Source organism: Mesotoga sp. (assembly GCF_035363035.1).
Taxonomy (GTDB): Bacteria; Thermotogota; Thermotogae; order Petrotogales; family Kosmotogaceae; genus Mesotoga.
Window position 1 is genome coordinate 1 of sequence record NZ_DAOSEH010000002.1, and the last position, 57,671, is coordinate 57,671.

General features: G+C 49.1%; 58 protein-coding genes (1 of these 58 running past the window's edge). 31 read left to right on the plus strand and 27 right to left on the minus strand.

What is annotated here, in order from left to right; all coding sequences use genetic code 11:
• A partial coding sequence (locus PKX57_RS00440) for a sensor domain-containing diguanylate cyclase (RefSeq protein ID WP_472415756.1) occupies positions 1-1,298 on the plus strand: 1,298 nt, incomplete at its 5' end.
• Between the two features lie 8 nt (positions 1,299-1,306).
• Here PKX57_RS00440 and PKX57_RS00445 read toward each other — a convergent pair.
• The 5 genes from PKX57_RS00445 to PKX57_RS00465 all read right to left on the minus strand — a co-directional run bounded on the left by PKX57_RS00445 (position 1,307) and on the right by PKX57_RS00465 (position 7,747).
• Positions 1,307-2,587: a mechanosensitive ion channel family protein gene (locus PKX57_RS00445; protein WP_472415758.1), complete on the minus strand. Its 1,281-nt coding sequence runs from the start codon at positions 2,585-2,587 to the stop codon at positions 1,307-1,309.
• A 29-nt stretch (positions 2,588-2,616) separates the two neighbouring features.
• Positions 2,617-4,179 (minus strand): tetratricopeptide repeat-containing diguanylate cyclase, encoded by a 1,563-nt coding sequence (locus tag PKX57_RS00450; RefSeq protein WP_470745531.1) that lies wholly within the window; start codon positions 4,177-4,179, stop codon positions 2,617-2,619.
• A 103-nt stretch (positions 4,180-4,282) separates the two neighbouring features.
• Positions 4,283-4,621 (minus strand): DUF4258 domain-containing protein, encoded by a 339-nt coding sequence (locus tag PKX57_RS00455; protein ID WP_213920447.1) that lies wholly within the window; start codon positions 4,619-4,621, stop codon positions 4,283-4,285.
• Positions 4,622-4,664: 43 nt separating this feature from the next.
• A complete protein-coding gene (locus tag PKX57_RS00460; RefSeq protein ID WP_213920446.1) occupies positions 4,665-7,169 on the minus strand; it encodes an alpha-amylase family glycosyl hydrolase in 2,505 nt (834 codons plus the stop codon).
• Positions 7,170-7,186: 17 nt separating this feature from the next.
• Positions 7,187-7,747, minus strand: coding sequence for a 5' nucleotidase, NT5C type (locus PKX57_RS00465; RefSeq protein ID WP_470745585.1), 561 nt, complete (start codon positions 7,745-7,747; stop codon positions 7,187-7,189).
• Positions 7,748-7,919: 172 nt separating this feature from the next.
• Here PKX57_RS00465 and PKX57_RS00470 point away from each other — a divergent pair, with 172 nt between their 5' ends.
• The 4 genes from PKX57_RS00470 to PKX57_RS00485 all read left to right on the plus strand — a co-directional run bounded on the left by PKX57_RS00470 (position 7,920) and on the right by PKX57_RS00485 (position 13,000).
• Positions 7,920-8,588, plus strand: coding sequence for an ATP-binding cassette domain-containing protein (locus tag PKX57_RS00470; protein ID WP_213920444.1), 669 nt, complete (start codon positions 7,920-7,922; stop codon positions 8,586-8,588).
• Positions 8,581-10,743, plus strand: coding sequence for an ABC transporter permease (locus PKX57_RS00475; protein ID WP_472415760.1), 2,163 nt, complete (start codon positions 8,581-8,583; stop codon positions 10,741-10,743). The genes PKX57_RS00470 and PKX57_RS00475 overlap by 8 nt, the downstream gene beginning before the upstream one ends.
• 4 nt (positions 10,744-10,747) lie before the next feature.
• Complete coding sequence (locus tag PKX57_RS00480) at positions 10,748-11,740, plus strand: P1 family peptidase (protein ID WP_214049914.1); 993 nt, start codon at positions 10,748-10,750, stop codon at positions 11,738-11,740.
• Between the two features lie 255 nt (positions 11,741-11,995).
• Positions 11,996-13,000: a hypothetical protein gene (locus tag PKX57_RS00485; protein WP_213922217.1), complete on the plus strand. Its 1,005-nt coding sequence runs from the start codon at positions 11,996-11,998 to the stop codon at positions 12,998-13,000.
• Between the two features lie 36 nt (positions 13,001-13,036).
• Here the strand turns inward: PKX57_RS00485 and PKX57_RS00490 are convergent, their stop codons facing one another.
• The 9 genes from PKX57_RS00490 to PKX57_RS00530 all read right to left on the minus strand — a co-directional run bounded on the left by PKX57_RS00490 (position 13,037) and on the right by PKX57_RS00530 (position 20,230).
• On the minus strand, positions 13,037-14,014 hold the full coding sequence (locus PKX57_RS00490) for an ATP-binding protein (RefSeq protein ID WP_213922218.1): 978 nt from the start codon (positions 14,012-14,014) through the stop codon (positions 13,037-13,039).
• Positions 14,011-14,685 carry a response regulator gene (locus PKX57_RS00495; protein WP_213922219.1) on the minus strand — a complete coding sequence of 225 codons (675 nt, stop codon included), beginning with the start codon at positions 14,683-14,685 and terminating at the stop codon, positions 14,011-14,013. Before PKX57_RS00495 ends, PKX57_RS00490 begins: the two co-directional genes overlap by 4 nt.
• On the minus strand, positions 14,682-15,359 hold the full coding sequence (gene phoU, locus PKX57_RS00500; protein ID WP_213922220.1) for a phosphate signaling complex protein PhoU: 678 nt from the start codon (positions 15,357-15,359) through the stop codon (positions 14,682-14,684). The genes PKX57_RS00495 and phoU overlap by 4 nt, the downstream gene beginning before the upstream one ends.
• Before the next feature lie 15 nt (positions 15,360-15,374).
• Positions 15,375-16,127, minus strand: coding sequence for a phosphate ABC transporter ATP-binding protein PstB (gene pstB / locus PKX57_RS00505; protein ID WP_472415762.1), 753 nt, complete (start codon positions 16,125-16,127; stop codon positions 15,375-15,377).
• A gap of 1 nt (position 16,128) precedes the next feature.
• A complete protein-coding gene (gene pstA, locus PKX57_RS00510) occupies positions 16,129-16,965 on the minus strand; it encodes a phosphate ABC transporter permease PstA (protein WP_213922222.1) in 837 nt (278 codons plus the stop codon).
• The gene (pstC, locus tag PKX57_RS00515; RefSeq protein ID WP_213922223.1) at positions 16,962-17,837 is read right to left on the minus strand and encodes a phosphate ABC transporter permease subunit PstC; all 876 of its coding nucleotides are present in this window, start codon (positions 17,835-17,837) and stop codon (positions 16,962-16,964) included. Before pstC ends, pstA begins: the two co-directional genes overlap by 4 nt.
• Before the next feature lie 16 nt (positions 17,838-17,853).
• A complete protein-coding gene (locus PKX57_RS00520; RefSeq protein ID WP_213922224.1) occupies positions 17,854-18,681 on the minus strand; it encodes a phosphate ABC transporter substrate-binding protein PstS family protein in 828 nt (275 codons plus the stop codon).
• A 271-nt stretch (positions 18,682-18,952) separates the two neighbouring features.
• Positions 18,953-20,065: a metallophosphoesterase gene (locus PKX57_RS00525; RefSeq protein ID WP_472414743.1), complete on the minus strand. Its 1,113-nt coding sequence runs from the start codon at positions 20,063-20,065 to the stop codon at positions 18,953-18,955.
• Between the two features lie 36 nt (positions 20,066-20,101).
• Positions 20,102-20,230, minus strand: coding sequence for a hypothetical protein (locus PKX57_RS00530; protein WP_470745529.1), 129 nt, complete (start codon positions 20,228-20,230; stop codon positions 20,102-20,104).
• Between the two features lie 65 nt (positions 20,231-20,295).
• On the opposite strand from PKX57_RS00530, the gene PKX57_RS00535 reads away from it, so the two are divergent.
• The gene (locus PKX57_RS00535) at positions 20,296-21,228 is read left to right on the plus strand and encodes a magnesium transporter CorA family protein (protein ID WP_472415764.1); all 933 of its coding nucleotides are present in this window, start codon (positions 20,296-20,298) and stop codon (positions 21,226-21,228) included.
• On the opposite strand, the gene PKX57_RS00540 is transcribed toward PKX57_RS00535, so the two are convergent.
• The 5 genes from PKX57_RS00540 to PKX57_RS00560 all read right to left on the minus strand — a co-directional run bounded on the left by PKX57_RS00540 (position 21,221) and on the right by PKX57_RS00560 (position 26,403).
• Positions 21,221-22,114: an undecaprenyl/decaprenyl-phosphate alpha-N-acetylglucosaminyl 1-phosphate transferase gene (locus tag PKX57_RS00540; protein ID WP_213922227.1), complete on the minus strand. Its 894-nt coding sequence runs from the start codon at positions 22,112-22,114 to the stop codon at positions 21,221-21,223. The two genes, PKX57_RS00535 and PKX57_RS00540, sit on opposite strands and share 8 nt — an antisense overlap.
• A complete protein-coding gene (locus PKX57_RS00545) occupies positions 22,114-23,277 on the minus strand; it encodes a DegT/DnrJ/EryC1/StrS family aminotransferase (RefSeq protein ID WP_213922228.1) in 1,164 nt (387 codons plus the stop codon). The genes PKX57_RS00540 and PKX57_RS00545 overlap by 1 nt, the downstream gene beginning before the upstream one ends.
• A complete protein-coding gene (locus PKX57_RS00550; protein ID WP_472413962.1) occupies positions 23,278-23,817 on the minus strand; it encodes a hypothetical protein in 540 nt (179 codons plus the stop codon).
• Positions 23,814-25,685, minus strand: a complete 1,872-nt coding sequence (locus PKX57_RS00555) for a polysaccharide biosynthesis protein (RefSeq protein WP_472415766.1) — start codon at positions 25,683-25,685, stop codon at positions 23,814-23,816. Before PKX57_RS00555 ends, PKX57_RS00550 begins: the two co-directional genes overlap by 4 nt.
• 61 nt (positions 25,686-25,746) lie before the next feature.
• Positions 25,747-26,403 carry a YggS family pyridoxal phosphate-dependent enzyme gene (locus tag PKX57_RS00560; protein WP_213922241.1) on the minus strand — a complete coding sequence of 219 codons (657 nt, stop codon included), beginning with the start codon at positions 26,401-26,403 and terminating at the stop codon, positions 25,747-25,749.
• Positions 26,404-26,523: 120 nt separating this feature from the next.
• On the opposite strand from PKX57_RS00560, the gene PKX57_RS00565 reads away from it, so the two are divergent.
• Together PKX57_RS00565 and PKX57_RS00570 are read left to right on the plus strand one after the other, a co-directional pair.
• Positions 26,524-27,327 (plus strand): hypothetical protein, encoded by an 804-nt coding sequence (locus PKX57_RS00565; protein ID WP_213922231.1) that lies wholly within the window; start codon positions 26,524-26,526, stop codon positions 27,325-27,327.
• 305 nt (positions 27,328-27,632) lie between these two features.
• On the plus strand, positions 27,633-28,058 hold the full coding sequence (locus tag PKX57_RS00570) for a hypothetical protein (protein ID WP_231936663.1): 426 nt from the start codon (positions 27,633-27,635) through the stop codon (positions 28,056-28,058).
• Positions 28,059-28,073: 15 nt separating this feature from the next.
• Here the strand turns inward: PKX57_RS00570 and PKX57_RS00575 are convergent, their stop codons facing one another.
• The 4 genes from PKX57_RS00575 to PKX57_RS00590 all read right to left on the minus strand — a co-directional run bounded on the left by PKX57_RS00575 (position 28,074) and on the right by PKX57_RS00590 (position 30,525).
• Entirely contained in the window at positions 28,074-28,787 is a 714-nt protein-coding gene (locus tag PKX57_RS00575) for an N-acetyltransferase (RefSeq protein ID WP_169699210.1), read from the minus strand.
• Between the two features lie 83 nt (positions 28,788-28,870).
• A complete protein-coding gene (locus PKX57_RS00580) occupies positions 28,871-29,221 on the minus strand; it encodes a DUF4345 family protein (RefSeq protein ID WP_470745526.1) in 351 nt (116 codons plus the stop codon).
• 56 nt (positions 29,222-29,277) lie between these two features.
• Positions 29,278-29,889, minus strand: coding sequence for a TMEM175 family protein (locus PKX57_RS00585; RefSeq protein ID WP_213922235.1), 612 nt, complete (start codon positions 29,887-29,889; stop codon positions 29,278-29,280).
• Positions 29,890-29,898: 9 nt separating this feature from the next.
• Positions 29,899-30,525 carry an NAD(P)H-binding protein gene (locus tag PKX57_RS00590; RefSeq protein ID WP_213922236.1) on the minus strand — a complete coding sequence of 209 codons (627 nt, stop codon included), beginning with the start codon at positions 30,523-30,525 and terminating at the stop codon, positions 29,899-29,901.
• Between the two features lie 209 nt (positions 30,526-30,734).
• Here PKX57_RS00590 and PKX57_RS00595 point away from each other — a divergent pair, with 209 nt between their 5' ends.
• Both PKX57_RS00595 and PKX57_RS00600 read left to right on the plus strand, forming a co-directional pair.
• Positions 30,735-31,106: a hypothetical protein gene (locus PKX57_RS00595; RefSeq protein ID WP_213922237.1), complete on the plus strand. Its 372-nt coding sequence runs from the start codon at positions 30,735-30,737 to the stop codon at positions 31,104-31,106.
• Positions 31,107-31,291: 185 nt separating this feature from the next.
• Entirely contained in the window at positions 31,292-33,124 is a 1,833-nt protein-coding gene (locus PKX57_RS00600; protein ID WP_472414744.1) for a diguanylate cyclase domain-containing protein, read from the plus strand.
• 96 nt (positions 33,125-33,220) lie between these two features.
• Here the strand turns inward: PKX57_RS00600 and PKX57_RS00605 are convergent, their stop codons facing one another.
• Genes PKX57_RS00605 through deoC (PKX57_RS00615) form a run of 3 tightly spaced genes read right to left on the minus strand, consistent with a single transcriptional unit; the run spans position 33,221 to position 36,159 of the window.
• On the minus strand, positions 33,221-34,747 hold the full coding sequence (locus tag PKX57_RS00605; protein ID WP_213922238.1) for an FGGY family carbohydrate kinase: 1,527 nt from the start codon (positions 34,745-34,747) through the stop codon (positions 33,221-33,223).
• Between the two features lie 16 nt (positions 34,748-34,763).
• Positions 34,764-35,426 (minus strand): transaldolase family protein, encoded by a 663-nt coding sequence (locus PKX57_RS00610; RefSeq protein ID WP_213922239.1) that lies wholly within the window; start codon positions 35,424-35,426, stop codon positions 34,764-34,766.
• A gap of 31 nt (positions 35,427-35,457) precedes the next feature.
• On the minus strand, positions 35,458-36,159 hold the full coding sequence (deoC, locus tag PKX57_RS00615; protein ID WP_213922240.1) for a deoxyribose-phosphate aldolase: 702 nt from the start codon (positions 36,157-36,159) through the stop codon (positions 35,458-35,460).
• A gap of 283 nt (positions 36,160-36,442) precedes the next feature.
• Between deoC (PKX57_RS00615) and PKX57_RS00620 the strand changes: the two genes are divergently transcribed.
• From PKX57_RS00620 to PKX57_RS00695, 16 genes are all read left to right on the plus strand, one after another.
• Entirely contained in the window at positions 36,443-37,462 is a 1,020-nt protein-coding gene (locus tag PKX57_RS00620) for a LacI family DNA-binding transcriptional regulator (protein ID WP_472413905.1), read from the plus strand.
• Positions 37,463-37,487: 25 nt separating this feature from the next.
• Entirely contained in the window at positions 37,488-38,552 is a 1,065-nt protein-coding gene (locus PKX57_RS00625) for an SIS domain-containing protein (RefSeq protein WP_472414745.1), read from the plus strand.
• 24 nt (positions 38,553-38,576) lie between these two features.
• Positions 38,577-39,686, plus strand: coding sequence for an N-acetylglucosamine-6-phosphate deacetylase (nagA, locus tag PKX57_RS00630; protein ID WP_213921645.1), 1,110 nt, complete (start codon positions 38,577-38,579; stop codon positions 39,684-39,686).
• Positions 39,687-39,997: 311 nt separating this feature from the next.
• Positions 39,998-40,966: a substrate-binding domain-containing protein gene (locus PKX57_RS00635; protein WP_213921644.1), complete on the plus strand. Its 969-nt coding sequence runs from the start codon at positions 39,998-40,000 to the stop codon at positions 40,964-40,966.
• 87 nt (positions 40,967-41,053) lie between these two features.
• Positions 41,054-41,749: a deoxyribose-phosphate aldolase gene (gene deoC, locus PKX57_RS00640; RefSeq protein WP_213921643.1), complete on the plus strand. Its 696-nt coding sequence runs from the start codon at positions 41,054-41,056 to the stop codon at positions 41,747-41,749.
• Between the two features lie 14 nt (positions 41,750-41,763).
• On the plus strand, positions 41,764-43,287 hold the full coding sequence (locus PKX57_RS00645; protein ID WP_213921642.1) for an ATP-binding cassette domain-containing protein: 1,524 nt from the start codon (positions 41,764-41,766) through the stop codon (positions 43,285-43,287).
• Position 43,288: 1 nt separating this feature from the next.
• Positions 43,289-44,281 carry an ABC transporter permease subunit gene (locus PKX57_RS00650; protein ID WP_213921641.1) on the plus strand — a complete coding sequence of 331 codons (993 nt, stop codon included), beginning with the start codon at positions 43,289-43,291 and terminating at the stop codon, positions 44,279-44,281.
• Between the two features lie 6 nt (positions 44,282-44,287).
• Positions 44,288-44,689 carry a VOC family protein gene (locus tag PKX57_RS00655; RefSeq protein ID WP_213921640.1) on the plus strand — a complete coding sequence of 134 codons (402 nt, stop codon included), beginning with the start codon at positions 44,288-44,290 and terminating at the stop codon, positions 44,687-44,689.
• 30 nt (positions 44,690-44,719) lie between these two features.
• Positions 44,720-45,652 (plus strand): PfkB family carbohydrate kinase, encoded by a 933-nt coding sequence (locus PKX57_RS00660; RefSeq protein WP_213921639.1) that lies wholly within the window; start codon positions 44,720-44,722, stop codon positions 45,650-45,652.
• The gene (xylB, locus tag PKX57_RS00665) at positions 45,649-47,163 is read left to right on the plus strand and encodes a xylulokinase (protein WP_213921638.1); all 1,515 of its coding nucleotides are present in this window, start codon (positions 45,649-45,651) and stop codon (positions 47,161-47,163) included. Before PKX57_RS00660 ends, xylB begins: the two co-directional genes overlap by 4 nt.
• A 65-nt stretch (positions 47,164-47,228) precedes the next feature.
• A complete protein-coding gene (locus PKX57_RS00670) occupies positions 47,229-47,978 on the plus strand; it encodes a UTRA domain-containing protein (protein WP_214047494.1) in 750 nt (249 codons plus the stop codon).
• 13 nt (positions 47,979-47,991) lie between these two features.
• A complete protein-coding gene (rbsD, locus tag PKX57_RS00675) occupies positions 47,992-48,393 on the plus strand; it encodes a D-ribose pyranase (protein ID WP_213921636.1) in 402 nt (133 codons plus the stop codon).
• Positions 48,394-48,396: 3 nt separating this feature from the next.
• Entirely contained in the window at positions 48,397-49,047 is a 651-nt protein-coding gene (locus tag PKX57_RS00680; protein ID WP_213921635.1) for an orotidine 5'-phosphate decarboxylase / HUMPS family protein, read from the plus strand.
• Positions 49,044-49,604, plus strand: coding sequence for a 6-phospho-3-hexuloisomerase (gene hxlB, locus PKX57_RS00685; protein WP_213921634.1), 561 nt, complete (start codon positions 49,044-49,046; stop codon positions 49,602-49,604). The genes PKX57_RS00680 and hxlB overlap by 4 nt, the downstream gene beginning before the upstream one ends.
• A 13-nt stretch (positions 49,605-49,617) precedes the next feature.
• The gene (locus tag PKX57_RS00690) at positions 49,618-50,607 is read left to right on the plus strand and encodes an aldo/keto reductase (RefSeq protein WP_214047495.1); all 990 of its coding nucleotides are present in this window, start codon (positions 49,618-49,620) and stop codon (positions 50,605-50,607) included.
• 8 nt (positions 50,608-50,615) lie between these two features.
• Positions 50,616-51,644, plus strand: a complete 1,029-nt coding sequence (locus PKX57_RS00695; RefSeq protein ID WP_213921632.1) for an alcohol dehydrogenase catalytic domain-containing protein — start codon at positions 50,616-50,618, stop codon at positions 51,642-51,644.
• On the opposite strand, the gene PKX57_RS00700 is transcribed toward PKX57_RS00695, so the two are convergent.
• A complete protein-coding gene (locus tag PKX57_RS00700; protein ID WP_472413818.1) occupies positions 51,631-52,296 on the minus strand; it encodes an alpha/beta fold hydrolase in 666 nt (221 codons plus the stop codon). The two genes, PKX57_RS00695 and PKX57_RS00700, sit on opposite strands and share 14 nt — an antisense overlap.
• Positions 52,297-52,620: 324 nt before the next feature.
• Between PKX57_RS00700 and PKX57_RS00705 the strand changes: the two genes are divergently transcribed.
• The 5 genes in view from PKX57_RS00705 to PKX57_RS00725 are tightly spaced (at most 52 nt apart) and all read left to right on the plus strand, a layout consistent with a single transcriptional unit that may run on beyond the window.
• A complete protein-coding gene (locus tag PKX57_RS00705) occupies positions 52,621-53,802 on the plus strand; it encodes a DUF401 family protein (protein WP_213921631.1) in 1,182 nt (393 codons plus the stop codon).
• 52 nt (positions 53,803-53,854) lie between these two features.
• A complete protein-coding gene (locus tag PKX57_RS00710; protein WP_470745584.1) occupies positions 53,855-55,000 on the plus strand; it encodes an ABC transporter ATP-binding protein in 1,146 nt (381 codons plus the stop codon).
• Positions 54,981-55,874 carry an ABC transporter permease gene (locus PKX57_RS00715; protein WP_470745515.1) on the plus strand — a complete coding sequence of 298 codons (894 nt, stop codon included), beginning with the start codon at positions 54,981-54,983 and terminating at the stop codon, positions 55,872-55,874. The genes PKX57_RS00710 and PKX57_RS00715 overlap by 20 nt, the downstream gene beginning before the upstream one ends.
• The gene (locus PKX57_RS00720) at positions 55,874-56,662 is read left to right on the plus strand and encodes an ABC transporter permease subunit (RefSeq protein ID WP_214048713.1); all 789 of its coding nucleotides are present in this window, start codon (positions 55,874-55,876) and stop codon (positions 56,660-56,662) included. The genes PKX57_RS00715 and PKX57_RS00720 overlap by 1 nt, the downstream gene beginning before the upstream one ends.
• A gap of 15 nt (positions 56,663-56,677) precedes the next feature.
• A protein-coding gene (locus PKX57_RS00725; protein ID WP_472415769.1) for an extracellular solute-binding protein crosses the window boundary here: on the plus strand, positions 56,678-57,671 show its 5' portion. It continues 20 nt past the right edge of the window; only the first 994 of its 1,014 coding nucleotides appear in the window; the start codon lies at positions 56,678-56,680; its stop codon lies beyond the right edge, outside the window.

Here is a 57,671-nt window from a genome sequence, read left to right on the forward strand (position 1 = left end):
TTTACAACATCACCAGACTCGTATCGACGAACGTCTTCTCCGAGATCCAGAATTTACTGGTCAAACCCGTATATGTTTCTCTCACGATGGCCAACGATTCCTTTGTTAAGAAGTGGCTTGAAGAAGAACATGAAGAAGATAGAACCAGGATCAGCAACTATCTTTCCGGTATAAAAGATAAGTACTCATATAGTTCGGCCTTTCTGATTTCCGCCAGTACTTTGAATTACTACAACGTTGAAGGGTTATTCAAGACAGTTAGCAGGAAAGATCCACACGATGACTGGTATTACTCCTTTGTGGATGAAAACTCCGAATTTCGTCTGGACATCGATACCGATCAAGCCAATAGAAATCTGCTTTCTCTTTTCGTCAACTGCAGGATCGACGATTCAGAAGGCAACCTTCTCGGAGTAACCGGCGTAGGTCTGGAGATTTCCGGGATAAGGGAGATCTTTTCCAACTACAACAGGTTGCTGGATATAGATACTTACCTTATCGATTCGCACGGTATCGTGAGACTCCACGAGGACGAAGATATGATACTGAAGGGCAGCATCTTCGACGACCCAGAGCTGGCGCTTTACAAAGCCAGAATTCTTGAAAATCTTGAAAATTTCGATGTGATCGAATACAAGAATACGCCTTTCGAAAATTATCTGGTATCCAGATACATCGCCGAAACAGGCTGGTATCTTATCGTGACCAAAGATACTACTCCGTTGAACAATTCTTTCCGTAAGCAATTGTTGTACGATATCGTAATAATTACCATAGTTCTGGCTCTCTTCACGATAATAGCCTTGAAGGTTATTTCGGTTAACCAGAAGAGGCTGAGCAAGATCGCCATGACCGATGCCCTGACGGGTATATACAACAGGCGGGCGCTAATGGAAATCCTTCCAATCGAGCTGTCGCGTGGAAAGAGGCTTCTGTATCCCATAACTTTCATGATGATAGATATCGACGGATTCAAGAAGATAAACGACCTTCACGGTCATATCGAAGGCGACAGAGTGCTAAGGGAGTTCGGCGGCATTCTTCAGATTAGTATTCGCAAGCAGTTCGACTCGGCCTTCAGATACGGCGGCGACGAGTTCCTCGTCTGTCTTCCCGATTGTGGCAGAGAAGATGTTAACGAGGTTATCGAAAGAATCAGGAAACTCGCATCAATAAAGGAAATTGCCTTCTCTACAGGAGTGCACACCGTGGATCCGAAAAGCGACAATTTCGATTTACTGGATATACTCTCGCTGATCGACAAGGAAATGTACGTAAGCAAAGGCGCGAAGAACTGATCTCCGGCCTAGGAAAGTTCTCTGTCCGATTGCTCACGATCGATACTCTTTACGTCAAAGATATTGCCAAGAGAACGCATATCGTTGCCGGTGGGGTTCTGGAAGACCCTTAAGCCGAAGTGAGGAACGGCGGCGAATATGTGGTCGAAGATATCCGACTGTAACGACTCGTAGTTAACCCAGGATGTATCTTTGCTGAAGACATAAACCTCCAGTGGAAGTCCGGCATCGGTAGGTTGAAGCTGTCTGACCATGATAATTAAATCTTTGTTTGTTCCCGGATGGCTTCTCAAATATGCATTCAGGTAGGCTCTGAAAGTCCCTATGTTGGTCATTCTTCTGCCGTTGACTGGCTCGGTCATGTCGATGTTGTTTTTCCTGTTGAACTCCTCTATTTCTTTCTTCTTGCTGTCGAGATAAGGTTGCAGAATCTGAATTCTGTGGAGTCTTTCAAAAAGCTCGTCGTCTAGAAAGCGTATGCTCGAGGTATCTATGAAAACCGACCGTTTTATCCTCCTTCCACCGGCCTGAAACATTCCCTTCCAGTTTTTGAAAGACTCGGAAATCAACGCATAAGAGGGAATCGTCGTGATAGTCTTGTCCCAGTTTTGAATTCTGATAGTCGTCAGCGTTATATCTATTACGTCGCCGTCGGCCTGGTACTTGGGAACTTCGATCCAGTCACCTATGCTCACCAGGTTGTTCTTGGATATCTGTACGCTTGCAACAAGTCCCAGAAGCGAGTCTCTGAAAATTACCAGAAGTATCGCCGTCAATGCGCCGATACCGCTGAGAATACCCCAGGGAGAAGTGTTTGTGAGTATGGATATGACAATGACGCTTATTACTATGTACATCATTATCTTGACTACCGTTATGTAACTCTTGATAGGCTTGTCTCTGGAGATTTCCAGGAACTGGTAAGCGTCAGTTATAGCTTCGAGTATCGCATCCATGACAACGGCGGCTATGAATATAAGATAGGCCGTCGATAGTCTTTTTATAAGCTCCTCCACCATGGGGAAGACGGGCGCGAAAGAGACTATCACTATCGCCGGGATCATCAGGGAGATCCTTCCCAGAACGTGGTGTCTGACAAGTATGTCATCCCATTTGTTGGGTGACTTCTTTATGAAATGCTCGATCGGTTTTATCACGACTTTTTCGAAAAGGAATTTCGAAAGAAAGGCCAGAGCCACGATAATAACTCCGGTGATTATGTTGGCAAACACGATATTCAAATTCTCCATTCCCAGTGAAAAAAGCCAGTCGGCAAAGAATTTGACCACTTCATCGCCTCCAATGCTGCTACGATACGTTAGACTTCTTTTTCAATGCGGTCCTTTCCATTTTCTTTTGCCAGATACAGCAGCGCGTCGGTCTTTCTGATGAAGTCTGTGGCATCTTCACCCTTCCAGGTGCTAATGCCTGCGCTCAGCGTAACTCTAGGTTTCAGAGAGGCTGGTATCTCTTCCCTCAATCTGTTGGCCGTTGCGGAGGCGTTTTCGATATTCGTCGAAGGCAGTAGCAACAGGAACTCTTCGCCGCCGTACCTGAAAGCGTAATCGCTGCGCCTTACAGAGTTTTTTACGATCACCGCCGCGGCTTTCAGCACGTTGTCTCCGGTGAGATGACCGTAAATATCGTTTATTCTCTTGAAATCATCCAGATCTATCATGATCATAGACAGGAATCCCCCGTATCTGAGCGCTCTTTCAATTTCCATTTCTATGATAGGGTACATTCTCTTCTGGTTTAGAAGACCGGTAAGAGGATCGGTTTCGGCCTGGGTCTTCAGCATCTCGTTGGCGATTTCGAGCTTCTCCTGGGTTTCCAGCAGTTCCCTGTTGCGTCTCTCTATTGTGAGTTTCGCTTCTTCCAGTTCATGGTTCTGGCTGTTCAGCATTTCGATCTCCTGCATTTTCTGTTGTACTCTGAAGGACGATTCGAGCTCGACCATTCTTGCGTTACTGGCCTCCCTGTAAAGCCTTTCGTTTATTGAAACCAGTCTCTTGTACTCATCGAGCGCGGCTTTAGTTTCGCCGATCGTCTCGTGAATGTCCGCCATTTCCTTCAATGCGTTCGGTATCTTGGAGAGACTCCCCGCCTCTGTATGAAATTCAACATACGACGACAGGAGCTCCAGGGCGCTGTCGAAAAGACCGTTTCCTCTGTAGTAATCGGCCATGTGGAAACTCAACTCTTTCAGAATCTGTAGATCGGAAATCTCCTCGGCGATCGGCCCTACCTTCTCGAGAACTTCGAATGCCTTGCTGTAGTTTCCGATGTCCAGAAAGACCTGCGCAAGGTTCATGTAACTGTTGCAGAGCTCTCTTTTTTTACCCAGTTCCAGTTTGATCGATATGGCCTCTTCGTAATTTACGACGGCTTCGTCGTGGCGTCCAAGTTTGTTAAGAGCGATTCCACAGTTGTTAAGAAAGAAGGAAAGCGCCTCCCTGTCGTTTTTGGACTTTGCGTATTCGAGGGCTCTCTGTGTGTACTCCAGACCCTTTTCGTACTGGTTCATGGATATATAGACTCCACCTGTGTTGGCTATCACATCGTTAATATCGTCGGCCGTACCGAACTGGCGGAAAAGCTCAAGAGCCTTCAGTCCGTAATCGATCGAACTATCGTAATCGCCGACGAGGCAGCAATACTTGATCATGTTGTGGGTGATGTTGGCCAGTTCGAGACATTTATGTTCTTCAAATCTTGGAAGTTCAGCGCGTGCCGTTTCAACCGCGAGCAAAAACTTGCCCTCTCTGCACATATGAGCCGTGAGTTTGTTGAGAAGGTCGAGCTTTCTTCTGTAATCATCGAGCGGAAGGTCCGCGTAAGCTTTCATCAGATCTTCAGTGTCCCGCTTCAAATTTTCCACAATTACCCCCACATATATTCCGAACAGATCGAGACTTCGCCCTCGTTGCTCGTATCGTCTTTAAGGTCAATTCTCACGAACTTTTCTCGATCCGCAAGACGATCTACATCTCTTCTTCCATGTCTTCTCGATCGCCGTCGTTCCAGTAAACGGTTATGACTTCGAGTTTTCGCAATCCCTTGCCCACTATGGCCGTTACTTCCCCGTCCGTCACTTTTATCCTGTTGTAGTGCGCCAGTTTTACCTGCCGGCCTTCGCCGCCCAAAAGCTCCATCACTCTTTCAGGATCGATCTCTCTCTCCTGCATCCTGGCAACCGCGTGCGGATGAAAAGAGATATCGATATCTTCGGATTCTTCCGGCTCCTCGACGTCTCCACTGAAAGATTTTACGATATACGCTACAACGACCGCAATTACCGCGATTATAAGAACGAAGAACATATATACCACCATGAACAGAACGGAGAAAAGACCTCTCCGTTTATCATTTTCCCAGCCTGATGAGCATTTCATCCATTATATACGGATCCTCTTTTGTCCCTCCCCCGAAATGGTATCCCTTTGGTTGCGGGTAAATGTCCCTGTAAACGGCCTCTATGCCGTCGAAATCCCAGGTCGTTATATAGATGTTCAAACCTTCGAAACTCTCCAGCCTTCCCAGAGTCTCGCCCGGTATTCTCAGTATAACCTCTCCGGTGAGTTTGTTCGTTTGAACCAGCGGTGTCGGAGAGATGGCCGTGCCGAAAGACTTCGATCCACTGCCCTCTGAGGAGTAGGCGACAATCGACCAGCCGTTGGCGAAAATAAAGTAGTCCCAGTCGAGTCCATCGGGCATCGATGCGTTCTGGAACGGCAGAACCGTCGCTCCTTTTTTGGACGGGTCGTCGATATAGATCTGGAAGGTTACATGATCGAAGCCGTTCTGGGGTCCCCACGAATCGGTCAGGTCCTTTATCTTCATAGCTATCACCAGGGATGCGCCGATCTGTCTCACATTAACTCCGAGAAGATCCATCTGCCTCTTGAAAGTTATATCCGTCGGATAAAGATATCTGCCTTCCGGCCCGGCGTCGTCGCCTTCGGGATCTTCACCGCTGAAGAGAACGATCTCCGGGATGTCCAGAATCACTTTGTAATCTTTACTGTATATGGAATCACGCCTGGTTTGCCCGTAAACTTTGAAGAGAATAGAATGTATACCGGGATCAAACTTGGAGATATCCCATTCGTAGAGCCATTTCCCGTCGATTATCTCTATGTCCTTGCCGTCTTCTATCCTTGTGTCGAATATTATTCTGGCCGAAGTCGCTCCTTTTGCGCTGCCGGTTATAGTGTAGTTCGAATCTATCTTCTGATTGTCTTCAAGATCGACGTTGAACTCTATGTCCGGTAGAGTGACGCTCTTTTTCTCTTTGGTGGCGACCCCCACATAGACGGAGCGGGGATTCATCGTGATCACAAGGTTGCCATCGTTCTCTACTGTGTAGTCTTTGAACAGAGAGTTGAAGGCGTACAGCGGTCTGACCACCTCGCACATCTCCATCCCCGTATCCATATTGGCCAGTATCCTCCGCTCGCCGGAGGTGTTCATTATGACGAAAACCTTCTCGCCCTCCCACTCGAGGCTGTAGGCGAAGATACCTGGACCGTTGGAATCGTCCTTCAAGACCCTCAGAGTTCCGTAGCGGAAGACCGGGTTGTTCTTCCTGAGTGTAATGAGTTCCTGTATATATTTGAAAAGCTCCGAGTTGTTGTTGTAGTGGTCCACATCTCCCGACTGGAACCCTCCGGCGAACATCGCGGCGCGTGTTTCGTTGAAGCCCTGTTCAGTGCCGTAATAGACCACAGGGATGCCGGGAACGGTGAATATAAATGCCAGCGCCTGTTTCAGATTGGCCAGGCCGCCTCCTTTGAGGAACCTCTCCATGTCGTGGTTATCCACGAAGGTGAGCATCCTGGAAGGATCGAAATACTCGCTTCTCTTTTCCAGCCTGTATGTGAGGTTGGCAGTGGGCTTTCCCTCTTTGAATATACTCCTCAACTCTATGTTCAGCGGGAAGTCCAGCATGGAGTTCATACCGTTTTCGAAGAATTCGCGTATAACCTTCTCACCGGTATCGCTTAGGGGATCGCTCCTGACCCAGGCCTCTCCGAAAGTTATGAAACCCGTTTTGCCACTCTCGTTAGCCACCTGGTAGATCCCGTTCTCTCCCTTGAGAAACTCCTTCCAGAATTCGTAGGGGACGTAAATAACCGTGTCTATCCTGAAGCCGTCGATACCGGCTTCCCTTATCCAGAAGGTGTAGGAATCTTTCAGGGCCTCTATCACTTCGGGGTTTTCCGTGTTGAGGTCGTCCAGTCCCGACATCTGGTATGTAAATTTTTGAAGCTGATCGTTGAAGTTAGAGATATCCGGAGTCCAGTGGTAGATGTTCTTCTCCGAGTCGGTCTCGTAATTGTTTAGCGAGAAGGGATACTGCTCCGGGGCAGCGGTGGGGGAGCTATCGGCGTTGAGTTCGAACTGCCCGTCTATGAATCTGAAATAATCGCCGACGTGATTTGGAACGATATCCTGGATGACCAGCAGGCCCTTCTCGTGGGCTTTGTCAACGAATTCCCTGTATAGTTCCAGATCTCCGAAATGTTCGTCTATCCTCTTGAAATCCCTCGCCCAGTAGCCGTGATATCCCCCGTAGCTCACCCAGGGGTTCCACCACTGGTTCGCGACCGGTGGGGTGATCCATACGGCCGTTGCGCCGAGCTCTTTTATGTAATCCAGCCTGTCTATCAATCCCTGGATATCTCCGCCGTTGTAGCGAGAATTGTCGTTTCCGGCCTCGCCAAAGCCCATGTCGTCGTTGGAAGTATCGCCGTTGGCGAACCTGTCGATCATGACGAAGTACACGATCTGGTCTTCCCATACAGGCTCTGCTGAAGCCAGGGATAAGAAAATGGCAGCTACGAAAATGGACAGAACGAACCTCTTCATAGGACACCTCCTTATTTTTAATCCATTATACAATCGAGAAACTCTCCCAGGTTCTTTACCCGGAGTCTGTGGTCGATATGTCTGTTGTAGGCCCAGTCCATTATGTAGGTATTAATTCCGTGGTCGAGAAGGTTTTCGATGTGGTGAGGCGCATCATCCACCGCCAGTTCCACTCCCAGGACCTGGCAGAGTTCGCCCTTGCGCGAGCTGACGATGATCGCGCCGGGTTCTCCCACGTGTTCCAGTATCCATCTCTGTGACTGTGCCTGGACGGTCCGTCCCTTCGTCGGGAAGCGTGAGGTTATGAAGTATATCTCGTGTCTCCCCGCTCTCATAATCTCCGCGAGTCTTAACAAATCGTCGCGGTCGGCATAGGCCGGAAGGCTCTCGTAGAAGTTAGGTGTGCTGCGGATAGCTTCCCACACTCTCTCTTCCATCTCCAGAGTGAGGTTTGGAACGCTCTTCCAGAAATCCCAGACCTTCACCTCGACGCTCACCGGCACTTCTTCGTACATCCGGTGGGCGATCTGCAAAAAGGCCAGATTGAAGTTGGTCAGTATATCGTCCATGTCTATCATTACCTTCACAAAAACACCTCCATATAAAGTATATAGCAACCGGACGCGTTATCGAGCAGCCAGTAGAATTAAGCGGCGAAGAGACTCATTATGAAAGACCGTTTGAGAAGGCTTTGTTTTGTGGGATAATCTGAAAGGAAAAGGCAGCGGATTAAAAGGAGGAATAAAGAGTATGTTCGAACTGAAGGACGTAGCGTTGCTTTACGAAACCAGGAAACAGGCTCTCGCCGCACTTAAATCGACCACATTGAAGATAGATCGGGGAGAAGAAATCGGAATCTACGGCCCTTCTGGATCGGGCAAATCCTCTCTTCTCTTCATAATGAGCACGCTCAAAGATCCCAGTCGCGGAGAGGTGAAGTACGACGGCAAGGAGATCACCGCGCTCACACCTTCAGCGAAGGCCGAGCTTAGACGTAAAGAGTTCGGGTTTGTTTTTCAGGAGCATTTCCTCGTAAACCATCTTACGGTGAGGGAAAACGTTTTACTTCCGGCAAGCGATAAGAAAGACGCCAGAAAACGCCTCGAGGAGATACTGGGTTTCCTCGGACTTGGTGAATTGCAGAAGAGATTTCCCTTCGAGCTCTCTCTCGGTCAGAGCCAGAGAGTGGCCATAGCCCGCGCGTTGATCAACAATCCACGAGTGATTTTCGCCGACGAGCCGACCGCATCGCTCGACAGGGATAACGGCCAGAAAGTTGTGAAGCTGCTCAGATCATACTGCAAGAAAAACAACGCCATTCTTATAATGGTCTCTCACTCGCCGGAAATGATAGAGGGATTCGGGAGGAGGTTCAAAGTAGAGAACGGTCAGGTGAGCGAGGTAACGGCCAATGTTTAAGTATATTTGGTTATACTTCAAAAGGAGGCCGTTGAGAATTCTGGCGTTTATTCTGGTCGTTGCCCTGGGTGTCGGGGCCAGCATGATCCTCGGTTCGATATTTCTCTCTTTTGGCGAGACCAGAAACAGGATATCCGCAGTTAACGAAAGCTGGATAACCATTCAGTACCTCTCCAGTAACGGCAGAGATTCACGGCTGGACGAGGTGATCGAGAAAACGCTCTCGGAAACCTTTGGCTTTTCCGACGCGATAAAAGTCGATATCGCCTATCTCAGTTACAACCTCTTCGGCAGCGCCAGAGCCAACTTCCCGGTGTACGGGATAAGACAGACGGATATTCCCAGACTTCTGCGAGAGTCGGAGATGCAGATAGCTCGGGGTACGGTTTTCGAGAGAGACTCGAGAGATATAATGGTATCCGGTTCCTTCCTCAAGGCCGACAGACTGGAAGTCGGCCAGATCTACGAAGAGACGCTGGAGATGTCCACACCCGGTCAGTATTCTATCGTGGCTTCATTGAAAGGACCATCGATCTTCGGTTTAGGCCCTGCGGGAATCTCCTCGGGCGGCGGCACTTATGGCTACATGATCTTCGCCAGAGAAGGTTTTCTCATGGCCGTCGAGAACGAGTTGAAGAACGCGCTGGTCGAGTATATGCCGTCTATTACGGTTAATGGACCGGCCTCGTCGATCGACAGGATAAGAGAGCAGTACGCCGGCTATTACACGGGAGTCTTTTTCGTGAATCTGGTAGTTGCACTGATCTTTACCGTGGGACTGACCATGCTCAACTCTGTAAGTCTACGTGAACGGAGAAAGGAGTACGGCGTTATGTCCGCGGTCGGCTATACAGGCGGAAGCCTTAAGGTCAGGCTCTTGATAGAGTCTTCGATTCAAGCTACCTTAGGATGGATCGCAGGCTTCCTCGCCGGTGTATGGACCATCTCGGTTCTCGAGAAAAGGTTCTTCGAACCCGCCGGGCTTTTCCTCAGAAATGATCCCGTCGGCTCGTTCTACACCCTAATAATTCCGCTGGCTGTGGTGTTGCTGACCCAGTTTCTCATAACCGGTCATCTGAAACGCGACCTCATAAATCTCCTGAGGAGCGCCAGCAGGGAAAAGGGAATCTTCAGGAGTCGTTTCAGGGATATACATACAGGCTGGTTGCGTTATCCGGTGAGAACCGGCGCCTATACGCCCCTTTTTGTGAACGTGGTCGTTTTCGTAGCTTTGATATTTTTCTTCGGTTCCCTTCTTTCCGGTCTTTCCGATGGAATAAGGGACGGCGGGATCTTCTTCGAAAACAGAACATATGTGAGGATGGCCGACGGCGTGGAGTTTCCATCCGATATTACGTCCTCCCCGGAAGTGAAGTCCTTTAAGGCCGGGCTCGAAAAGCTCAGGATAAAGCTGCTCTTTGGAACGAGCAGTGTCTATATACCGGTGCTCTCGCCGGAAGATGCCCGGGCTTTGCTCCTGTTGAACGAAACACCGGCAACGGGAACGTTGCTGGTCAGCAAAGGCCTTTCGGAAAGACTTGAAGATGCGGCATCGCTAGGGTATTCAAAGGTTGAGGTATCGGCCGTATTGAAGGGGCTTTCCGGTGTGATGGTCGCCTCACCGCTTCCGGGTGGAACGCTTCTGACCTATGACACGGCCGGAGAGGCCGAAAAGATTCGAAGAAGTCTTCTTTTTTCACAGACTGAGATGATCCTGGATAATTCGACATTCGAAAAGTCCTATAAACAGGAGACGCAGTTCATGAAACTGATAACGGAGATCATCATCTATTTGCAGTTCTTCGTGGTAATGGTGATCGGCGTGGTAACTGTAATAAGAACCGTAAGCGCAAGACGTTCGGAAATATCTATAAGAAGCATAATCGGGCTGAAAGAAAAAGAGACTCGCCGGATGCTTTCGGCCGAGCTCGCCGTAGTGATACTGTCGGCGGCGGCGATGGGATGCCTTGCCGGCTTGACAGTCTGGTGGATCATGAAATCGATATTCTTCCAGGGCGTCTATACCTCCACACTCGTAAGCATGCCGACGGCACTCAGAGTCTCTCTCATGGTTCTCTCGATTCTCGTGGCCGGTTTCCTGACCGTTAGGTTCTTTGCAAGCCGGGAAGATCCGATAGCGATAATAGAGAGGTAGCCACATGAGATACAGAGAATACGCCTCGCTTACGGATGGTTTCTCCACGGGGAAGTTGAACAGGATCACCGATGTGCCGCGCCTTAGAGTCGGCCACTTCACGGTCGACAGAGATCGGCCGACGGTCCTGAGGACCGGCGTTACGGTTCTCAGGATCGACGATGTCATAACCAAACCGGTGTGGGCCGCCTGTAACGTTTTCAACGGCTACGGAAAGTCTATGGGGCTGGTTCAGGTCGACGAGCTCGGGACGATGGAGAGCCATGTCTTTCTGACCAACACGCTATCCATAGGAGCGGTTCAACAGGGCGCGGTCAAAATCGCTCTCCGAGAGCACCCCGGGACCACTTCTTTCAACGCCGTCGTGATGGAATGCAACGATAGTTACCTCAGTGACATCGCCTCTCTCTCAGTGACGGATATGATGACGATCGAGGCTTACGATGGAGTCGTGGAAGATTTCCCGATGGGCAGCGTCGGTGCCGGCACAGGGATGATCTGTTTCGGATTCAAGGGAGGGATCGGCTCCTCTTCCAGGGTAATCGAGATAGGCGGCAGGGAGTACACCCTGGGAGCTCTAGTGCTGGCCAACTTCGGGAGGACAGCCGATCTAAAGATGCCCGGGCCGGTTGACGCTAACTTCGAAGAACCCCAAAAGACCGGCGGTTCATTGATAATGGTTCTCTCGACAGATATTCCGTTGCTACCTCACCATCTGAAGAGGGTCGCCAGGCATTTGAGTCTTTCCATCGGAATACTCGGAGCCCCCGGTTATCACGGCAGCGGCGACATCGCGCTGGCCTTTTCCACAGCCGATAGGAGCGATCCTCAGGCATTGACTATCGGAGAGGACGGTTCAACCATGAGTCAGATCTTCAAAGCATCAGTCTGGGCCACGGTTGAGGCCATACTAGATTCTATGTTTTCATCGCCCGACATGAAGGGCTTCCGTGGCGCGACCCCTTCAATTCTTGACAGCATCCGTCAGAGATTGTAGCGATGTTTGAATGTGCCAAAGGCTCCAGGCCATCCAGCCGTCAAAATGGCACACATTGACTGATCTTCATGCATTTTGTTTCTTCGTGATTCTACAGATTGGGTAAGATGTGTTTTCAATTAACTAAAAATGATATAATGATTTCAGCAAATTACCGTGGAGTCATAAAGCATTAAATTTCTTTCGTCAGGAGTCATGCTTTTCCATTTTGTTATCCAGAGGGGAAAGAGAAACGAGCAAAAAAAGGGAGGATAGATGAAAGCAACGGTCTTTCTTTTGATTGTGACGGTCTCTGTTTCGTTGATCGCTCTAACCCCGCTGACGGTAACCTTCAAAGATGGTGAACCTCTCTCTTACTACAGAGAATACTTCGATCTCTATCCTGGAGATAGGGAAGTGTTTCGCTGTCCGCTTCTTCTGGTTGGCGCTGGAAATTCGTTGATGTTTCTGGATAACGGCCAACCGTTAACCTTATGTATGGCTGGACTGAGCACGGAGCAACTTGACAGTTCTTTTCTTGACAGGCTTCTGCGAGATCGGGATTTCTCGATCTCCTTTGAAACCTCGCAGAACGCTGTGGGAAGTCATAGACCGGCATATCTATGGCTTCGATACGAGACAGGGTATGTCAACGCGAATCTCCTGCTTCTAGAAAACGGTAAGGCACTTCTGGAAAGCTGCAGGGAATCGTCGTTGTTGAAATGGCTGGAGCGGTTTGGTAAATACGAAGCACCCCCGAATGGGCCATTGCAGAAAAGAAGCACAATCCGTGAAAGAAGGTTCACAACGATCGTCTCCATATACAGCGCGGGCCGAGCGAAGCGACTGGAGAGCGGGATTTATGATCTTGAACCGGAGAAGGGCCCTAAATATGATCATGATGCAATGCAAAGCGAGAAATCTTACACCATCAACGAAATCTTTGCCCCGGAGAAGGGTCGAGTTGTAGAAGAGTCACCAACTGCCACAAACGAACAGTGGAATACGATCGTGAGTTTCTCGGGTTCATCTACCGACTTTACCGAGCCTTTCACCGTACCGACCGGAGAATGGAGGATAAATCTGAGCCACGAGGGAAGTTTCTTCTCGCTTACACTCTACAACGCCTACGACGGAAGCATCGAAGAAACGCTGCTCACGGCGACATCACCCGGTGCTAGAGAGATTTATCTTCACAGGAGCGGAACCTTCTACTTCTCCATCATCTCCACAGGTAATTACGAGATAATCGTCCAGGTGAAGACGGAGAGCAGTTCCTAACGCTCTTATCGCTCTTCCGAAGGACGGCTCCTGGCGTCATATCTTCTTCGGGAAGCTTATAGTGACCGTTGTTCCAAGCATGTAGCGAGACCTTATATCTATCGTACCACCGATCAGGTTCAAAGCGTGCTTTACCAGCGAAAGACCTAGCCCCAGGCCCGAGGAACCTGATGTTTTAGCGTTGCTGGCGCGGTAGAACCTCTCGAAAACCCTGGGAAGTTCGTCGCTCTTGATTCCAATTCCGTTGTCTTTGACGGAGAGAAAAATCTTCCGGTCAGTTTCGTAAGACGTGATTTCGATCTTTTCTCCGATACTGGAGTATTTAACGGCGTTTGAAATGAGGTTGGAAATTATTCTGAAGAGAAGCATAGAGTCGGCCGCGGCATAGATGTCCGGTGAGACGGATACTTCGATCTGCAGTTTCTTCCGCTTCCATTTGCTTTCGAGATCGCCTATGGCTTCATCGACCAGTTCTCTCAGATTCACCGTCTCTACCTTCACTCTGTAGTTTTGCAGTTCGAGGTTAGAGAGTAAACCCAGTTCTTCCACAAGACGAGCAAGCCTGTTAGTCGATCTGGATATTCTTACAATCGTCTCTAGTACTTCTTCGGGAAGTTTTTCCCTTTTTTCGATTAGAAGTTGGACGTAACCGTTTATGACGGCCAGGGGAGTGGAGAATTCATGAACTATGGAGTTCACGAAGTCCATCTTGGCGTTCTCGAAGAGCTTCTCGTTTGTTATGTTTCTCATTACTATGTAAGGCGGAACTACCTTCACACGCAGGTAAAGGGTCATATCGTCTTTGACATAGATCGTATCGGTCTCGAACTTCAACTCCGATATGAAACTATCCACGATCTTAGATATTCCCTGAACGTGCAAGCCATCGGGGAGTGCCTTGCCCTCGACCTCTCCCAGCAGTTTTCTGGCCGAAGAGTTGGCCTCGACAATAGCCAGTCCCTCATCGACCTTGAGAATCCCTTCGCTGAGCTCGTTCAGGAGAGGCTCGTTCATTTCGCGTCACCGGGAACGAATTTGTACCCCACGCCTCTGACTGTCCTGATAAACTTCTCGCCTACCTTCTCTCTGAGTTTGCTTATATGGACATCGACGGTTCTGAAATCCCCGTAGAAATCGATTCCCCAGACTTTGTCGAGTAGTTCTTCCCGGGTGAAGACCCTTCCGGGGTTCTCGGCCAGTATTTTCAACAATTCGAATTCCCTTCTGGTGAGTTCTTCCGAGACCCCGTTTCGCGTGACGGTGTAAGACTTCAGATTCACCAGCGCCTCACCTATGACTAATTGTTCTTCGAGTTTTCCGGAAACTTCTGTGCGCCTAAGAACGGCCTTTATCCTGGCTACCAGTGCACGCGGATTGAAGGGTTTGGTAACGTAATCGTCGGCCCCCAATTCCAGTCCCAGTATCATGTCCAGATCGGACTTTCGGGCCGTCAGGAAGATTATGGGAATGTTCGGGTTTGTCGAGCGTATCCTCTTTATCAGATCGAGCCCGCTGGCATCGGGAAGCATGATATCCAGAAGAATAACGTCCGGTCTGTCCGACTGTAAAGCCCGCCAGAGTTCTTCGGCGCTGGTTGCGGTATCTACCTCCATGCTTTCGCTTTCGCAGGCCGTTCTGATAATGTTCAGAATATCTGGATCGTCGTCCACTATTAAAACTCTCAACGTCGCATTTCCTCCTTGAGATTAGCGCCTTTCGCGATGTAGTAGATCTCCTCGGCGATATTGGTTGCGTGATCGCCGGCCCTTTCGAGAAACCTCGCAACGAGCAGAAGATCCAGCAGTTGGGCGATGGCTTTTGGGTCGGTCATGTTGACCAGTTTATCGCGAACCTCGCGCTTTATGTAAACATAGTATTCATCGACCTTGGCATCTTCGCTCCAGACTTTCCTGGTAACTTCGATATCTCTGTTATAGTAGGCCTTGATGATCTCATCGAGCATGTTCTCTACCACTGCGGTCATTTTCTTGATGTGGACCAACGGCTTTACCAGCGTCTGATTTTCGTACCTCACGGCGACTTCGGCGATGTTGACGGCCAGGTCTCCTATTCTCTCGAGATCGGTGGCGAGCTTCATCATGGTCAGGACATATCTCAGGTCTTCGGCAAGGGGCTGGAACCTCCCTATATAGTTGCATATTTCTAAATCCATTTTGCGTTGAAGGTCGTCAATAATTTGGTCACCGTCTATAACAGTTCTGGCGGAGTCTCCGTCGAGTCTGTCTAAAGAATCGATCGCCTTTACGAGGCTTGATCTGACGTTCTCTATCATGTCCGATAGCATCGATTTCAACCTGTTGAAACCCGCTTCAAGGTGGCGCTGCCTTTCTTGAGTCATGCTTACCACTCCCCGTTAGCTGAAAATACCCCTCAAATAGTCGCTGGTTCTCGGATCTGACGGGTTAGTAGTTATCTTCTCGGTCGCATCGAACTCGACCAGTTCACCAACATAGAAGAACATCAAGTAATCAGAAATCCTCAGAGCCTGCTGCAAATTGTGGGTAACTATTATTATAGTATACCTTTCAGAGAGTTCTTCGATAAGTTTTTCTATCTTCTGCGTTGCGATGGGGTCCAGAGCGCTGGTAGGTTCGTCAAGCAGCAGGACTTCCGGTTCCACCGACAGCGCCCTTGCAATGCAGAGCCTCTGTTGCTGTCCTCCTGAGAGGTTCAGCGCGTTCTTCTTTAGTTCGTCCTTCACTTCATCCCAGAGCGCCGCCTGCTTGAGGGATCGCTCGGCTATCTCTTTCAGTCTCTGGCGGTTTTTCACACCGTGTATTCTCGGTCCGTACGTTACATTATCCTGTATGGTTTTGGGAAAGGGATTGGGCTTCTGAAAGACCATCCCCACCTGTTTTCTCAAAGAGACCGCGTCCATCGTGAGCGTTTCTTTGCCGAGAAGTTTGATGGAACCGGTGTGTCTGTAAGTCGGGATCAAATCGTTCATCCTGTTCAACACCCTGAGAAAGGTCGATTTCCCACAACCGGAAGGACCGACGACGGCAGTCACCTTCCTTCGGGGTATCTCGCACGTCACATCTTTCAATGCATGCTTTTCACCGTAGAATACGTTCAATTCATCTATCACGAAGATCGTATCTTCCACCTTACACCTCCAGCTTCTTCGTTTCCTTTCTCCGTCTAATGGCAACAAGCAAGAAGAGAACCACCACTATGATCAAGAGGAGAGATATGCTACCTTCGAGTTTAGGGGTCACATTATCGGGATAGACGGCCGAAAGAACGAATATATGTGTCGGTAAGGCCATGGCCGGTTCGAAGGGACCGGTGGGGTTCCTGGTTATATAAAAGGCCGCTCCGGTGAAGAGTACGGGTGCCGTTTCGCCTATTATCCTCCCAATCGCTATAATCACTCCGGTTAAAATACGAGAGAAAGAGGCCGGCAGCACTATTCTAAAAGACGTCTCGGCCCTGTTTGCGCCCAGTGCGAGGGATGCTTCTCTGTACGAATAGGGAACTGCCGTCAGGCTTTCGTGGGTGTTGGATATTATGTAGGGGAGCGACATAATTCCCAGTGTGAGACCGCCGGCCAGAACCGACGTTCCGAACCCGAAAGTGATCGAGAAGAGTGATAGGCCGAACAGGCCGAAAACAACCGAGGGGATCCCGGCCAGAATGTTGTTGGCGGTGAGTATAAGTCTTTTGAAGGCGGTATCTTTGCTGTATTCGCTCAGATAAACGGCCGCCAGTATTCCAACAGGTATAGAGAACAAAAGAGCTACCGCCACGAAGTAAACCGTTCCGACCAGCGCCGGCCAGATCCCGCCCCCGGTCATCGAATTCCTTGGGAAAGCCGTCAGGAACTCCAGATCGATATTGTCCAAACCGTTGACTATCAGAAAGCCTATCAAAGCCACTATAAGGCCGATCAAGGTGTATGAAACAACGGCGAAGGTTATCTTCACGATTGCGTCTATCTTCATTTTCCTTTACTCCTTTTTAGCTTCATGGCTATCAGAGTGAAAACAGTCGAAATCGCCAGAAGTACAACACCGATCATGAAAAGGGCAAAATAATGTGTGCTTCCCAGCTCGACCTCTCCCATCTCTCCGGCGATCGCCGAAGTGAGCGGCCTCACGGGATCGAAGATCGTGGAAGGCACCATGGTCGCTCCTCCAGCAACCATGAGAACTACCATGGTCTCACCGATAACCCTGTTGGTTCCCAGTATGATCGCGTTCAGTATGCCGCTCCTTGCCTGAGGTAAGAGTATCCTGAAAATCGTGCCCGTCATATTCGCACCCAGAGCTAGAGAAGCCTCTTTCTGATCCCTAGGAACAGCTCTCAGGGCATCTTCCACGAGAGTAACAAAGTACGGCATCGCGAGTATAGAGAGCATTAAAGAGGCGTTCATAACGTTCAGCCCGGTCCATACATGGAGAGGGAAATGTTCCATCAGCCATCTGGAGACGTACTTGAGACCGAAACTTCCCAGCACAACGGACGGGATGCCGGCCATGAGTTCGAAGATATATTTGATGGCATCGTGGCTTTTCCTGCCACTGAACTCGGCCAGAAAGATCGCGCAGACAAAACCCAGAGGAATCGCTATAACCAGAGTTAATCCTGTAACGCTCAGAGTGCCAGCGAGCAAGGCGAGGATTCCAAACTCGGCATCCTCGTAGGTGGGGTACCAGCGGGCGCTGAATAAGAAGTCTTTCGGCGATACTCTTCCAAATACACGCACCCCGTCAGATATAAGGAAGTAAAAGATCCCGAAGACTATAATAGATGTCAGCAAAGCGGCGAAAGTCACCAGGACTTTCGCCGATAGTTCAACTCTCTTTCTTCGCAACCGGACTCATCCAATCTTATTTCGTGCCGTATGCGTTTACGTATCCAACTGTGAGAACGGCTGCCTGACCTTCCGGCGAAAGAGCGTATCTCAGGAAATCGGCCACTACTCCCGTTGGAAGTCCATTCGTGGCATTCACGAACATGAAGAGCGGTCTGGATACCGGGTATGTTCCTGCATTAACGTTTGCAACGGTCGGTTCGACTCCTTCGACAGTGAGCGCCTTGACCTCTCCTGTGATATAACCCATACCTATGTAGCCGATCGCGTAATTGTTCTGAACTACCTGTTCTACTTCGGCCCTGGTGGAGGCGAGCTGTTGAACCTGTGGTGCGAGTTTATCACCTTTCATGACATGCTCTATAAAGTATTCGAAAGTCCCGGAAGCGTTGTCCCTCGAGAACGGAACGATCCTTACCCTGGGAAGTGATGAATCTATCTGGTTCCAGGTCGTCACTTTCCCAGAATAGATATCGTAGAGCTGTTGAAGCGTTATGTTGTCAATCGCCAGAGATCTGTTGACGATGATGGCTATACCGTCGTAGGCCACAATGTATGGAACGAAGTACTTTCCGTCTCTGTTCATCTGTTCGATTTCCGAAGGTTTGATCCACCTGCTGGAGTTGGCGATATCTGTCTGACCGTTGAAAAGAGCTTTGATACCAGTCGAGGATCCAGCACCTTCGATGGAGATCTCCACCCCGGGTTTGAGAGCCTTGAAGGCCTCGGCCCATAGCTGAGCGACCGGGTACACTGTGTTGGAACCTTTTATAACCAGTGTTGAACCGAATGCCAGTACCACCGAAAGAGTCGCCAGAGCAATAGCTATAACTGTCTTTTTCATCTTTTGCACCTCCCGAAGTTTTTCTACAATACGTTTATACTCCGGGAGCGTTATTCGAGTTTTAGTCGAGTATTAATGACCGGATCCTTCGCAAAACCGGCTTTAGAAGCGGTCAGTAGGAAAAAGCCTTTTGCCGCTTCCCGTTATCGCGGGAAGTTTGCCTGAATATTACCCGCGTTACTCCCATCGGTGGTGGGTTTTGTCGATCAAGGTAGTGTAAATTATACCGGCGTTAATAATGTTAATCGGGTTGAGCTGTCAAAACACTCGGTTAACGTCTCCTGACGAAGAGGCTGTCTATGATCTCTCCTTGCGGCGTTTTAGCCTGGATGGAAATACCGTCAAGGGTGTATTCGAACAGAACATAGTGGTATGACTGGCCGTAAGCCTTCAACCCCGGCCCGGGCAGGATCTCGTAGAGGGGAGCGCCACCGCCGGCCGTTATTATATAGTTCACTCCGTTTCTCTCTATCCTCTGGTAGCCGTGATCGTGGCCGTTCAGAACTATATCGACGCCGTAGCTTTCAAAGACCGGCACCAGGTACTCTTTCACATAAAAGTGATCGCCGTGTGGCCCAAAACTGTAAGGAGGGTGGTGGAAGAAGACGATTGTGAAGGCAGGATCGAGAACGGCCGCCTTCTCGAGCTCTGTGAGTAACCAGGTATACTGTTGTGAGTATTTATCGAAGGATTCATTCGTGTTCAAACAGACGAAAAAGATATCACCGTACCAGAAACTGTAGTAGCGTTCGTTTCCCGGATATGCGAAGAATCTAAGGTAATTGATCGCATCGCTTTCGTGGTTGCCGATGGCACTGTAGTAAACGCCGCTGGAGAGGTTCTCAACGGCCTGCATGAAGTCTTTCCAGCTTTCCAGATCATCATCGCTGGAAACCAGGTCTCCTGTGTTTATCACCAGAGAGGCGTTCTCTGCTGCAATGGCCGCTGTTACGGCTTTATGGACCTCGAGATCGCTCCTGCTGTCGCCGTAAGCTGCGAATCTAAAGGGAGAGTTCCTCTGAGGCGAGGTCGTCAGCACTCCACCGCCTCTGTAAACGAGGCTGTCTCCCCGCATGCTCTTCACGATGTACGCATAACTCGTGCCCGGTCTCAGGCCGGAAACACGGAATCTGTGGAGCGTTACTTCAGTCTCGGAATGTATCCACTCGTTCGATCCGTCATAGACGATCAGGTAGGAATCGGAAGGTTCCTCGGTGAACCATGTAATAGTGATCTGCTCGCCGGTGACATCGCTGAGATAAACGCCAAAAGTAAGACAGGCGATCATCGAAATCAACACAACCAAGAATTTCCTCACTTTCATCAACTCCTTCAACTCCTTCAAGATCAATTGTAACCTGTCCGGCCTGAAGTAGTGAAGCACCTGGACGGTAGAGGAAACGCTTAAACAAGGAATACTTCAGATGTGTTTTTCAAACTTCTCAAGGTCCACCGCTGCTCTACGTGCTATAATTCTGAAGCTGGAGGTGAGATACATGGAATTATACAGTAGCGAGAGTGAACCGCCACCTTGATCTTTCTCGTCCATTGAGACCTCCTTCTCGGGACGGGGAAACCAATCCTTGACTTGATAACAAGAAGGAGGTAAACAATGTGCGAGAGATACTGGTATCTGAATACGGTAAGTTGAATTCTATCGATACACCCATAGAAGGCTGCTGGATAAATATCACTTCTCCGAACAGCGAAGATATATCCTTTCTCAAGGAAATGGGTTTTGAAGAGGACTTTGTGTACGACTCTCTCGACCAGGAAGAGAGAGCGAGGTTCGAGCAGGACGAGGACCTCGTATATATCATCACCAAACTCCCCTACTTCGACAGTGAAGACAAAGCCGTTCCGTACAAGACTATGACTCTTGGTATAGCCATGAAGTCAGGCTACTTCGTCACCGTCAGTAGTTTTAAAAGCGCCATCCTCGAAGATCTTATCGAAGGGCGCGTCAGGGACGTTTCCACAAAAAAACGCAACAGATTCCTGCTGAGAATCTTCGACAGGGGAACGGTTTATTACCTGAGATATCTCAAAGAGATCAGGCGGCTTTCAAACGAGATAGAGTCGGAGCTCCACCGCTCTACAAGGAACAAGGAGCTGGTGGCCATGCTGAACCTCGAAAAATCTCTGGTCTTCTTCACGACATCTCTGAGATCCAATGAACTGATGTACGAGAAGCTAAAAAGGGCCCACATACTTACCCTTTACGAAGAAGACGAGGAACTCTTCGAGGACATATCCATCGAAAACAGGCAAGCCATCGAGATGGCAAACATCTACAGCGACATACTGACCGGTATGATGGACGCCTTCGCTTCGGTTATATCGAACAACCTGAACGTAGTGATGAAGATACTCACGATCGTTACTCTCACGCTGCAGATACCGACGCTCATCGCCTCGATCTACGGAATGAATGTGAGTCTTCCCTTCATGGACAGTCCGAGCATCTTCTACTGGTCGATGGGGCTTTCCGGTCTGGCAGCCATTATCGTCGGGTTCATCCTTTTCAAGATAAGGTGGTTCAAGTAGAGCGTAGCGATTTGAGCAGAAAAACCTGCACAACAGATGAGGCCATAAGAACGAAGGGGATCGCGGTTACCGGTAGAAGAAAGCCTACCAAAGCATAAAAGAGGGCTATCGAAGAGGTTATAAAAAACGTAGCCCTCTTTTTTTTGCCGGTGATCGCAAAGATCTTGTCGTAATAATGGTCTCTGTCTCCTTTCAGGGGCGATTTTCCTGCCAGCGAACGTCTGGCGAAACCTATGAAGAGATCCAGCACGACCGGCCAGCAGAAGGCGGCGATCCTGACGAAATTCTGGCTTTCCCAGCTCTGTATTAGAAGCAATCCCACGAAAGTTCCGGCAAGATACGACCCCTGATCTCCCATGAAAATCTTCGCGGGAGGAAAGTTGTACATTAGATAACCGGCAAAAGCGCCGGCGATAGCCAGCGATATGTCGGGAGAAAATCCCGCAATGAAGGCGAAGATCGCGAAGATGATCGTGTTTCCCGCACAGATGCCATCAAGACCGTCCACCATGTTGTAAGCGTTGACCGCTACAGCGAAAACGAAGGCGAGTATGGTCGAATCGAAGAAGGAATAACCGAAGATTATGTAGGATATCGAAAAGCCACCGGCCAGCTCCATGAAAAGCCTCACTTTGGGCGAGAGTCCCCTTTTGTCGTCAACAAAACCTACCGTCCACATAACGATGAAAGGAAAGAAGTACTCGGGATAGTTGAGGAACCATGGTGAGATCGACAGAAGTATGGCCGTTCCACCGAGATAAGGTATAGGCTTTTCGTGAGGTTTGAGCGCTCCGGCTGGTTTATCGACGAAACCCAGCTTCGTTCCGAGTATCTTGAAGATATAGTTGAAAACCAGAGACAGACCGAAGGCTATTATTACTTCCATTATCCGACCCTTTCGACGGTCTTCGCTACGACCTGTGCGACGTACTCCTGTTCATCGGGAGAGAGGTTGCTGAAGAAGGGAATGGCCACAGTTTGCCTTGAAACTCTCTCCGTCACAGGAAAGCTTCCCTCGCGGTAACCGAACTCCTCTATGTAGAAAGGCTGGAGATGAACCGGTCTGAAGTACTCGCGACACTGCACCCCGTTTTCTCTCAGCTGATCCATAAACCGCCCCCTGTCGATCCGCTCATCAAGCCTTATCACGTACACAAACCACCCCATTGAAGTCACGTAATCTTCGAGGTAAGGAACGGTAACTCCTCCGATCTTCGAGAGCAAGGCGGAGTAGCGGTCGGCCACGACTCTGCGCTTCTGGAGTATTTCGTCGATCCTTTTCATCTGTTCGACGCCCAGGGCGGCAGAAAGCTCGTCCAGACGATAGTTGTAGCCAAGCCTAACGTGTTCCAGCCAGTCTTCAGCGACGCCACGGCCCTGGTTTCTCATGCTCCTGGAAAGCTCGGCTATAGACGGATCGTCCGTTACGATGATGCCGCCCTCACCGGTAGTTATCTGTTTGTTGGGGTAAAAAGCGAAGGCGCCGGCAAGTCCGAAGGACCCGGCCCTCCTACCGAGATAACCGCTGCCCAGAGCCTCGCAGGAATCCTCGACTATCGGGATCGCGTACTTCTGGCAGATCGCTTCGATCCCCTCCCAGTCCATCGGGTGGCCGAAAATATCGACACCCATGAAGAGATCGGGCAGGAAACCTTTTAGAGACAGCTTTTCAGTCTCGAGACCCTTTCTCGAATACTCCTCGAGCGCTTCATCAAGCGTTTCGGGAGAGATGTTGTAGGTCTTTTCGTCGATATCGGCGAAGACCGGTATGGCTCCCTCGTATATAGCGACATTCGCAGAAGAGACGAACGTGAAGGGGCTGGTCAGCATAACCTTTCCCCTGTCCAGACCGACGGACCTCACGATAAGATGGAGAGCGCTTGTACCACTGTTCACGGCGATCGCATATTTCAATCCGACATAATCGGCGATGATCCTCTCGAATTCCACTACCTTCGGACCTATAGACAGGATTCCCGAGTCCATGAGACCGGCAACGGCCTCGATTTCTCTCTCTGTGATATCGGGCCTGGCAAGGGGAACCAGCAATTACTCCACCTCCCTGGTAGAACGCGCAAAAGTTGATAGAAGAAGACCTAACATGAACGACCATAGGGCCGCAAGCCCTATCTGATAATCTTTTGGAAGCATGAAAGTGACCGTGTGGGCCGGTATCCAGAACCAAAGAAGCGAGAGAAAGGCCGAATCGAGCTTCTTCCAGTTCCTCTTGCGTTCAACGATGTTGTCTAGAAGTCTGTGGAAAAGAACGAGAAAGACACCGAATTGAAGGTTCATGGCCACCGAACGCGCCAGAGCGTTGAGGAAAGCTTTTTCGAAGAAGACCTCCGGCAAAACTCTGTTGAGAACGAGAGTGTTGACAAACCCCTCGAAACCTATGAAGGCCACTTTTATGAAGATCGAGAGAACGGCCCAGACCAGCATCTTCGACAGAAAGAGCGACATGGAGACGCTCTCCTTCGATCCCGAAAGTTTCTTGCTGACAAGATCGCCCAGGGTGCCGAGAACGGCGAATTGAATCATGGCCGATATGAAGGGATAGCCTCTCACGAAGTTCAAATACCAGTTCATGAAAAATCTCCCCCCGTCTTGATTCTGGCCGTCGCATCGGGCATAAATCCTTGTATTATTCCGTTCAGGACTGCATAATCGCTGTTACGTATTGCAAGCTCGAGCTTCGAAACCAACTCTTCCATCTCTTTTTCACCGAGAACGGTCTGCCCGTTCAATTTGAAGATTTTGGGATGTTTAGTCTTCGATAGGGCCTCGTCGGTCATGACTAGCTCCTCGAAAAGCTTCTCCCCCGGCCTGGCTCCGGTGTACTCTATCATTATCTCCTGTTCTGGCACATAACCGGCGAGTGTGATCATCTCTCTCGCCAGAGTCGATATCTTGACCGGCTCGCCCATATCCAGAACGAAAATATCGCCTCCTGTGGCGTATGCACCGGCCTGAAGAACTAGAGAAACGGCTTCGGGTATGGTCATGAAGTATCTGGTCATTCTCGGATCGGTAACTGTTACCGGACCACCAGATTGTATCTGCTTTTTGAAGAGGGGTATGACACTGCCGCGGCTACCGAGTACGTTACCGAACCTCACTATCCCAAAGCGTGTGGCGCTGTTTTCGGCGATCGACCTGACGAACTCCTCGGCCAGCCTTTTCGAAACGCCCATGATAGAAGAAGGGTTGATCGCTTTGTCAGTCGAAATCATAACCATGGCCTCGGCCGAGTATCTGTGAGCCATCAAGGCAATATTTAATGAGCCAAGAGAATTCACCCGGAAGGCCTCAGTGGGGTTTTCTTCCATCAGCGGGACGTGTTTGTGAGCGGCCGCGTGGAATATCAACGACGGTCTATGGGTTTTAAAGATATACTCCATCCGGTCTTTGTCCTGGACATCTCCTATTAGCTGTTTCAGAGGGATATCCGGATATTGTTTTGAAATCTCCTGCTTTATTTCATATATACTGTTCTCACCTTTGCCCAGAAGAAGCAGTTTGCCTGGACCTAATGGAGCTATCTGCTTGCAAAGCTCGCTGCCTATGCTACCTCCAGCACCGGTCACAAGAACAACTCTTCCGACTATGTAGTTTTTTAGTGAAGCCAGATCGACCTTTACGGACTCCCTACCGAGTAGGTCTTCTATATCTATCTCCCGAAGATAGCCCAGTTTGGCCTTACCGTCTATTATTTCGGTCATGCTGGGAAGAGTCTGTACTTTTATTTTCTTGGTATCGATGTGTGAGAAGATCTTCCTCAAAGTCTGCGAGTCGGCCGAGGGTATTGCAACTATCACCTTATCGATCTTGAATCCTTCGACCAGTTCCATTATCTGCGTCGAATCTCCGAGAACTTGAATTCCCCTAATTCTGCGATGGAGCTTTCTGGGGGAGTCGTCAACAAAACCTACCACTACACCGTTTTCGGGATGGTGGGCCAGTTCTTCGGCGAGAGATGTTCCGGCGTCTCCGGCACCCACTATCAGCACTCTTTCCGATGCTGCAAGCGCGTGATGCCTCCTGTTGATAAAGCTCAACCACATTATTCTCGACCAGATTATAAGAAAGGCCGAACCGATAGCGGCCATGCTTGAAACAGTGAAAGGGACCGTTAAAAGCTTTATGTTCAAGAGAATGAGTAGCCTTCCGACCCCAAATCCGGCTACGAAACCTGTCGCAATTCCCCGGATGACGATCCAGTAGTCTCTGAAATAGCTGTAACTCCAAGCTATTTTGTAGGTGCCGTTCAAGGCCAACGATATAACTATGAAAAGACTGAAAAAAATGCCGTTCACGAAGAATTCCGGCTCGTACAGATTGAATATACCGTACCTGAAGTACATCCCCATAACGTAAGCAAGGTATATGAGAAGAAAATCGAGAAGGAGAAGCGCCACATTTCTCCTCATGCCGGTCAGAGCTTTCAACTTGAACAATACATTCACCTCGGAAGAGATTCTAGCACAACAGCTACGGAACGGGGAATCGGAACTGAGTTCAATACTTGCGCTCTCCGAATATGATCGTTCCCAGTCTCACCATGTTCGATCCTTCCTCTATCGCAACCCTGTAAGAATTGGACATTCCCATCGAAAGATATCTCATCTCCACATTCTCGATCCCCGAGGTACCTATCTCTTCGAATAACCTTCGAGTGAGTCTCAGATGGGGTCTGATTCCTTCGACGTCATCTGTCACCGGCCCCATGGTCATAAGACCGACGACGATGATATTTTCGAGATGGGAGATTTCTTCTAGCAGTTCAGGGGATTTTTCGGGATATACGCCGCTCTTGTTCTCTTCTCTGGCGCTGTTTATTTCTATCAACAGGGGCATTTTCTTTCCGATCGCTCCCGCTCTCTTATCGATTTCGACGGCCAGTTTCACGGAATCGACAGTCTGAATTATATCGAATATTTCGACCGCCTTTTTCACTTTGTTAGTCTGAAGGTGACCTATACAGTGCCAGCGGGCTTTAATGCCTATCGCACTATGCTTTTCCTGTGCCTCCTGTACATAGTTCTCTCCAAGGTCTATGACACCGCTGTCGAGGAGTTCCAGAATCTCCTGAACACTCCTGGTCTTGGTTGCGGCAATAAGTGTAACATAATCGGGAATCTCTGCCCTCAATCTTCTCACGTTATCTACGATCAACTTCACAACCTCCCGATCAATTATATATTTGTTCCGGTGACTTCTACCGTAAGTCTGTCACTATTTTCATGTTATTATTCCGTTGCGGAGATCCATACAAACGAAAGGAGGTTTTATTCCGTGAAATCGAGCATTATATTTATTTTTGCCCTCTTGATCGCCATACTCATATTCTCGGTGTTTTTATTCATTCAAGACAGACTCGCCTTGAAAGAACTTCTTCTATCGGCCAGCAAGCTGGAAGAAAGTGTTTCCAATCTCCAGACGCGCATGGGGAGTATCCAGAATGCAGTTGACAATCTCCGCAATCTTGTAGAAGAGCCGTACAGATTATTGAAGTCGAAAGAGTTCTTTACTGTAAGCGTCGGGTTCGACGAAGTGATCGTGAAGTCGCTTTTCACATTTTCCGAGTATAAAGAAGGAAGCGACGTATTTCTCGTCTTGAACGACGAAGCCGGTTCAACAAGAACCCTGGAACTCGATAGGGAAGATGGAGTTTCCTTTATCGAACTATCCATTTCTCCGTTTGGAATTTACAGCGGGCAGATCTTGGTACGGGAAGGATCCCGAGAAATAATGAGCGACCGTTTTCAAATACCTCCCGAGAATTACCGTATACAGAACTTTGAAATCTCAGGCAGAGCCTGGCAGCAGGACCAGAACGATTTGCTTTACTCTTTTCATCTGATAACAACCTCTTTTATTCAAAACAGTCAGCTCAAAATCGCTAAAGCTTCAGTACGGGTTATGAATCAGGGTGAAGTGATAGACGTACTAGATATGCCCTTCCAGGATGGGCAAACGGCACTCACAACTACAAATTACACGGCTGGCAGAGACAGCAATTACGAATTCTTCGCAGACGTTACTTATGGCTTCGGAGGCTCAGTTAGCAGGAAAATAGAAGTCAAGTACAATTTTTAAGCCGGTTTTATGTAAGAACGACTCTTTTGATCAGTTTTGATCAGAAAAACTAGAGTCGTTCTTTTTGTTTGTTTATAGGTGCGTCTCCGATAAAATTTCCATGGAAGGTGAGACAATTGAAGAGACGGGAATGGCTCGAAAAATATAAAAAAGATATATTAGGTCGACCCACACGAAGTGCGGCAAGTTCCGAGAAACTCAAGGACTATCTGCTTCGAATGGTGGGATTTATTGAGGAATCCTCAATCGTTGCGGATTTTGGGTGTGGTATCTGCAGTCTTTGGCCACTTTTGCGGGATATGGGCATGCGAATAGTGGGAGTCTCCTGCAACAGAAAGGAGCAGCAACAGAAGGGAATCCGGATAATGAACATAGAGATGGCCGATTTCAACTTTCTTGGCATATTTGAAGGTTTTGTGGCGGTAGATCTTCTGCAACGTATTCCGCCCGAGCTCTGGTCGAAAATTCTGTTGAAGATCTCGCGTTCCATTAAAACCGATGGCATGGGCCTAATAATTACCGAGTTGAGCGAAGAGGAATCGGCCCGTTCGGTTTTCTCGGACCTCAAAGGCGACGGTTTTCCCGTGGTTATTGGAGAAAACCTGGAAGATGGTGAGTACATTTTCAGACCGCTAAAAAGCTGGTACGATCAGTGGCTCAAAAATGCCGGATTGTCCGTTTTCAGAGAGGAAGTTATCGATTCGGTAGTCTATTCAATCGTGAGAAAGTGATACATTCCCTCGGGTTCAACGCACCAGATAAAAATCCTGTTGAACCATATACTCCTTGAATCCGAGGGCACGAGAAACCTTAAGTGAGCCGTAATTCAGTACGTCGTGTCTGTATTGAACCAGGTTTTTGCTTAAAATTCCCCATTCGCTAGATTTAGAACCCAGAGCCTTGCCAAGTCCGAGTTCCCTAAAGTCGGGAATGGTTATAATACCAATATCGGCGATCTTCCCCCATTTGATGATGCTGGAAACGGCGACTATTTCTCTTTCGTAAAACGCTCCGAAAACCGCGACATGATTGAGCTCTACATATCCTTCCGCCAGATCCTCGCGCGTGCAATGACTTCTGAAATTATAAAACGCCGTCCTGTCGCCCAGATTCAACCTGCGAACAATGAATTCATCGGGCGGGTCGTAAGGTACGAAATTGGAGGGATTTAAATATTTTATCGAAGTTTTCCGCCCCCTCCTCAGCGATCCTCCGGATAGAGCGGGGATCTTTTCAACACTGAATTCGGATAGCTTTTCGAAGTTTCTCACGATACTTTCGAGTGCGGGATCGAAAATCAGGACTATTTTGTTTTCAAAAGAGAAAACACTAACCCGACCGCTCTCACTCTTCTTTCCTGGAATTAACAAAACCGATTCTCTTTCCAGGGCAGTCGAATCGATACCCATGTACCCGGTCCATTCTTCGAGTATTCTGAGTTTCATTTCTTCCTCTTTCAAATTGAGTACCTCCATTCTTTCGGGACAGAAAACAAACGTATAGTGTCTTTATCACAACTGAATTCAGAAAGATCGAGAAGGCACTAAGACGGAATCACCATGATCAATCCGAAGCTTGCTTCAACAATTAGAAACATGATGCTGGAAAACTCAAAGGACCTATCCAGAAAAAGCGATACCAGACGCGTTAAGGCGACAAAGATATAGACCACCCCAACGAACGTCAGTGCGATCGGATAATTGAAAAGAATAACGGGAGCCAGACCAAGACCCAAGAAAGCTCCTCCCATAATGGTTCTGATCTCTACCCTTCCCCTATCTCCACCGGCAGAAAATCCGGCCAGCCTGGCGTAGGATTGAGGTCTGATTATTATGTATAAACCCGTTGTTGCCGTGAGAATAGAGATAATAAACTTGGCTATAGTGAGCACCATATTCACGCCCCCCGGAATTCTATATTATTCTAGCAGTACAATGTTTCGATAGCAAATCAATAGCGGATTATAAGAGATCTGAAAAAAAGCAGCAAATAGACCAGATTGCTCCATGCGGGAGTCAAGATACTGATCAACATTCCAAGTATAGGAACGGAGACGGAGAAAAGGTTCTTCTTTCTGGTGTTTCGGATATCCAGATTGCTTAGAACCTCCTCTTGAACGAGATCGGTCTTTCTTATCAGGTACTCCCACTCAATTAAGGTTATGATTTCAAGCATCAAAATATTTCCGTGGAAGAGAAGCTCGACAAATTCGAAATCCCCGTAATCGCTTAACAGAGACGTGGTCAACGGAATGAGAGTTATAAATAGAAGGCTCGTGAGGCTTAACCACAGATGAAGATCATCGGTTTTCCTCAACAACTTCATTCGTTTGTTCCCTGAAATCCAGAGCGATCCAACCACGAAAAAGGAGATGCAGTAACTGAACAGCTCGTAGTCGAGGCTGAGGATATATTTGATGAGCTCTTTCTGAGAGACTATCTCCCCCGGTTCCGGAATCCTTATTGTGAGTACAAGGAGAGTTATGGCTATTGAAAAGACTCCGTCGGTCAGCGCCTCCAGCCTGTTGACATTGGTCTGCCGGTCTGAAGATGAAAACCTCAAATCTCGCTCCTAATAAGCTATGCCAACTCTCTTCTGTGAATATTCCGAAGTGAACAACAGGTTATAGGCAAATTCCGCCACATCCTGAACCGAAATGCGCTCGCCGCTTTCCGGAAGAAAATCGGCCGCGACCCGGTAACTCTGATTACCCTCGGCAAACGACATAAAGGGAGGACACACAACCGTCCAGTCCAGTTCGGAAGTTTTGAGTATTTCGAAAGCATCCAGATACTCCCGCGATGTTTTTTTCAGGTACTGAGGATAGTTGGGCGAGTCCAGTCTTAGCTCTCGCGGCGATAGTTGAAGAATACCGGCGTTGGCTATAGCGACTAACTTGGAGACTCCCGATTCTCTGGCGCCGTTAATTATGTTCTTCATCGCCACCGCCAGAGTATCGTTCACGCTTCCGGAGTTATCGGGACCGAGTGCGCTTATTATGGCGTCCTGCCCCCTAATCGCATCCCTCACGGCCTGGCTGTTAAAAACGTCTCCCGCATGTATTTTCAGATTTTCTCTCCTCACTGTGAGCTTGGAGATGTTTCCAACAAATATCGTCACAACGTGATTATCGCTGAGAGCTCTGTCCAGGATCACCCTCCCAACTCTGCCGGTTCCACCAAACACTATTATCTTCAAGGCTGTTACCCCCTTTCATTCCTACACTTATATATTATAGACTCAACTCGAAAAATCCAAATAACCGTTATCGTACAATACAGCCTGAACGGACAGTTTTGCGCTGACAATTTCGAAAAACCGCGATTATTTGCCCGGAGCTCTAAGAAAACTCTAAGGATTCGATCATAGACTTGATACGTAAGAAAATTCACTGGGAGGTGTGAAAGATGAAAAAGATACTGATTATCACGATAGTTGTGCTTATGGCAGGAGCAATTGCAACGGCGGCGGGATTGGGATTCAGAGCCCAGGGCATTAAGCAGGCTCAGGCCGGCCCGGGTAGATGCGAAGCCTTCGTTGATGAGAACGGCGATGGAATCTGTGACTCATACGCAGTGAGACCTCAGCCGCAGGATGGAACGGGCAAGAGATGGGCTGTCGGAAGAATGAACGCCGGTTTCAAAGGCAACAGAGGTGCAAATAGAGGAACCGGACTGGCTGGCCAGGAGAATTTCGTTGATGAGAACGGCGACGGAATATGCGATCTTCTGGGTACCAGAAAAGGTTTGGGTAAAGGTAACGCGTTCGGCAGAAAGTAATCCCGCCATTGAATGTGCAGAGAGTCCCTTAGGGGGCTCTTTCTTTTTATCGCCCCACACAAACATCTCCCATATGAAGATAGAATTAACTGGCATGTCGGTGATTCGGTATTTCTTCGTCACACTAGAGCCGTTTTTGTCAAGGTACGTAAGATATGCTAAGATAATACTACCGGGGGTAAATGATGAAATCAAATCTTTCAATCATTATAACGATAGTATTTATGTTCGCCTGCGTTTCTTTAAAGGCAAGTGTACTCGTCTTCGGTGGCGACGGAGATTACCCTCCATACGAGTATATCGACGAAAACGGCGACTTAACGGGTTTCAACGTCGATATTATGAGAGCGGTTGCCAGAGTTCTGGGAATGGATTTAGAAATAGAGCTCGGTGAATGGAACTACATAGTCGAGAAGATGAAGTCCGGCCAGCTAGACGGTTTGCTGGGCATGGCGGTAACGGCCGAACGCGAGAAGCTGTACTCCTTTTCGATCCCCCACAATTATCTTTACATGAGTATCTTTCACAGGAAAAACACCCCGATAAACTCGATCGAGGAGCTGCACGATAAAGAGATAATCGTTCAAAAGAACGGCGTTATGCACGACTACCTTCTGGAAAACTCAATCACTGGCAAAATCATCACCGTCGAAATGCCGCTCGACGGATTGAAAATGCTTTCCTCAGGCAAGGGCGATTTCGGATTTTTCGGCAAGTATCAGGGGCTTTATCTTGCCAAACAGAACAACCTGAAAAACCTGGTTGTTTTCGAAAACACCGTCTTCGAGAGAGACTACTGTTTCGCCGTTTCGAAAGACGACCAGGAGCTCCTCGGCCTACTCAACAAGGGGCTTCTCTTCATAAGGGACAGCGGCGAGTACAGGGAAATCTATAAAAAATGGTTCGGCACGCTCGACTGGTTTGAAAGCAACGTTCAAAATATCGTATTCTGGGGTTCGGTCCTCATCGTGCTTGTGTTAATTGCTCTATTTGTGCTGTCGATATGGAATTCGGCTCTAAAGAAGCGCGTTGATAAGAGAACCGAAGAACTGACCAGTAGAATCGCCGAGTACGACGGTCTCCAGAACAAGATACGCGCCTTGCACGAAGTTACGCTTCAGATGGAAAAGTGCAGCGATGAAGAAGAGGTTTACGATCTGGTGGTGAAGGCCGCAAGAGAAATCCTTAAATACGATTATTACAGTCTCGACATCGTCGAAGGTGATTTCCTGGTGGCCAAAAGATACTCCGATACTATAGAGATCAACTCGGATGTGCCAAAATACGAAGGAATCGCCGGTAGAACCTTGAAGACGGGAGAGACTATACTCGTCGACGATATCACCTCAGTCGATTACGCGCTCCCCTCCAGCAGTAAGATCAGGTCTCTGCTCAGCATCCCCATGGGCTCATTCGGCGTCTTCCAGACAGTTTCTCTGGAACTGGCCGCCTTCAGTAGGGAAGATGTGGAACTGGCGGAGTTGCTCATCTATCACGCGGTCGGTGCGATCGGCATCATACGCAAAACGAAAGAGATAAGCTTCCTGGCCTTCCACGATTCGCTGACGGGGCTTTACAACCGCACATTTTTCGACGAAGAGGTTTTGCGGATGGACACCTCTAGAAACCTGCCAATATCGCTGATATTCGGCGATGTGAACGGTTTGAAGATCATAAACGATAGTTACGGCCACTCTTACGGCGACGAGTATCTCAAGGCCGTTGCTGGAACGATAAAAAGCTCATGCAGACAGGAAGATCTTGTTGTGCGCTGGGGTGGAGACGAGTTCGTAGTTTTACTTTTCAGAACTTCGGAGCAGCATGCCAGGGAAATCATCTTCCGCATCGAGAGCAACCTGGTTGCCATAAGAGACTTCCCCGTAACCGTGAGCGTTTCTTTCGGTGTTTCCACGAAGATCTCCGAAGAGCAGAATATCGCCGATTTGATCGAAGAAGCCGAATTCGAGATGTACAACCAGAAAGGACTAATGAAAAAAGCCGGCAAAACCATGAAATGAAGAAAAAGAAAGACCCGGCAACCACGGATCGGCTGACTACTTCGACGATCTACAGGGCCGGGCCTCTGGTGTGGTACAACTCCCGTTTAGTGAGCGCTAGCCCCTTCTGATTCCTGCAAGCCTCTCAAAGGTCTCCCTGAGCGAAAAATAGGTCTCTTTGAAGAGATCGTACAGTCTCAGATATTGCTCGTGCTCGTCTCTCGCCGGCTCGATTTGCTCGACATCTACTACGAAATTGCGAGCGGCGGAGAAATCGAAAAGGCCGGAACCTACTCCGGCAATTATCGCGGCACCCATCGATGTCGCTTCTTCAACGTTTCGTGGAACTACCAGTACTTTTCCTAGAATGTTAGAGAGTATCCTCTTCCAGCTCTCGCTTCTGACACCACCGCCTATGACACGGATATTTCCTATCGGTATCGACTCTTCGATGGTGTCCAGTATCCATTTTAGATTCATCGAGACGCCCTCGATCACCGAGCGAACGAGATCCAGTCTGTTGTGGGAAGCTGAGAGTCCCACAAAAACGCCCCTTGCGCTGGAATCCCATATAGGACTCCTCTCTCCGTGGAGATAAGGGAGGTAGATGATCTCCTCGCCGTGATGATTGAATTGCCGCAGGAGACCGTCCAGGTACTTGAAGATATCCCCGCCTTTTTCTTTGAGATTATCGCTTTCAAGACTGTATGCTATATCTTTTATCCAGCTGTAAGAAGTACCGGCCGCCTGCATCGTGCCGGATGGAAAATAGAAACCCTTCACGGCGTGCGCACCGGTGAAGACTCGCATTTTCCCATCTATGAGAGGACTGTCCGTTATGGTGGATATCCACGAAGAAGAGCCGAGGTAGAGATAAGTGTCGCCGATTCCAACCGCACCGGCTCCCACCGCGGCGGTGCAACCGTCGCCGGCGCCGAGTATCACCCTGCAGTTCTTCGAGAGCCCGAGTTCGGAGGCTATTTCTGGCCTTATCTTTCCCAGATCGTGAACCGACGGGAGTGTCTGTGGAAGCTTTGACTGATCTATTCCATTGAGGTCGATCAGTCGCTTGGACCACTCGAGCCTATTTATATCGAAGAGGTTCGTCATCACGGCGTCAGAGTAGTCGGTGACCATCTCTCCGGTGAGACGCATGTTTATAAAATCCTTGGCCTGGAGAAACTTGCTAGCCTTTTCGTAAAGGTCCGGCTCGTTCTCCTTGAGCCAGGCGATCTTGTACCCCTGGTAAGTCGGTGAAACTCTCGAACCTGTTATCCTGTAGATCTCTCCTTCATCAATCAAAGCAAGCAGCTTTTGGACCTGTCTGGAGCTTCTAGAATCTGCCCATATCATCGCGCGTCTCAACACTCTTCCAGAGCTGTCTACGGGAACCGCGGCCTGCATCTGGCCGCTTATGCTGAGGGCGACCACATCCGGGGAGTCGATCGAAGCCTTCTTAACGATATTCGCTGTGCTTTTGCAGAAAGCCTTCCACCAGTCTTCGGCGTTCTGCTCGACCATTCCAGGAGCCGGGTAATGGGTATCGTATCCCTCGAAGGAAGAGCAGACGAGTATTCCCTTTTCATTGAAAAGCGTCGCTTTGTCTCCGGTTGTACCAAGATCGTGAGCCAGTAAATACTTCATACATTCTCCCGGCGGGTTATATGGAAACCCATTTTCTATCTTCTATTGATTGCCAGTCGGCATCGAAATTGTCTATCGCTTTAAGAGTGCCGCTGTGAGCGAAGAACTCTCCGTACATGGCAACAGGAAGAGAGATACCGTAAATCGGTAGTTCTGCCATCTTTGAAATCTGCGTCAATGTCTTGAAACTGGCCGCGATCAATTTGGTAGAGTAAGCCCCGTTGGTTATCACTCTCTGCATACTCTCGACAACAGAAAGATCTATACCCAAATTCTCCATGCGACTGGCGTAAGGAGCCACGTAATCGGCTCCTGCCTCGGCGGCCATCAAGACCTGGGGCACCGAGAAGATTCCCGTGATCGTCACCGGGATCTTCAACTTTCCGAACTCTCCAAGTGCCTTTATACCTGTTCTGGAGAAGGGTATTTTCAACTTAATTCTTTCGGGGGCGAGTTTGAAGATCTCGACGCCCTCTTTTATTGTGTCTTCGTATTCCGAAGAGGCACACTGAACGAAGAGCGCTCCTGCGAATCTATCCAGCATTTCTTTGACAACCTCTAAAGGCCTTCTATCGCTCTTTTTGAGGATGCTCGGGTTCGTACTGATTCCCGAAAAGATGCCGAGTTCGAAAAGCCCTGCGATCGCTTCGGTGTTGCCATCATCGATAAAAAGCTTCATAAAAACGCACCTCCTTTGCGAATGACTTGATCTATAAAGGCAGATCGTTGTAGCCGGGATATTTCTCCAAGAACTCTCTATAGATGCCTATGGCGTTGCTGGAACCGAAAATATCGGCTCCGGCGCGAATGAAATTCTCTACATGCGAGAGGTTTTTGACACCTCCGGAAACCTTTATCCCCAGTAAGCCCCTGACAATTCTGTGTATAGTTTCGACATCTTCGATCGCTGTGGCCCTTGAACCGTATCCCGTTCCGGTCTTCACATAATCTACTCCGGGTATTTCGACCAGTATGGAACAGGCCTTCTCGATCTCGGCCGTCGTCAGATAGGAGACTTCTATGATCACTTTGCAAGTTTTATTTCGAAGAAGGCTTGAGAGATGCTCTATCTCCCTCCTGAAATACCCCCAGTCACCCGATTTGATGGCCGAAATGTTGGCCGTGATATCTATATCGGTCATCGACGGCCCAAGCTCCAGCGATTTCTTTATCATATATTCCTTTACATCGGTCGTATCGTACCCGAGCGGAAAGCCCGATCCACATGCTGCGGCAACGGTCGTTCCCGAAACCTTCGCGATCACTCTGTCCATTAGATACCAGGGAACCACAACCGCCCGGAAATCACAGGCCACGCTCTCGTCGATGAATCTATCAACTTCCTCGTAGGTGGCGTTGGCTTTGAGTAACGTGCTGTCGAATCTTTTGGAAAAACCGGTTATCTTCTCCACGGCTACCTCCACAATGTGAAATACAGGGAAAGCCATTCAACACAAGGTTCCAATTTTCGTGAAATATTGAGAGCGGTATCAATATGGCTTTCTAATTTATTATAACCTTTTTTGTTTTAAATGTCTATATTCTCTTTCTATACAGGCATTATTGTAGATATTTGATACTTGACACACCATGCGAAAATAAGATAGAATATCTCCGATACATTGATACCGATATCATTACTAGTATCACAGCTCTTCAAAATTGAGATGTGGTATATCGGTGAAAGGAGGGAGGATGATACCCGTGAGTGCGACACTCGACGATATTGCAAGAGAGACCGGTCTATCCAGAGCCACGGTGGCACGTGTGCTCGGAGGGTACGGACATTCCAGCAAAAAAGCGAGAGACAAGGTTCTTGAAGTAGCCAAAAAGTTGAATTACAAACCGAATTACATCGCAAAGAGCATGGTAACGGGTGAAACGAAGAATATCGGCCTGATAGTCGGCGATATACAGAACCCCTTCTTTTCTACCATCGCCAGAGCCATAAGCGATGTGATCGTACCAGAAGGATACAGCCTTATCGTATCAAGCACCGACGAGAAACTGGAAGTCGAAAAGACTTCGATAGATAAATTTTTCCAGAAACAGGTTGATGGACTGATACTGGCCCCGGTTTCGAGGAGCAACAGCGGCCATCTTCATGAGTTGGTCAAGTCGAAGATTCCAGTAGTTCTCATAGACAGGGTGATAGACGGACTGGATCTCGATATGATCGTTAGTGAAGACGTAGGTGGCGGTCAGGTCGCGACTGAGTACCTTGTCGGTCTGGGTCACCGCAATATCGGTTTTCTTTCCGACAATCTCGATATAAGTACAAACTACGATAGGCTCTCGGGTTATCGGAAGGCACTAAGGGAAAACAACATCCGTGAGAGAGAGTGCTGGATCAAACTCGGAGGCTTCAGGGTAGATGGAGCGTACAAGAGCGGAGTGGCCCTTCTGAGCCAGAACAAAGACCTAACGGCAGTAATAGCCTCTAACAACTACATGGCCGCGGGACTACTTCTGGCAGCCAAGGATATGGGACTCTCGATTCCCCGCGATCTCTCCGTGATAAGTTTCGACGACATTGTCTGGTTCGAACTTACCAAACCTCCGATAACTGCTGTCGCCCAGAACACTGTAGAGATGGGAAGCCTTGCGGCCAGAAGTGTTTTGACGGCTCTTCGAGACCAGAGAAGCGTGAAGGGGATCACCAGACTGCCTACAAAACTTATAGTTCGCGAATCCTGTGCCAAACTTCAAAACTAGGATAGATTTCCATATATAAACGGAGGTGTTCAGATTGACTTTGGATAATTTCCTGGAAAAAGCAAAGAAGAGTGTTCTCTTTACCTCTCCTTCTCTAGAAAAGGACCTGACGGAGTTTCTAGAGGAACATACGGATAGAATCAAAAAATTGGCATCCATGACTCTGGAAAAAGATTTCAAGCAGATCTACTGGGTCGGTAGCGGCAACTCCTGGTGCAACCTTTACTCGGGAGACTACATACTCAACAAAATGACCGATCTTCCCTCGGCTTATTACAAAAGCTACGACTTCATCTGGACCAATCCTGCAAGACTGGGCGAAGACTCGCTGGTTATTCTGGCCTCATTCTCCGGAAACACCGAAGACACGGCTGCGGCGTTGCGGTTCGCCAACGAAAAGGGAGCCACCACCATTTCTTTCACAAGCAAGCCCGATAGTATTCTGGCCAGAGAGGCCGATGAGGCAATTGTATACAACTCGAACGCCCTGTTCATTCTCCCCCTCGCCGGAGCGTTCGTATTCGCTCTCGAAATAGCGAGATTGCAGGGAAGGGACGTATCGAAACTGTTCGAGCAGCTTCAGACTATGCCGCGTCTTCTCGGAAAGATCTACAAGGAAGAGGAAAACAGAGCCGCGAGACTTGCAAGCAAGTACAGAGATTACGATCTCTTCTACGTTCTTTCCAGCGCTTCGGCCTACGCGATCGGTTACAAGTTCGGACTCACAGTCTTCATGGAAAACATGAGAGTGAACGCATCTTTCATGGAAACCTCCGAGTTCAGACACGGTCCGGCCGAAATGCTCGACGGTCACAAGCCGCTGCTTCTCTTCCTCGTAGGGACAGATGAATCTAGAGATATGAGCGAACGCGTTATAAAAATAGCCCAGTCCAACGGTAGCGAGATAATGAGGTTCGATGCGAAGGATTACGGAGATTTCGATCCACTCTTCGCCCCGTTCCTCTTGATGGTTCCACTTCAGTGGTTCGCCGTCTATTCGGCTTATTACAGAGGTATCTTCGATCTAGACGAGAGAGTTCTCATGGGAAGGGGAAAGATGTCCACTGGAAGTCAGATTACCTGGCCATGATACGCTGATGGGAGGAGAGAGCCTATGATTTTTGAAAATGTCCTGGTTGTTGATCCGATAGATGGAGAGTTCGTTGGAAGCGTAGAGACTACCAGAGGAGTGATCTCCGGGGTAAAGAGAAGTATAAAGAACGTCGATTTCGAATATATACTGATGCCGGGATTCGCCGATCCTCACACACACGGCTCGGCCGGTGTAGATGCGCTTTCTATGGATCTAAGGGGACTCAAAAAATGGGAGAGCTTTCTCTATTCTCAGGGTGTCACTTACTTCCTGCCGACAACCATGTCTTCGACTCCCGGAGCAATACTCTCCTCCGCAAAAGTTGTCAGAGAGTACCTCGAAAACAACGGCTCAACATCTGTCGGGGGTATTCACTACGAAGGTCCATACATAAGCGTCAAGAGGAAAGGTGCCCAGAACCCTTCCCTGATAAGGAAGATCGACCTAGGCGAGATTGAGTCCACACTGATAGAAACGGTAAGATTGATCACCATGGCTCCCGAGTTGGAAGGCTTTATCGAGGCCTCGAAGTTGATAACCGATCGAGGGATACCGATCTCTCTGGGCCACACCGATGCATCCTACGAAGATATGAAGCGAGCCTTTGAAGCTGGTTGTACGAGAGTTACACACTTTCCAAACGGTATGAATACGCTTCATCACAGGGAACTCGGGTGTATCGGAGCGGTCTTTTCGATGCCTTTCTCCGTGGAAATGATAATCGACGGGGTACACTCCCTCCCCGAGTTCGTGAAGATGGTCTACGACATCAAAGGTCCGGAAAGGATCATGATAGTCACCGATACAATAGACGCGGCCGGAATGCCCGACGGCGAGTATGAACTGGGCGGCTTGAAAGTGATCCTGAAAAACGGCAGACCCACGCTCGAAGATGGAACGATAGCCGCAACGGTCTTGATGTTCAATCAGGCGGTACAGAATTTCAAAAGCTTCACCGGCTGCACTCTGAAGGATCTCGCACGCGTCTCTTCCTACAACTCTCTCCGGTTGTTGGGCATAGAGGACCGGGGCAGAATCGCGGGAGGATATCTCGCCAACCTGGTCTTGCTCGACAGAAATCTGAAAGTTGTAGAGACCGTGTTGAACGGAAAGACAGCATTCAAAGCTTGAAGCGGAAGTCTAGAGACTTCCGCTTTTTGTTTTCTCACAACAGACAATATCCAGAAACCGTGTAGAAGGATATTTTTTTCGTGTAGTGTTTATAGACTTTCGTAAATCCCAAGTAAATTTGTTGATTATTAAGATTGAAGAGTGATTATGTTCGTTTATTCGGGTTTATTGTCAAATATCTTCTTCTTCCTTTCTTTTTATACAACTTCTAAATTTGTACCGGCTACAGCGTTCTGATATAATCAAGCATGTTTGTACGTACATTGGTACATACGTATGTACAGAACTACACTAGAAGGAGGGTTTTGCTAATGCGTAAAGTACTCGTACTACTTGCTATGGCCTCGATTCTTCTCGGAGCCACCTTAGGTTTTGCAGTTTACAACATTGCCTTCATAGTCAAGGCAACCGATTCGGATTTCTGGCAGTACACGATAGTTGGAGGTAAGAACGCCGAACACGACCTCCAGGGACTCGCGAAAGTAACCGTCTACGGACCCCCATCGGAAGCCGATATCGATCTTCAGGTTTCTATACTCGAGAACGTAGTCAACACGAAACCCGATGCGATAGTCATCTCTTCCACCAGTTCCGAAGCTCCGTCCCTGATCCTGGATGCCGCCTATAAGCAGGGCATAAAGATCGTCCTTATCGACAATTTCGTTTACGACACAGGTTACAACTCCTTCCTTGCGACCAACAACGCGGTTGGCGGCGCACACGCGGCTGACAAACTGGTCGAGGCACTCAAGGCCAACGGTACCGCCCTCAAGGGCAAGGTAGGACTCATCAGCGCTATGGCCGGTGTTCAGGTTCTGACCGATAGAGACGCCGGTTTCACCAACAGGTTGAAGGAAATCGCACCAGATCTCCAGGTTCTGCCGACTATTTACACCAACAACGATATATCTCGTTCCGCGAATGCCGCTGAAGACCTTCTCATAGCCCATTCCGATCTGGTAGGTTTCTTCGCCGACAACAACCACACCGGTATCGGTGTCGCGAGAGTCATCGAACAGCGCGGTCTTGAAAACAAGATAATGGCAGTCGCTTACGACTCCGATCCTCTGGAAATCGAAGCACTCGATAGCGGCGCCCTTAAGGCCCTCATCGTTCAGGACCCCCACGGTATGGGATACAAGGGAGTTATGTTCGCATTCATGGCGATAAACGGTGAACCGCTTCCAGCCTATCTCGACACCGGAGTTTATGTAATAACCAAGGATATTCTCGAAGATTCGATGATGATCCTAGACCCGTTCTCGAGAAAGAAATATTGATAAATTCACGGTTCTAGCAAGGACTGAATGGGCAGCGCAAGCTGCCCATTTTCAGAATTTTTGGTCACACAATTCCGGAGGTAGTGTATGAAGAAAGATATTTCTTTCAACAGACGATTCGACAACACGTTATTGAAACCCGAGTCAACCTGGGAGGAAATAGTGAGTTTCGTCGATGAGACTGTTTCATATAATTTCAGAAACGTGGTTGTCCCATGGTACGCGATTCCCTCGCTGGTAATCGAGAAAGTTAAAGGCACGGAGGTCGGCATAAACGTAGGTCCCGGAGGCTTTCCCTTCGGCATGGTTCCGACAGAGATGAAGATGAGAGAGATTAAGTACTATCTTTCTCTTGGCGAGACGGTGACCGATTTCGATATAGTGATCAATGTCTCCGCCGTCAAGTCCTGCAACTGGGACTATCTCAAGAGAGAGTTCGTGGTACTGTCTGAACCTGTCAAGAAGGAAAACAGAATCTGCAAGTTTATCATAGAGACGAGCAGACTGACCGAAGAGGAGATAGTTAAGGTTTGTGAACTGCTGGCAGATGTGCCAACGATAGATTTCGTGAAGACCGGCACCGGCTTCGGCCCGAGGGCGACATCCTATCGAGATGTAGAATTGATCAACTCCGTTGTGTCCGGAAAAAAAGAGATAAAGGTATCCGGTGGAGTGAGAACTCTCGAGCAGGTTGAGAAGTTCATGGAGCTTGGCGCGACGGTTTTTGGATCGAGTGCCAGTGTTTCTATACTGAAAGAGTACCGGAAGAAATACGGAACCTAAAGGAGAGCGATCACATGCCAGAAGCAAGAACCGTTTTAGAGCTTGAGAACATCTACAAGACGTTCCCCGCTGTGAAGGCGCTCGATAACGTAAGCATGTCGGTAAAGAGCGGGGAAGTAAGGGGTCTTGTCGGAGAAAACGGAGCCGGTAAGTCAACTCTTATAAAGATAATTACGGGCGCTTACACCAAAGACTCCGGATCGATGCTTTTTGAAGGAAACGATATCGGTAGAAACTCTCCGCTCATTTCCAAAGGCCTCGGGATCTACGCGGTTTATCAGGATGTCATGGTTACACCCGACCTCACAGTCGCAGAGAACTTCTTTCTCGGCCACCAGCCTAGAATAGGTCCTTTCATTAACTGGAAGAAGATGTACAGAGAGTCCGAGGAGTTTCTAGATGAAATTGGTCTGGAAATCAATGTCCACAAAAACATAAAGGAACTCAGTATCGCAGAGAGCGAGATGGTAGCCATCTGCAAGGCTCTCTGGCAGAAACCGAAACTGGTCATTTTCGACGAACCTACGGCCGTTCTCACCAGGAGCGAGACGAAGATACTCTTCAAAATAATCGAGGATCTGAAGAAGCGTGGAACAGCTATCATATACATCTCGCACAACCTGGAAGAGGTTTTCGAAGTCTGTGAAACCGTCTCCGTACTCAAGGATGGAGCGACGGTCGGTACTTACACAACCGAAGAACTTGGAAACGTGGACAGACTGATTCCTCTCATGGTCGGAAGATCTATAGAGGAAATGTACCATAAAACGGCTACCGAAACCGGGCAGGAGTTGTTGAGAGTTGAAAACCTCTCGGGAAACAGGTTCGAGAATATCTCTTTCAGCGTAAAATCCGGAGAGGTGGTCGGACTGTTCGGGCTGGTCGGGGCTGGAAGAACCGAAATCGCCAGGGCGATTTTTGGAGTCGACCATTTCGTTGAGGGCAAGATAGTGGTCAAAGGTAGCGAGGCCGCAATCAAGAAACCGAAAGACGCCTTAGACAACGGAATAGGCTATCTGCCCGAGGACCGGAGGAAGCAGGGTATATTCCTTCAACAGGATATCGACTTCAATCTGAATATCATAAACTTCGACAAAGCCATGCGTGCCGGTATAATAAATTACGGCAAAGCGCATGCCCAGACCAGAGATTATGTCGAAAAGCTTTCGATAAAGATCGGCAGTATCTATCAGCCCATCTCCCAGCTGAGCGGTGGGAACCAGCAGAAAGTTATCATCGCCAGATGGCTCTGCAAAAATCCCGACGTACTGATATTCGACGAGCCGACTGTCGGTATTGACGTGGGAACCAAGTCGGAAATCTACCGCCTCTTTGGAGATATATTGAACAGCGGCAAAGGGATAATTCTGATTTCCTCGTACCTTCCCGAGCTCATGGGAGTATCCGACAGGATATATGTTATCTCCAACGGAAAGATGGCCGCCGAGGTTCAGAAGAAGGACTTTTCGGAAGAGTATCTCTTAACGCTCGCGATGAAGAATCTAGTTTCGAAGGAAAAGATAAAGGAGGCAGTTTGAAATGGCTGGGAAGAGGGAAAGAAAAGCATTTGCGGAAAGAAACCTGTTGATTATTCTCGTTGTGATGTGGGTCTTTCTGGCCATCGCAACAAAGGGAAACTTCTCCTCGTGGGCCAATATCACCAACTTGATAAGGCAGTCCTCTATAAACGGAGTTGTGGCCATTGGAATGACTTTGATCATCATAACCGGCGGCATAGATCTGTCGGTGGGCTCTATCGTTGGCCTGTCGGGAATGATTTACGCCATCATGACCTCTACCAGAGGAGACTTCAAACTTTCCTCTTTCTGGGGAATAATCATAGCCCTTGCCGTGGGCGCGCTGGTGGGTCTGATCAATGCGGTTGCCATTCATGATGGTAAAGTCCCGGCTTTCATTGCGACACTGGGAATGATGACGCTGGTCAGGGGTATCGTAATGTACGTCTCCAGCGGCAGGATGGTTACGGGAGTCCCGACAGAATACAGACAGTTCGCAGTAGATGAATTCCTGGGTATCCCAGCTCTCGCCTGGACCTGGATAATACTGGCTTTAGTCATGATATTCGTCCTAAAATACACCAAGTTTGGCCGCAACCTTTACGCGATCGGCAGCAACGAGGAGGCTGCGAGACTTTCCGGTATCAATATCAGATTCAACATGTACGCATTTTACATTGTAGCCGCCCTTTTCAGCGGCGTCGCGGGATTGATGCTCGGGACTAGAATGGCCGCCGGGGTGCCAACGGGAGGACAGGGCTACGAGCTCGACGCCATAGCCTCGGTCGTTATCGGTGGAGCCAGCCTTAGCGGGGGCGTCGGCACGATACTCGGAACGGCTCTCGGCGCACTCATCATCCAGACTATAAGGAACGGCGGAAACCTGCTCGGTGTCGATCCGTTCATAATGCAGATCATAATAGGTGCGATAATCATTCTGGCCGTCTTCTTCGATCAATTCATAAAGAGCAGGAAGAAGGGAGAGGGCCTGAAAAAACTCTTCAAGAGGGCGTGATTGATGATGAAGATAAGCAAATTCTTTCATGTTGCCATCGAAGTTCCAGATCTAGACAAGGCAATCGAATTCTACACAGGACTGCTCAGCCTGAGTCTGATCAACCGTGAAAAGCTGCCGGAAAAGAAGCTGGAAGTGGCTTTCGTTGCTGGAGAAGGTTGCGAGATCGAGCTGATGTGTTACGAAGACAGTAAAGACAGACAGTTCGCTCCAGAGAATCAGTCGCATTTTCAGCACCTCTCTTTTCTTGTCAACAACATAGACACGGCGATGACCTACCTTAAGGAAAAGGGAATTGAGCTCGAATCGGAAGAACCGATACCGGTCTTCAACGGGAGGGTATGTTACAACACTTTCAAAGGCCCCGGCGGAGAACTTCTGGAGATCGCGCAGATAATGAAAAGATAATCCGTATCCTGGATAGTCTGGAGGATTTGTATGAACAGAGTTACCGTTTTTGGAAGCTACGTAATGGATCTGACCACACTCTCTCCACACATTCCGGTGGTTGGAGAGACAGTCTTCTCCGGCCCTTTCAAGATGGGTCCGGGCGGTAAAGGCTTCAATCAGGCCGTGGCGGCTAGAAAGTCCGGTTCCCAGGTACAGTTCATGACGAAAATAGGAAGAGATCTTTTCGCTCCCTTCGTCAGGGAAGCCTTCGATAGATTCGATATATCCAGAGATAATCTCCTCGAGTCTGTCGAATCCGGCACCGGAGTCGCTCTGATCATAGTGGACCGGAACAACGGAAACAACGCCATCGCAGTCGCTCCCGAAGCCTGCAACGAACTGAGCGTTGAGGATGTGAGGGAACGGAAAGAGATATTCGAAAGCTGTGATGTCTTTTTAACACAGTTCGAGGCTAATCTTGAAGCTACCTACGAAGCTATAAAGATCGCCAAAGGCTCGGGCGCGAAAGTATTGTTAAACCCTGCGCCGGTTAAGGAATTCGACCACGCGATTCTAAAATACGTAGATGTAATCATGCCCAACGAAATCGAGGCCAGTTTGATGACCGACATCCCTCTGGATGGGCTCGATTCGATAAAAGATATCGCCCGGGAACTGGGGAAGCATGTGGAGACGGTGGTGTTGACACTCGGGGGAAAAGGTGTTTACTGCCCTTCTGTCAGCGATGATCTGATCCCGGCATGCAAGGTTGCAACCATCGACACCACGGGCGCCGGCGACGCTTTTGCCGGTATCTTCGCCTCTTACATGTCCAGGGGTATATCTATAGCCGGGGCGATAGATTACGCAAGAGTCGGCGCGGCCATTTCGACTACCAGGTTCGGCACTTCGCCCTCCATGCCGGAAAAAGAGGAAATAGAAGCACTCCTGAGTGAAATCAAGGGAGGTGCTTCCATATGAATTACGTTATCGCCTACGATTTAGGTACTACCGGTAACAAGGCGACGCTGTACAGTATAGACGGAAAGCTTCAGGCAAGCGCTTTTTCCTCTTACAGGACTTTTTATCCCGGACCCAACCAGGTTGAACAGGACCCCGAGGAGTGGTGGGAGTCAGTAAAGATAACGACATCGGAGCTTTTATCGAAAGCCGGTGTCGATACGCAGGAGATCAAAGCGGTCAGCTTCAGCGGCCAGATGATGGGAGCTATTCCCGTCGATCGGAACGGAAAAACCCTGAGAAGGGCAATAATCTGGGCCGATCAACGCAGTGTAGAACAGGCCGCCAGGTTGGAAAAGTTGGGCAACGATACTGTGTACAGATTGACCGGCTCACGAATCACACCGACTTATTCCGGTCCGAAGATCGCCTGGATCAGAGACAACGAACCGGAAACGTACAGGAGGGCACATAAGTTTCTCCAGGCCAAGGACTACATTATCTCCAGATTCACCGGCGAGTTCGGTACCGATCCGACGGACGCTTCGATGACCCTGCTGTTCGATATAAAGAACTGGAAATGGTCGGAACGACTTGCAGACACGCTGGGACTTGACCTTGAGAAGCTTCCCGAAGTCTTCCCCTCGACCTCTGTAGTATCTACGGTTTTGCCCGTCGTGGCGAGGGAACTGGGGCTCTCCGAAAAGACGCTGGTTATAAGGGGTGGCGGCGACGGAGCCTGCGCCTGTCTGGGGGCCGGTGTTGTAAGTCCCGACGAGGCCTATCTCTATCTCGGCTCCTCGAGCTGGATAAGCACTTGCTCAAGAGAACCGGTTTTCGACGAGAAGTCGAGAACCTTCAATTTCGCCTACCCGATAGAGGGATACTACTGTCCCTGCGGCACAATGCAGGCCGGAGGTGCATCTTACCACTGGGCCAAGGACGCTCTCTGCAGGCTCGAAGAAGAGAAGGGAAGGTCTCTCGGCCTCAGCGCCTTCACTTTGATGGACGATCTGGTGGACGGTACTAAACCGGGAGCCGGAAACCTGATCTTTTTGCCATACCTCCTCGGCGAACGTAGCCCTCGCTGGAACATAAACGCCAGGGGAGCCTTCATAGGGCTTTCTTCAACACACAGGAAACCCGATATGCTGAGGGCCGTCATGGAAGGGGTTACTTTCAACCTGAAGATAATCCTGGATATACTGGAAAAGGACGGAAAGTTTGATAAAATAAGGTTGATAGGCGGTGGAGCCAAAGGACGGAACTGGAAACAGATCGTCGCCGATATCTTTGGTAAAACAGTTACTATCCCGGAGTATTTGGAAGAAGCAACTTCAATGGGTGCAGCGATCATAGGAGCCGTCGGCACTGGAGAAATGACGCTGAAAGAAGCATCCACTTTCGTCAAGGATGTGCAGTTCATCTCGCCGAGAATGGAAGTTCACGAGAAATATCTGAGGCTCTTTGAAGTGTTCGATAAAGCATACATGTCTCTTCTCGAAGTCTATGAGGACCTTGCGGAGATGTGATTCAAGTTTGATATATCGGATCTTCATCTCTTGAAGCGACACCGAAAGAAAGAAGGGATTTCATCATGCTGTTTAACTCGGATAGAAGAATAGTACTGGATAGAGCCAGCCCGGTTCCGCTTTATTACCAGATATACAGGATAATCTCCGACTACATGAAGGAGCCGGGCGTTGTCGGCAGGAAACTTCCGACCGAAGAAGCGATGATGAAAGTCTTCGATGTAAGCAGGGCAACTATCAGGAGAGCGCTCCAGGCTCTGGAAAGCAGCGGTCAGATAGCCAGAAGACGCGGAAGGGGCACGATAGTTACCAATAACGCTTCGCAGGAGCATCTTACCACTATAAGAAGTTTTACTGAGCAGATGAGGCTCGAGAACCATGTGCCCATAACGCAGGTTGTGGATGTTCGAAAGGTTCTGGCCGATTCGGAACTGGCCAAACGCCTTGGCGTTACCGAGGGCGAGGAGCTGCTTCAGGTAACCAGATTGAGGGGCAATGAATCTTACTTTCCTCTTGCGCTTTTCATTTCTTATCTCACCCCCGGGAGCAGATTGACAGGCGAGGAAAACTTCGAAGGATCTCTGTACGAACTCATGAGGTCGAAGGGCTCGCCCGTCGTCGATGGAGACGCAATAATAGAGGGAAGGCTGGCCGAAGGCAAGATTGCGGAACTTTTGAAAGTGGAGAACGGTGCCCCGATACTCTATTACGAAAGGCTGGGTTCGACGATAAACAACGAGCCGGTCGAGCTTGTACAGTGCTGGTACGAAGCGAGGCACTACAAATTCCGGATCCATCTTTCAACCGGAAAATGAAGGGAGACAAATAATGAAGAAAAATGGAATATTGAATAAGGAAATCTGCAATTTAATAGGTTCGATGGGACACACAGATCTCATGGTTATCTCCGATTCCGGTCTTCCCATAGCTTCGGACAGATACCGGATCGATGTGAGTATAATCGGCGGCAAACCCGGTATCTTCAATGTTTTAGAGCCTGTTCTGGAGGAACTGGAAATAGAGAAAGTGATCTTCTCGCAAGAGATGAAAACCGTCAGTCCCAAGACTCTAGAAGAGACCATCAAGAGATTGCCCGAAGGTATAGAGATCGAATTCGTTCCACACACGAAGTTCAAAGAACTTACCAACACACAGTCCAAGGGAGTAATAAGAACAGGCGAGCAGATCCCTTACTCGAGCGTGATACTGGTCGCCGGGGTAACTTACTGAGTCATGCTTTTACAGCTGGCAAACGACAGTCATATAAGGAGCGATTTCTTCACTCTGGCCATTAAAGTCGCTTCTCACGTAGATATCATAGAGGTAGGCACCCCGGCGCTTTTGGCACACGGGATGGAACTGGTCAGAGAAACGAAAGCGGCTTTCCCCGGGCACAAAGTGCTGGCGGACGCCAAGATCGTCGATGGTGGATATCTAGAAGCCGCGATGGCTTTCCAAAGCGGCGCGGATATCGTTACAGTTCTGGCCTTTGCACCCGTCAAGACTATCCAGGAGACCGTCAAGGCCGCCGAAGAGTTCGGCGGACAGATAATGCTCGACACACTCGCAATCGAATCGATCGAGGAGTTCGCCTCGAAGGTGGCTCCGTTCTCGCCGGATTACGTCTGTCTTCACACTTCGGCCGATCTGAGCGATGTCGGTGAAGACTCGCATTTGACCGGTTACGCCGAAAAGATGGGCACACTCAGAAGGATCCTTCCACACACCATGATAGCCGTTGCAGGTGGGATCTCCCTGGATAATCTCCCGGTTCTACTTTCGCTGAGACCGGATGTCGTAATAGCCGGACGGTCAATATCGAGGGCCGAAAATCCCGTGGAAGCGGCGGCCACCATGAAAAAGAGAATGGCGGGATCGATATGAATTTCAAAGAAACCTTAGAAAAGGTGCTAGATGAGATTAGCTCGATCCTCTCTGGAGTAACGGACGAATCAGTTGAATCACTAGCTCTAAAAATACTCGGGGCCGAAAGGATCTTTCTCTTCGCCATGGGCAGATCGGGATTGGCCATAAAGGCCTTCGCCATGAGATTGATGCACCTCGGTCTGAAGGTCCACGTGGTGGGGGAGATCTCCACTCCCTCCATAGGCGAGGGTGATCTGCTCATAGTGGGTACGGGCTCGGGCGAGACTCCTTCGGTGGTTCTTAACTGTAGAAAGGCCCGGGAGCTGGGAGCCGAAATAGCGGCCATCACCGCCAGCATAGAGTCTTCGGTGGGTCGCCTAAGCGGTCTTGTCATCATTATACCGACAAAGACGCTGAAGGTCCCCGGGAGAGAGGGTATCTCTTCGATACAGCCAATGGGCAATCTTTTTGAGCAGTCGCTTCTCATCCTCACCGACATAGTAGTGATGAGACTCATGGAAAAGCTCGGCATGGATTCGAAAGAAATGTTCAAGAACCACGCCAACCTTGAATAAGGAGGTAGCGAAATTGAAATACAGAAAAGTGAAAAAGATAGAAGAGAAATTATCGACCCTCGGTTACGGTTGCTGGGGTATTTCCGGCCCATCTTTCTGGGATGGAACAACCGACGATGATTCGATCAAGACGATACGCAAAGCCGTGGGCGAGGGCATAAACTTCTTCGATGTGGCCCCGGTTTACGGATTCGGTCACGCCGAAGAGGTTCTTGGAAAGGCCATCAAGGGTATGAGGAACGATATCTTCATCGCGACCAAGTGTGGCCTCGTCTGGGATCAACAGAACAGGATAAGTAACTGCCTGAAGCCGGAAAGTATCAGGCGCGAGATAGAGGCCAGCCTGAGGAGACTCCAAACTGACCGCGTGGATCTTTACCAGCTTCACTGGCCCGATCCCCGGGTCGATATAGAAGAGACGATGGATGCGGTCAATGAACTTAAAAAGGCCGGTATGATAAGGTACATAGGCCTGTCGAACTTCTCCCTGTCCCTTGCAGAAAGGGCGATGAAAGTCTCGGATATCGCCAGTATGCAGGGACTGTACAACATGCTCGAAAGGAACCCCAAAAGTTACCACAACATACCTCTCGAATACGCGGTGGAAAAAGAGGTCCTTCCATTCGTAAAAGAAAACGGGATGGCCTTTTTACCTTATAGTCCGCTCTTTCAGGGACTCCTGACCGGGACTTTCGATCTGGAGCGGGAAAACTTCAGTTCGAGCGACGTGAGATCGGCCAACCCCAAATTGAGCGGCCCGGATTTCGAGAAGTATTATTCAGTAGTGAAGGAACTCAACGCAATTTCCGGGGAGATCGGTAAGCCTCTGAGTCAGATCGCCATCAACTGGCTGCTCTACCACAAAGAAGTTACCTCGATCATTGCCGGCGCGCAGAACATAGCCCAGCTCGAGCAGAACCTCGGGGCCGTTGAATGGGAGATCGACGACGGGCTTTACGGCAGGATCGAGACGCTGGTAAAGAACTCGGGAATTGATCTGTGAGGTGTCAAATGAAAGCCGCCTATGTGAAAGCTCCCTTCCAGTTTCAGATAAGAGAAGTCGAACTCCCCGAACCGGGGCCGAATGACGTTCTGCTTTCGATAAAGGCTTCCGGAATCTGCGGGACCGACCTCCATATAGCCCGAACTGAGGCCAGGGACTGGCAGCCCTTCGGCCACGAGATCGTCGGCTTGGTCGAAAAGATAGGTTCCAACGTCGGAAATGTTTCGCTTGGCGATAAAGTGGTGGTCGAGAGCGGTTCTTTTTGCGGTAAGTGCGCCGACTGCAGAAACGGTCGCGTAGATCTCTGCCACGACAGAACACCGAACGTTTTCAGCAGGGTCGAGAGCGATGGTTTCGCTATGGGTTTCGCCGAGAAGATAATAGTCGACAGTCAAAATGTCGTCCCCTTCGAGGGAGTTTCTTTCCAGGAGGCCTCTCTCGTAGAACCGATGGGAGTCGCTCTGGATTTGAGCTATACGGTTAAGCCCGAACTGAACGACGATGTGCTGGTCGTCGGTCTTGGACCGATCGGCCTGATGGCTACTCAGATCGCGAAGGCCATGGGTGCCAGACACGTCTTCGCAGCCAACCACTCTCGTTCCAAAATCAGGATCGATGTCGCCAGGCAGCTCGGAGTGGACGACGTGATAGAGGTGGATAAAACGCCCATAAGTTCGTACAAATTCCCCCGCGGCGGGGTGGACAAGGCACTTGTGACAGCCCCTCCGTACGTTATACCCGAAGTGCTGGGAGTCATGAACTATGGAGGTGTCGTTGGGTTCATCGGTATCGATTACGGCGAGGGCCGATTCATAACTTTCGACGCCAACGCCTTCCATTTCAACAAACTCCAGCTCAGAGCCTCGCACGCCGTGCCCGCCCTTTACTTCCCCGCCTGTCTAGATATGATCAAGAGTGGCGCGGTGAACGTGAAGCCCCTGATCACCGACACTTTCACACTCGAAGATATAGAGAGGATGATGAAGAGGGCCGAAAAGGAAAAGGACAGAGTAATCAAAGCAGTTATGATCGGCTGATATTAACAAAAAAAGTGGCTGCCTCCCGCAGTACCCGTCTTTTGAAAAGTATGGAAGACAGGTGCCCTGAGGGCAGCCACTTAACTTTGCAATCGGGTATCGCTCGCGATAGTTCAAGGGTCGATTTCCTGGGAATGAAGATGTCAAACAGTGCACCGGTGAGCAGTGTGGGGCATCTCACGAACCTGGCATAAGTGAGAGGATCGTATTCAAGGCAAGATATGGGGGCGCTCCCCAGCCCCACTTCGGGACCCTCGAGAGAAGCGGCGTAGTCGTGAAAGAGTTTTCCGTGCATTTCCAGGCACTTATCTCTGTTGCAGGAACCATCCTCTTCGTATTTAACTCTCATGACTCCCGTAACGAAGCTCTTCCAGGTTATGTGATAAAAATTTCCTCCCGTAACCGTCAGTGAAAGCCCGGAGATGCCTCCGTCGATAGCGGCCGTTATCACGGCGATGAACCCCCCGAAACTGTAACCCATAAGGTAATACGGGGGAGGACAGGTCGCTCTTAGATACTCCAGACAGGTCAGGGCATCCACCACGGCGTTCTCGAATCTGTCGCGCAGTACGTCGGTGCGGGGATCAAGAAACAACTGGCCCGACCTGTATCCGGCCGGTGTTCTCTCGAAATGGTAAGGCAGGATCATCATCACACCCGAAAGGCCGTATCTGCCGAAATTCTCGGGAAACCAGCGCAGGTACTCGAGATTCCTATCTCCCCTGCCATGAAGAAAGAGAACGGTTCCCTTCTCGCCTTCTCTGTTTATATAAAGAGGGATTTGAATGTTCTCACGAAAGTCGCACGGGAAGTTTGACCTAAGGACGACACGTTCGTTTCTTCCCGAACGGGCTTTCTCGACAATCGAAGGCTCTCTGGAATAACGTTTGGCGAAAATCTCTTTTTTGATTCTATATCACCTCAATTAATTATATAATAGTGCGATAAGCTAACCGTGCTTTGTTAGGAGGCCGATATGAACACTCTCGCGGTTGTAATTGCCATCGTCGTTCTTATTGTATCGCTGAGGCTTTTCAAAGACATTTCTCTGTCTCTGCTCTTTTCGGTTCTCGCCATAGGGTTGATACTCCTGATCCATCCGGGTAATTATCTCCAGGCCTTCACCACAGAGATAATTGATTGGAACTTCTGGAAGGTAATCATCACCGTCTTTTCTATTTACCTACTTGGCGAGACTATGGACAAGAGCGGGAATTCGACCAGGTTCGTGAGAGCCGTCGAAAAACTCTTTCCAGAACCCAGGGTTTCGATATCGTTGATGCCTGCAATCATCGGTTTACTCCCCATGCCCGGAGGCGCGATGTTCTCGGCGCCCATGGTGAGAGATCTCGCCAGGAGCGATTCCTCTATCACCGACGAAGATGCGATGGTTTTCAACTACTGGTTCAGACACGCCATGGAATTCTTCTGGCCGCTCTATCCCGCTCTGGTCATAGCGGCCGGTATATCGGCAACCAGTATAAACAAGCTGGTTATCTGGCTTCTTCCGGTGGGCCTTGTCGCGCTCGTGAGCGGCTACCTTCTGATGATAAGGAGACCCATAAGAATCAGGTACAGCAATTACGCTATCAAAGAGCTCCTGATAAGCGCCTGGCCTATTATCGCGGTTATCGTTCTGGTAATACTGAACCAGCCGGGCTGGCTGGCGGTTATGGGAACGGCCCTGATATATCTGTTGCTGAACAAGAACAAGAAAAAGGTTATAGTCGCTGCGCTCAAATACAAGACCTTTATACTTCTTTTAACGGTCTTTTTTTACAAGAATCTGGTCGATATTGCAGGGATACCGCAGGCGATGGGCAATGAATTGATAGCCTGGTCGATACCCCCCATCACTCTGGTGATTCTGTTGCCGTTTCTCATGGGTTTCATGACTGGCGTCACACAGGCCGGTGTCGGCTTGAGTCTCCCTCTCATACTCAGTATGGGTAACGGTTATGGTACACTCTCTACTGTTATACTGGCGTACACGTTCGCGGTCGTGGGGGTCCTGGTCTCTCCCGTCCATCTTTGCACCGTGCTCACTGTGGAATACTTCAAAACTGAATACACTAGAGTCATGAAGAGGATATCCGTGGTCACGCTCCTCTCAATTGCGGCAAGCATAGTGGTTTTCCTGCTACCCAAATCAACTTGACATTAACACATAGGGAGACCGCCACGGGGTATACTTCTACTTACTGATCTCGATTGGAGGTGAGAAGGAATTGAAAGATTACTCCGTTGTCCTTACCAATGTCACAAAGATATTCGACAACGAATTCACCGCTGTGGACAACGTTTCTTTGAAAATAGAACAGGGCGAGTTTTTTTCTCTTCTGGGACCCTCTGGTTGTGGCAAGACTACCATCCTCAGGATGATAGCCGGCTTCGAAGATCCAACTTCCGGCAACATAACTCTGAACGGTAAAAATATTATCGGTACACCTCCAAATGAAAGGGAAGGGAACACGGTTTTCCAAAACTACGCTCTCTTTCCCCATCTGAGCGTCTTCGAAAATATAGCTTTCAGTCTCAGGTTGAGAAAGGAGAAAGAGGGAGAGATCCGGCGGAAGGTCATGAACATGATCGATTTGACTAAGCTGAATGGCCACGTCGATAAGATGCCCTCGCAGCTTTCAGGAGGACAGAAGCAGAGGGTGGCGATCGCCAGAGCGCTTGTGGGAAAGCCCACCGTGCTTCTTCTGGACGAACCGCTGGCGGCGCTGGACGCCAAACTGAGACAGCATATGCTCGTCGAGCTCGACACGATCCACGACGAAGTGGGAATAACCTTCATCTATGTAACTCACGATCAAAGCGAGGCCATGTCGATATCCGATCACGTGGCGGTGATGAACGAAGGCGAAATTATTCAGTACGGAACGCCCTTCGAAGTCTATGAGAGTCCGGTCAATGCCTTCGTCGCCAATTTTATTGGAGAAACCAATTTCTTCACCGGAACCGTCGAAAAGGTAGAAGAGGAATACTTCATGCTCGACACAGGCCGGTTCGGAAAGATCTGGTTTTACAAAGATATGGAAGTCAAGATCGGTCAAGAGATACAGGTTTCGCTACGTCCGGAAAAAGTCAAAGTGACTAAAGAAAAGCCCATCGCCCCGCAAGGTGTCAAGATAAATATACTCGAAGGAATCGTAGATGAGACTATATATCTCGGAAGTCAGACCAAGTACACCGTAGCGGTGGGCGATCATTATCTACAGGCCTTCAAGCAACACGTGAGATATTTGCTGGACGAGGTGATAATTACCTGGAAGGACCGCGTGTACGTCTGGTGGTTCGCCGACGACAGTTACGTCCTGCGCGAACCTGGTGGTGTCCCCGTTGAAGAGTAAGAGAGATTTCACGGGTTTTCTGGTTTCGATGCCCGGGATACTCTGGCTGACCGTCTTTTTCCTGATCCCGTACATCATAATCATAATCTACAGCTTTCTGACATCGGGAATCTACGGCGGCGTGGAACTTCCGTTCACTCTCGAGGCCTACTCGAAGATGCTGATCAACGCCGGTTACTGGCAGATACTCTGGAGAACCGTCTGGATATCCATGATCGCTACGTTGATCTGCGTGGGGCTTGGTCTTCCGGCAGCTTATTTCATTGCCACGTCAAAACACAGAAATATGTTTCTCACTCTAGTCATCATACCCTTCTGGACGAATTTTCTGGTCAGAATCTTCGGCTGGATGGTCATACTGGGAAGGAATGGCGTGATCAACTCCTTTTTACAGCTACTTGGCCTGAAAGAGCCCTTGAATCTTATGTATACACCCGGGGCCGTGATACTGGTGATCGTGTACATGTACCTTCCGTACATGATACTTCCGCTTTACAGCGCGATAGAGAAATTCGATTTCAGACTCATAGAAGCGGCCATGGACCTGGGAGCTAAAAGAACCCAGGCCATCTGGAAAGTCCTCATACCTTCGATTAGAGGTGGAATAGGAGCTGGAGTCATACTGGTTTTCATACCGGCTCTCGGTTCGTACGCCATCCCCGATCTGGTGGGAGGCGCCGACGGGGCGATGCTTGGAAATCTAATCGCCAGGCAGTTGACGGTTGCCCGCAACTGGCCGTCGTCATCGGCGATATCGATGATCTTTCTTCTTATCTCGACGCTTGGACTACTGGTTTATCTCAGAATCAACAAAGTACAGAGCAAGAGAAGGGTCCAGGTGGGCGAAACCTATATGAAAGAGGAGGAAGACTGATGGAAACCAAAAAGGTCATAGGCAAGCGAAGATTTTCTATGACGATCACAACGACAGTTTTCGCTTTCCTCTATCTCCCGATCCTCGCCCTGGTCATTCTTTCCTTCAACAGTGCGAGACAGGGCGTAGCCTGGACGGGCTTCACCCTGAAGTGGTACGCGGAACTCTTCCGGCAATCGGATATTTGGGCGGCATTCTTAAACACGATCATAATCGCCGTCACCTCCTCGGTCGCGGCTACAGCGATCGGCACCTTCGCAGCATTGGCGCTCTACTGGTACCAGTCGCGTCTCAAGAGCTATCTCGGAATTCTCGTTTATACACCCCTGATAATTCCCGATATCTTGATGGGTGTATCCATGCTGGTTTTCTTTGTGGCAGTGGGGTTACCTCTAGGTCTGTTCACAATATTTCTGGCCCATGTGACGTTCTGTGTATCGTATGTCACCGTGACGGTAATGACGAGACTCGAAGACTTCGACTACTCTGTGGTCGAGGCTGCGAGGGATCTGGGAGCTCGCAGCCGCCAGGTCTTTACAAAAGTGGTTGCACCGATAATTATGCCTGGAATCATGGCCGGTTTCCTTCTATCGCTGACGCTCTCCATAGATGATTTTGTCATAACCTTTTTCGTGGCCGGCCCCGGTTCGACCACGCTGCCGTTGAGGATATTTTCGATGATTAAATTCGGAGTCTCTCCGGTGATAAACGCTCTTTCGACCCTGCTCCTGATAGGAACGCTTTTCGTCTCCTTTTTCGGGAGCAAGTTCAGAAAACTAATCTTTTAGGAGGTGGGAACGTAGATGAAAAGAGCTGCGATCTTTCTTTTCCTGGTTTTACTGGCCGTACTTTCTCTGGGTAAGGGCAATCTGATCCTTTACGGCTGGTCGGATTACATTCCCGAAGAGGTAATAGAGAATTTCTCGAAGGAATACGATGTAAGAGTGACATACGACACTTACGATTCCAACGAAACGATGTTCGCCAAACTCAAAGCCGGGGCGAGGGGTTACGACCTGGCCATGCCTTCTGCCGACTATACAAGTATCATGATCAAAGAGAATATGCTGTTGAAGATCGATAGATCGAAAATCGACAACCTGATCAACATCGATCCCGACATAATCGAACAGATGTACTACGATCCGAACAACGAATACAGCATACCTTACATGGTCGGCACGACCGGAATAGCCGTGAACACCCTCTATCTTCAGGACTACCCGAAATCCTGGGAGATCTTCCAGATGCCTGAATTGAGAGGCAAGATGACTCTTCTGGACGATATGAGAGAGGTCTTCGGAGCCGCTTTGAAATACCTTGGGTATTCCGTTAACACGACCGACGAGACGCAATTAAAAGAAGCGAAGAATCTCATTTTGGAATGGAAGAAGAATATAGCCAAGTTCGACAACGAACTCTTCGCTAAAGGTGTGATTTCCGGAGAATTCTGGGTGGTTCACGGATACGGCGAAAACATATTCTACGAGGCTACCGAAGAAGAACTCGAAAATATCGATTTTTTTATCCCTCGAGAGGGTAGCACCATGTGGATAGACAGCTTTGTAATCCTCAAAGGGGCAAGGAACATAGATAACGCTCATCTCTTCATAAACTACATACTCAGGCCGGAAGTGTCGGCTAAGATCTCAGATTACTTGCTTCTTCCCTCTCCAAACGTACCGGCAAGAGAACTGATGGAAGAGGAACCGGTTTACACGGCCCAGGAAATGGAAAACACCGAGTTGATCAAGGATCTCGGAAGAGATTTGAGACTGTACAATGATCTCTGGAACG

Bases quoted from the DNA above. Each gene is read 5' to 3' on its own strand.
- PKX57_RS00580 (WP_470745526.1), bottom strand. From the start codon at position 29,221: ATGGTGCTCACTATAGCCAAGTTTATTATCTCTATTCTCACGGCAACA.
- rbsD (WP_213921636.1), top strand. From the start codon at position 47,992: ATGAAGAAAAATGGAATATTGAATAAGGAAATCTGCAATTTAATAGGT.
- PKX57_RS00655 (WP_213921640.1), top strand. From the start codon at position 44,288: ATGAAGATAAGCAAATTCTTTCATGTTGCCATCGAAGTTCCAGATCTA.
- PKX57_RS00460 (WP_213920446.1), bottom strand. From the start codon at position 7,169: ATGAAGAGGTTCGTTCTGTCCATTTTCGTAGCTGCCATTTTCTTATCC.
- PKX57_RS00485 (WP_213922217.1), top strand. From the start codon at position 11,996: ATGAAAGCAACGGTCTTTCTTTTGATTGTGACGGTCTCTGTTTCGTTG.
- PKX57_RS00600 (WP_472414744.1), top strand. From the start codon at position 31,292: ATGAAATCAAATCTTTCAATCATTATAACGATAGTATTTATGTTCGCC.
- nagA (WP_213921645.1), top strand. From the start codon at position 38,577: ATGATTTTTGAAAATGTCCTGGTTGTTGATCCGATAGATGGAGAGTTC.
- PKX57_RS00720 (WP_214048713.1), top strand. From the start codon at position 55,874: ATGGAAACCAAAAAGGTCATAGGCAAGCGAAGATTTTCTATGACGATC.
- PKX57_RS00620 (WP_472413905.1), top strand. From the start codon at position 36,443: ATGATACCCGTGAGTGCGACACTCGACGATATTGCAAGAGAGACCGGT.
- PKX57_RS00700 (WP_472413818.1), bottom strand. From the start codon at position 52,296: ATGATGATCCTGCCTTACCATTTCGAGAGAACACCGGCCGGATACAGG.
- PKX57_RS00520 (WP_213922224.1), bottom strand. From the start codon at position 18,681: ATGAAAAAGACAGTTATAGCTATTGCTCTGGCGACTCTTTCGGTGGTA.
- deoC (WP_213921643.1), top strand. From the start codon at position 41,054: ATGAAGAAAGATATTTCTTTCAACAGACGATTCGACAACACGTTATTG.
- PKX57_RS00610 (WP_213922239.1), bottom strand. From the start codon at position 35,426: ATGAAGCTTTTTATCGATGATGGCAACACCGAAGCGATCGCAGGGCTT.
- PKX57_RS00540 (WP_213922227.1), bottom strand. From the start codon at position 22,114: ATGGAAGTAATAATAGCCTTCGGTCTGTCTCTGGTTTTCAACTATATC.
- PKX57_RS00455 (WP_213920447.1), bottom strand. From the start codon at position 4,621: ATGTTCTTCGTTCTTATAATCGCGGTAATTGCGGTCGTTGTAGCGTAT.
- PKX57_RS00705 (WP_213921631.1), top strand. From the start codon at position 52,621: ATGAACACTCTCGCGGTTGTAATTGCCATCGTCGTTCTTATTGTATCG.
- PKX57_RS00645 (WP_213921642.1), top strand. From the start codon at position 41,764: ATGCCAGAAGCAAGAACCGTTTTAGAGCTTGAGAACATCTACAAGACG.
- PKX57_RS00595 (WP_213922237.1), top strand. From the start codon at position 30,735: ATGAAAAAGATACTGATTATCACGATAGTTGTGCTTATGGCAGGAGCA.
- PKX57_RS00635 (WP_213921644.1), top strand. From the start codon at position 39,998: ATGCGTAAAGTACTCGTACTACTTGCTATGGCCTCGATTCTTCTCGGA.
- PKX57_RS00680 (WP_213921635.1), top strand. From the start codon at position 48,397: ATGCTTTTACAGCTGGCAAACGACAGTCATATAAGGAGCGATTTCTTC.
- PKX57_RS00530 (WP_470745529.1), bottom strand. From the start codon at position 20,230: ATGGACGAGAAAGATCAAGGTGGCGGTTCACTCTCGCTACTGTATAAT.
- PKX57_RS00695 (WP_213921632.1), top strand. From the start codon at position 50,616: ATGAAAGCCGCCTATGTGAAAGCTCCCTTCCAGTTTCAGATAAGAGAA.
- PKX57_RS00605 (WP_213922238.1), bottom strand. From the start codon at position 34,747: ATGAAGTATTTACTGGCTCACGATCTTGGTACAACCGGAGACAAAGCG.
- xylB (WP_213921638.1), top strand. From the start codon at position 45,649: ATGAATTACGTTATCGCCTACGATTTAGGTACTACCGGTAACAAGGCG.
- PKX57_RS00470 (WP_213920444.1), top strand. From the start codon at position 7,920: ATGTTCGAACTGAAGGACGTAGCGTTGCTTTACGAAACCAGGAAACAG.
- PKX57_RS00570 (WP_231936663.1), top strand. From the start codon at position 27,633: ATGCGAATAGTGGGAGTCTCCTGCAACAGAAAGGAGCAGCAACAGAAG.
- PKX57_RS00670 (WP_214047494.1), top strand. From the start codon at position 47,229: ATGCTGTTTAACTCGGATAGAAGAATAGTACTGGATAGAGCCAGCCCG.
- phoU (WP_213922220.1), bottom strand. From the start codon at position 15,359: ATGACTCAAGAAAGGCAGCGCCACCTTGAAGCGGGTTTCAACAGGTTG.
- PKX57_RS00490 (WP_213922218.1), bottom strand. From the start codon at position 14,014: ATGAACGAGCCTCTCCTGAACGAGCTCAGCGAAGGGATTCTCAAGGTC.
- PKX57_RS00660 (WP_213921639.1), top strand. From the start codon at position 44,720: ATGAACAGAGTTACCGTTTTTGGAAGCTACGTAATGGATCTGACCACA.
- PKX57_RS00475 (WP_472415760.1), top strand. From the start codon at position 8,581: ATGTTTAAGTATATTTGGTTATACTTCAAAAGGAGGCCGTTGAGAATT.
- PKX57_RS00465 (WP_470745585.1), bottom strand. From the start codon at position 7,747: ATGATAGACATGGACGATATACTGACCAACTTCAATCTGGCCTTTTTG.
- PKX57_RS00550 (WP_472413962.1), bottom strand. From the start codon at position 23,817: ATGAACTGGTATTTGAACTTCGTGAGAGGCTATCCCTTCATATCGGCC.
- PKX57_RS00650 (WP_213921641.1), top strand. From the start codon at position 43,289: ATGGCTGGGAAGAGGGAAAGAAAAGCATTTGCGGAAAGAAACCTGTTG.
- hxlB (WP_213921634.1), top strand. From the start codon at position 49,044: ATGAATTTCAAAGAAACCTTAGAAAAGGTGCTAGATGAGATTAGCTCG.
- PKX57_RS00480 (WP_214049914.1), top strand. From the start codon at position 10,748: ATGAGATACAGAGAATACGCCTCGCTTACGGATGGTTTCTCCACGGGG.
- pstA (WP_213922222.1), bottom strand. From the start codon at position 16,965: ATGAAGATAGACGCAATCGTGAAGATAACCTTCGCCGTTGTTTCATAC.